Genomic DNA, 55,893 nt, shown 5'->3' with positions numbered 1-55,893 from the left:
GTGTTGTCCCACTCGACCAGCTGGGCGTGGCGACGCAGGGCGTTGTCCTCGCGGCGCAGCCCGGTGACCCACGCCTCGTAGCCGGCCAGCTCGCGGCCCAACGGCTCGACCTTGCGCAGCGCGCAGCAGGCACCCGGGTCACGGGAGAACAGGTCCGTGCCGTACTGCTCGTCCTGTTGGGCGACCGTCAGCCGCGGCAGCACGTCGATGACGGTGACCGGCAGGACGGTCCCGATCTCCGCCCGGGTGCCGAGGGTCTCGGCGAAGTGGTAGCCGGTCTCCAGGAACAACACGTCCACGCCCGGGTGCACGCCGGCCACGAGGTGCGGCAGCACCGTGTCACCGGCCATCGAGCAGGCGACGGCCAGGGCGTCGCCGAACTCCTCGGCGGCCCAGGTGAGCACCTCCTCGGCGGTCGCGTCGGCGAACCGTTCGCCGGCCTCCTCGGCGAGGGCCCGCAGGTCGGCCGCCGAGCGGCGCCGTCCCGGGCCGTGGCTGCCGGCGGGCACCGGACCGGACGTCCCCGGCCCGTCGCCGGCCGGAGCTGCGTTGCGGGGCCCCGGCCCGTCGCCTACCGGGGTCTGGGATGCGGTCGTCACAGGAACTCCTTGTCATCACTGCGGGCCACCCAGGCGGAGAAGCTCTCCCCGTCCAGGCGCTGGTCCAGGAAACGTCGGACCACGCGTTCAACGTAACCCGGAAGGTCCTCCGCGCTCACCTTGAGCCCCCGGACGGTGTGCCCGAGGCCGGCCTCGTCGCGGTCCCCCGAGGCGAGACCGCCGCCGAGGTGGACCTGGAAGCCGAACTCCGTACCGCCCAGCAGCTGCCCCTTCAGCCCGATGTCGGCGGTCTGGATCCGGGCACAGGAGTTCGGGCAGCCGTTGAGATGGAGGCTGATCGGTGTGTCCAGGTCCACCCCCTCGAACCGCTGCTCGAGGTCGTCGACGACCCGGGCGGCGAGTCCTTTCGTCTCGACGAAGGCGAGCTTGCAGAACTCGAGGCCGGTGCAGGCCATCGTCGAGCGGCGGAACGGACTCGGCTCGGCCTTCAGGCCCAGGTCGTCCATCGCGGCGACCAGGTCCTCGACCCGGTCGGGCTCGACGTCGAGGACGAGCAGCTTCTGGTGCGGGGTGAAACTGATCCGGTGTGACCCGGCGGCCTCGGCGAGCTCGGCGACCCGGGCCAGCCCGGTGCCGCCGATCCGGCCCACGGTCGGGGCGAAGCCGACGTACTTGCGGCCGTCCTTCTGGTCGTGGATGCCGACGTGGTCGCCCGAGGTGCCGTCCGGGACGGGGGCGATGCCGTCCGGCAGGACGCGGTGCAGGTACTCCTCCTGCAGCACCCGGCGGAACTTCTCCGGGCCCCAGTCGGCCATCAGGAACTTCAGCCGGGCCTTGTTGCGCAGCCGCCGGTAGCCGTAGTCGCGGAACAGAGAGATGACGCCGGCCCAGACCTCGGCCGCCTCCTCGGGGCGGACGAAGACCCCGACCCGCTCGGCGAACCGGGGGGCGGTGGAGAGCCCGCCGCCGACCCACAGGTCGTAGCCCGCGCCGTGCTCCGGGTGGCGGACCCCGACGAAGGAGATGTCGTTGATCTCGTGCACCACGTCGAGGCTGGGGTGCCCGGTGATCGCCGTCTTGAACTTCCGCGGCAGGTTCGTGAAAGCCGCGGTCCGGATGTAGGTCTCGCGGAGCTCCTCGATCAGCGGCGTGGGGTCGAGGATCTCGTCGGCGGCGATGCCCGCGACCGGGCTGCCGAGGAAGCCGCGGGGGGTGTCACCGCAGGCGGTGATGGTGTCCAGCCCGACCGACTCCAGCCGACGCCAGATCTCCGGGACGTCCTCGATCCGGATCCAGTGGTACTGGATGTTCTGCCGGTCGGTGATGTCGAGGGTGTCGCGGGCGAAGTCCTGCGAGATGCCGGCCAGCACGCGGATCTGGTCGGTGCTGAGGATCTGGCCGTCGACCCGGACCCGGTGCATGAAGTACCGGTCCGACAGCTCCGCATCGGTCAGCTTGCCGGTCCGGGTGGCGTCGAGGTCCTGGTCGCGCTGGGTGTAGAGCCCCCACCAGCGCAGCCGGCCGAAGAGGTCATCGGTCGGGATGGAGTCGAAGCCCTGATGGGCGTACGTCCCGAGGATCCGGGCGCGGACGTTCAGGCCGTCGTCCTCGTGCTTGACCACCTCGTTGGGATTGAGGGGCGCACGGCCGTCGATGGCCCACTGACCGTTGGACCGGTCCTTCTTGGGTCCTCGGACACGCTCCGGGACGGGCGCGTGAGCAGGTGCGGTCGGGGTGGGCGTGCGGTCGTAGGACACAGGGTCTCCTCCGCTTCGGGGCAGGTCGTCACCGGCGTGCCGTACGGGGCGGCCGCGCCCCGCGGGTGCAGCGAGGCACGCCTTCGGTATCACCTGAGGTTAACCATCCCATAGCAAAATGTAAAACCTGTGCTGCATTCCACAGCCGGTTGAGGGCCCTCCCGCCGGCTCACCGCGGCGCGCTGCCGGGGCCCTCCGTCCGGACGTTCGCCTGCCAGATCGGCACCGGGACCGGGTCCTTGCCGCAGGATTCCGGCCGGAGCGCTTCGGTCCGGACCCGGGACACCTCGACGAGCCGCTGGGCGGGCCCGTCCCCCACCGGTACGCTCCAGTGGCCCTCCCCCACCGGCCGGGCGTCCCGCACCACGGGACCCGGCAGGCCGAGGTCCCCGGTGAGCGCCCGGTAGGCCTGTTCGGCGGCCTGCTGCGGGCGGAGCAGGCCGCTGCGGCCGCGGTAGTGCCCGGGGTCGGCGAGCGCCACCGGGATCCGGCGCTGGTCGGCGGCCCGCAGCGCCTCGACCACGGTCCGCTCGTCCAGCCGCGCGTACGACACGCCGAACGGCAGCACGGTGGCGGTCGGCGCGAACCGGTGCCCACCCAGGTGTGTCGTCTCCGCCACACGACCCGGGAAGGCCCGTTGCGCGATCTCGGCGAGCGGGCGACCGGTCAGGGCACAACAGCGGTCCCGCTTGCCGTTGGTGCAGACCAGCAGCACCGGTGCGGCGGGCGCCAGCTCCGGCAGGACGGCCACCAGCCGCTCGGGCGTCGGGTCGGCCAGGGCCTCGAACGGCAGGTCGAGCAGCCGGTCCGGCCCGGTGACCACGCCGCGGACGAGCCACGGCTCGGCGACCGGGCCGCCGGCCACCAGCACCTGGCGCAGGCCGGTGGGCCGGTCAGGATGGGCGCCCGGCCGGCGCATCAGGGCGAACCGGCCGCCGACCGCCGCGACCGCGGCGTCCAGCCGAGCACCGAGGTCCGGGTCGAGCCGGGACTGGGTGGCCGCCCTGGCACCCCAGGGACCGTCCTGCTCGAGCACCAGCCAGCAGGTCGCCTCGGCGGCCGTACCGACGGCCGGCTCCCCGGCTCCCCGGGAGAGCACCGAGCAGAGATCAGCGGATCCGGGCCGGTGCTGCGGGATGGTCTGCGTCATGGCACTCCTCCGGGTCAGGTCGCTCAGGAGCTGCGGCTCAGGAACGGGCGGTGGCGGGCTCCATCAGGGAGCGGACCGCCGCGACGATCGCGTCATCGGCCGGCAGCCACGGCACGCTGTCGAGCTCGTCTGCGGCGAGCCAGCGCAACCGGTCGTGGGCGGGGCCGGGACGGACGTCCGTACGTGCGGGGACCGCCAACCAGACGCGGATCCGCCAGCCCTCCACGATCGGCCAGGCGCCGTCGGACAGTGGCCCACGGACCTCCGACCCGACGGTGATCGGCAGGGCCAGTTCCTCGGCCAGCTCGCGGTGCAGCGCGGCGAGCGGAGCCTCACCCGGCTCGACCTTGCCACCGGGGAACTCCCAGTCGCCGGCATGGGTCGTCGCATGGCGGCGGGCGGCCAGCAGTCGGGTCGGGCGGTCGAGATCGTCCACCAGAGCAGCGCCGACGACGAGATGCCGGTCGCGAGGGAAGCTCATGTGCCCACTCTCTCATGGCACCGGTCGGGCCGGGCCGCGGGCCGGTCAGGGACAGGCATCGATCTTCCCGCTCAGCTGCCGGTTGCTGATCACGGTCGACATGCCGGCCGGGCGGCGGGGACACACCGTCGCGAGGCCGCCCCGGTACTCGATGTTGAAGACTGCCTTCCCGCCGGCCAGGAAGTTCGTGTACAGGTTGCACTCGCGGTGGGCCACGCACTCCTCGTTCACGGCGAAGTCGACGTCGCCGGCCAGCTCGTCGAGCTGGTCACCGTCGTTCTTCAGCCCGATGGCCAGGCCCCGCGCGTGCGCCTCCCGGGCCAGGGCCCGCTGGTAGGCGATCTGGTCGGCGGCACTGATCGGGAAGCCGGTCCGCTGCGTCCAGCCGTCGGTGTTGTCGGGATCGATGGCGACGAAGCCCTTGGCCTTGCACACGTCCATCCGGGCGGTCATGATCGGCAGCAGGGTGTCGATCCGGCGGATGTCGAGCCAGCGTTCGCCCGGCCACCCGTCGAGATCCTCCCCCAGCACCTCGGCCGGGAAGCTGTCCCGGTCCGGACGGAAGTCCTCGAACGCGCCGGTGTTCAGGTAGCAGATCGAGGCGACTCCCCGCTCCCGCAGTCCCTGCACGTCGGTCGCCCCGGTGTGCTCCCAGTCGAGGTTGTAGACGTCGACCTGACGGGTGAAATCGACCTTGCCGGTGTACTGGATGTGGAACGTCGCCCCCACCTGCGGCGCCCACCACGGCCCGGCGGCGCTGCTGGTCCGGACCGTCGGCACGCCGGAGGGCGGTGCCGTCGGTGCCGCGTCCGGCCGTGGGCCGCAGCCGACCAGCACCGGCCAGGCGAGCAGCGTGACGAGAAGGGGTGCCCACTTCACCGGTCCCACTGGTCCTCCTGGAGGGTGCGCCACGGATTCGGAAGTCGTCCGGCGGTGGTCCAGCACAGGCCGGCCCCGGCAGCCTCGGCCAGCGCGTGCGCCGCAGGCTGTTGCTCGGGTGGACAGGCGTGGACGAGGTGCCACACCCGGGCGGGTGGGACCCCGGCGGGAGGGACGGGCCGGCTGCGGTACTGCGGCCAGGCCTCCTCGACGACGCAGGTGACGTCCGCGCGGTGCAGCAGGTCGGCCGGGGCCGGGCAGCCAGGATTCACCACCACCGCGACGGCACCGGCGGCCCGCAACCGGTCGATCACCCCGAGGCGCCACCGGCCGCTGGCCCGGGGCGGGACCCGGTCCAGCATCACCGCGCTGATCGCATACCGGTCCTGCCAGGCGGCCAGGTCGGCCAGGATCGCGTCGGCGCTGCGTCGTCCGTACGCCACGTCGACGTACCCGAGCAGGGGCGTCGCGACCCCGGTGAGCGCCTCCCGGTAGCAGCCGTCCGTCGCGGGGCCGGGGCCGTCGGACACGTTGACCACGGCGAACGCGAGGCCGGCGCGGCCCGCACGGAGGCGCTCCCAGGCGGCCGGCGCCTCGAGCGGGTGGACGTACCACGGCGCAGCGGCCCGCAGGCGCGTCCGGCCACGGGTCCTCGACGGCTCGGTCAGGTCGACGTACGTGCTCATCGATCGCTCCTCATCGGTCCACCGGCCTCATCGGTCCACCGGCCCCATCGGTTCACCAGGCATGTCGGGTTCACCAGGCCTGGGGCCGGGACAGCCGATGCGTCACGATGATCGCCGCCAGGGTGACCATCGCCGCGGTCGCCAGCTCGAAGGGGGCCGACTGCCAGGCATCCTCGGTGGGCAGGCGGTAGGTCAGCGCCACGATCCCCACGGTGCAGACCACGACCGTGTAGAACATCGCCCCGAACGCAGACCCGGTCCGCAGCAAGGCGTTGATCGTGGCGACGATCGCTGCCGTGCCGACGGCGGCGGTGAGGACCAACGGCTCGTCCAGGTAGATCCGGTACGGGTCGGCCAGGACGACCAGGGCGACCCCGAGCGCCACGGCGCAGAGCGTGGCCAGCAGCGGCGGACCGGCGGAGGCCGCCAGGCTGCGCCCGAAGATCCAGCTGGTGAATCGTCCACCGACCCAGCCACCCCCCATCCGGGCCAGCGCGAACAGTGGATCGGCCAGCACGCCCGCGGCGAGCCCGGCCAGCGCGACGGCGGCGAAGGCGCCCGGACCGACCCGCAGGAAGACCGCCAACAGCAGGGCGAGGTGGGCGGCCGTCTGGATCGCCGCCATCACCACCGCCGCCGTCGTGCCCCGGACGATCCCCGGGCGGGCGTCGCGCATCGCCGCCCCGGCCACCGAGCCGGCCGACACCGCGGCGAGCGTGGTGGCGGCCCCGGCCACCGCCAGCGTCTGCCAGGCCTCGCCGAAGAGCCACGCCAGTGCACACAGCCCACCGGCGAGGCCGGTCCAGGCGACCAGCGACCACCCGGGGCGCAGGGTCACCAGCAACGGCGCGCTGGACGCCCACAGGACCCAGATCAGCACCGTGGGCTGCCCCACGGCGATCCACATCCCGACCCCGACCAGCACCATCAGACCCGCGACCACCATCGCGCCGCGGACCGCCTCACCGCGTGACCCGCGACCCAGGCCGTGCCACAGCGCGGCACTGACCACCTGGGCGGTCATCCACCCGATGGCCGCCACGGCGAACACCACCACCTCGGTGGAGCGCCGCGGCATCGTCGACGCACAGATCACCACCCCGGCCAGCATCACGATCGCCCGGCCGAGCGCGGCGGTCAGCAGGTGCCCGCGAGGCTCGACCCGGGTCTGCCGGTCGAGCGGGCCGGAGCGCGCCCGGTCGGCGATCAGTTCCCGCGCCCACTCGCTCGCCGAGGAGTGGCCTGCGGCGCGGGCGGCGGCGTCGGAGAAGCCGGATGCCTCCAGCCTCGCCGTCACGTCCCACAGATCGACCCCGATCCGCGCCGCGTCCTCCGGCACCGGTCGGCGCCCGGCCCCGGAGCGTTCTGCGGCCCCCTCGGCCGGCGCTGCTCCCGTGTCCACCGTCATCAGCCTTTCCTCCCGACCGTCATCAGGCCCGCCGCTCGACCGCCAGGGCGTCCTGCCCGGTGGCGGCCGGGCGGCCGGGTGGCCCCGCGGCGGCACCGACCGGCACACCGGACCTGGCGACCGCAGCGGACCGGCGGCCCCGTGCTGCGGCCATCGTCGGGACCGGCCCTGCCGCGTCGCGGACGGTCAGATAGGCCTGCTGGTACCGCTGGGTGAACAGGTCCAGGTTGAACATCGCCAGCGCCCGCTGCCGGGCCCGCCGGCCCATCTCCCGGCGCGCGTCGTCGTCGGTGAGCAACTCGGCCAGTGCCGTGGCCAGCGCCTCCGGGTCCCGCGGTGGGACCAGGGCGCCGCAGACACCGTCATCGCCGACCACCTCGGCGACACCGCCGACATCGGTGTTGACCGTGGCGCGGCCGGCCATCATCGCCTCGATGACCGTGTAGGGCAGCCCCTCGGAGATGCTCGACAGGGCGACCACGTGCCCCGCCTCGAGGGCGGGGAGCGCAGAGCTGACGGCACCCTCGAAGCTGATCACCTCGGTCAGGCCGAGGCCGGCCACCTGCCCGGTGAGCTCGTCGCGGTAGGCCTCGTTGCCCTCCGGGGTCGGGCCGAACACCCGCAGGCGTACGTCCGGCACCTGTCGGCGGACGATGTCGACCGCGGAGACCAGGGTGGCCAGGTCCTTCAACGGGTCGATCCGGCCGACGAACGAGATGGTGGGCACCGCCGGCTCGGTGTCGATCGGCCGGAACAGATCGGTCTCGACGCCGTTGTGGATCGTCTCGATCTTGTCCGGGTCGGCCCCCAGGAGCCGCTCCCAGCGCTGGTTGAAGTCGCTCACCGGGGTGATCCGGATCGCCTCCTGGTAGGCCAGCTGGCTGAGTACACGCAGGAAGGCGCCGACCGCCCGGCGGGCCGGCCAGCCGAGGTCCGTACGGGTCATCGCCAGGTAGCGTTCGCGCAGGTAGATGCCGTGCTCGGTCAGCAGGATCGGGGTGCCGGCCGACCACCAGCGTCCGAGCGCCAGCAGTGCGCTGGGCCCGTTGGCACCCACGTGGCTCACGTCGACATCGGGGAACCGGACGTCCGCCAGGGCCAGCACCCGGTCGACGTGGGCACTGGCCCGGACCGCGTCGGCGAGCGTCAGCGGCGGCAGCGTCGGGCGGACCCGGCGCTGGGCCCGCCAGGCGGCCAGCAACGCGCGGACGGAGCCTTCGGTGGCGAGCAGCCGGGACAGCCGGGGACCGTGCCAGGCGGTGAGCTCACGGGCCGCCCGGCCGAATCGTTCGACGTCCGAATCGCGGTCCTCGGCGGCCGGTAGGGCGGCGGACCAGATCTCGCCCAGCAGGTCCTCGAGGGCCCGGCGCCGTCGCGCCACCAGGGCCGGACGGGTCCGCCCCCACATCGGCACCAGGGTGATGTCGGTGACGTTGTCAGGGGTACGGACGACGACCTGCTCGTCGGAGCCGATGATTGTCACCGGGACGAAGGTGTGCTCGGGCAGGCCGCCGATGAGCAGCTCACACCACCGGGTGACGCCGCCCGTCGTGACCGGATAGGTGCCTTCGGTGAAAAGGCCGATACGCATCGGGTCATCCCTCCTTCGGCCAGTGGGTGGCGCCGGGGAACCCCTGCGCCGCCGCGGTCTGGAAATCTGCGGATGCACCGGGGGCCAACTCGACCCAGCCGGAGCGTTGGTCGGCGTACGCCTCGCCGTACGGGCCGGTGACGGATTCGTGGGAGACCAGCTCGGCGCCGTCGGGGAGGGTGAGCGGGACCCGGACGGCGAGGTCGCCGTTGTTGGTCAGCCGGACCCGCCGGCCCGACACCGAGGCGCTCACCTCCGCCCGGTCGTCCTTCCAGTTCTGGCGGTCGAGGAGGGCCTGGCCGGCCTCGGTCATCGAGGGATTGACGAGCGGGACGGAGTCGGCGTACGTCTCGGCCCGGCGTCGCAGCGCCTCCTCGAGGATCGGGTAGAGCAACCGTTCGGAGGTCAGGTTGCTCTGGTGCACGAAGTGCGGTCGGGGATCGTCGCCGGTCATGTGCTGGTAGATCTTGTCCGCCTCCATCGGCAGGATCGTCCTGGTGAAGCCATGGTCGAGGTCCAGCGGTGCGACGCACTCCTGCCCACTGGTCCGGCACTGGCCGGAGCCCCCGTCCGCCGCGGAGTCGTTCTTCCAGTTGTAGAGCGAGACGACCTGGCGGGCCGTGGGCGTGTCGTAGTCGAGGTCGATCGGGCTGCGGGGCAGCGTGGTGGCCGAGCCGATCCGGCGCGGGGTGGTCTCGTCCGAGGCGTCGGCGGCGACCCAGGCGATCCCGGCACGGGTCAGCACCCCGGCCAGCGCCGGGTTGTCCTCGGGCTGCTGGGGCGGCTTGCGCAGCCCCGAATGCTCGCCGGTGACCAGCTCCGCCGGCGAGTAGTGCTGCAGACCCATCTTCGCCATGAAGCGTTGGTTGGTGACGATCTCGCGGGAGAGGGTGTCGGCCGGGACCCAGTCGATCCGGCCATCGGTCTCGACGCACTTCCAGTCGTCGGGGAGCAGGATCTGCTGGCAGCCGAGGAAGGCGTGGGTGAAGGTGTGGTTGATCCACCGCAGCTCCCCGGTGCGGGCGACCAATCGGTCCGTCAACGGGTCAGCGCCGCCATGGCTCTGGGCGTACTGGGCCGCCCCGGCGCCGTTCAGCACCAGGTCGATCTTGATCCCGTGCTCGCGCTGCCAGGCGACCAGGACGTCGACGTCGTCGGGCACCATGCGTACGGTGGCGCCCGGACCCGAGGTGGAAATCTGGGCCGGACAATTCCGACCGATCTCGCATTTTCCCTCCACGCTCCATTGCGTATCGGGCAGTAGGACGTCATCGGCGTGGACCGAGAACCAGCTGCGGAAATGTGACAACGAAACGTCGCGGGTGACCCAGCGCAGCACCCCGTGACTCAGCACCCGCTGGTCCTCGTCACCGGAATTGCCGTTGAAGGAGAAGAGCATCCGTTCACGTCCGTCGCGGACCTCGGTGCGGATCAGGGTGCCCGGCGACCGGGTGCCCGGGATCGGCGTGGTCAGCAGCGGGGTGGACCGGACACCCTTGGCGACGCTGGGATGACGGACGAGTGCCGCCTCGGTGTCGTCGTGTCCCGGGTCGATCCGTACGGTGCCGCGCAGGTAGGAGAAGGCTCCCGCGGTGGCCTCACCGGTGAGCGTGGCGGTGGCGCCGTCGATCGGGCCGCGGTAGAGGTCGGCCACCGGTACGTCGCGGGAGATGTCGTCGGTGGTGGCGGTCTCCACCAGTCGGACGCCGAACGCGGACTGGTAGTCGCGCAGCAGCTGCTGCTCGCTCGCCGTCAGCAGCGTGGAGCTTGCCTGTGGAGCGATGATCGCGGAGAACTGCCCGTGTGCCCCCGAGCTGTCCTGGCCGGCCAGCAGCGCCGGGGTGACCGGGGTGCGGTCACCGGCCGTCAGGTCGATCCGGGTGTACGGCATCCCCTCGGTGCGCAGCTCGGACCGCAGGGCCTGTGCCCAGGACGTGTTGTCGTCGAGCAGGAGCACCCGCAGAGCCACGTCGGAGCTGCCGGCCGGTTCCGCCGGTCCCTGCGGTGACAGTGCCAGTTGGGCGGGTCCGGCCGGCGGTGCCGGACCACTGGCGCTCCCGCTCGAGCAGCCGCCGGCCACCAGCGCGACTGCGAGGACGACCATGCTCCATCGCCTCCGGCGCTCCCTCGGATGCGAGGGTCGCACCGGCGACGGCCGCATCGGCAAACGTCGCATCTGCAAACGTTGCGGCGGTCGAGGGTGCCATCGATTTGTCGGTGCTGATTGACGATTTCCGGACAGACGTAATGCGAACACTTCCCCATCCCCCCTAACAGACAGGGAATCCGGAATGTTGCGGGGTGTCAAGACTTGATTTCCGGGCCGATGTCGTTCTCCACCGGTGCAGCGGGGCACAGCAAGAATCCCCGGACACCGTAGTAGTAGGTGTCCGGGGACCGGTCGAGCGGGTCGGGGACCTCTCGTCAGAGGTTGATCATGTGACCGCCGATGCCCTCGGCCGCCTCCTTGATCGCCTCGGACAGGGTCGGGTGGGCGTGGACCGTACGGCCGATCTCCTCGGCGGTCAGATCCCAGGTCTGGGCGAGGACGAGCTCGGGGAGCAGCTCGGTGACCTCCGGGCCGATCATGTGGGCACCGAGGATCTCGCCGTACGTGGCGTCGGCGACGATCTTGACGAAGCCGACCCCCTCGTTGAGGCCGTTCGCCTTGGCGTTGGCGGAGAACGGGAACTTCGCCACCTTGACGTTGTAGCCGAGCTCCTTGGCCTTCTCCTCGGTGTAGCCGAAGGCGGCGATCTGGGGCTGGCAGTACGTGGCGTGCGGGATCATGTCGTAGTTGATCGGCATGGTCTCGGCACCGGCGATGGTCTCGGCGGCGACCACGCCCATCGCCTCGGCGGTGTGGGCGAGCATCAGCTTGGCGGTGACGTCACCGATGGCGTAGACGCCGGGGACGTTGGTGCGCATGTAGTCGTCGATCTCGATGGCGCCACGCTGGGTGAGCGCCACCCCGGTGTTCTCCAGGCCGTAGCCCTGGGTGCGGGGGGCGAAGCCGAAGGCGGACAGCATCTTGTCCGCCTCGAGGACCTGCTGCTCGCCGCCGGCGGACGGCTCGACGGTGATCCGGACCCCGGCGCCGGTGTCCTCCACGTTCTTGACCGCGGTGCTCGTGAGGACCCTGATGCCGAGCTTCTTGTACGCCTTGAGCAGCTCCTTGCTGAGCTCGGCGTCCTCGACCGGGATCATCCGGTCCAGGTACTCCACGATGGTGACGTCGACACCGTAGGCGTTGAGGACATAGGCGAACTCGGTGCCGATGGCGCCGGCGCCGCCGATGATGATCTTCTGCGGCAGCGTGTCCGAGAGGATCAGCTCCTCGTACGTCAGGACGTTGGCCGAGCGCTGCATGCCGGGCAGCATGCGGGTGACCGAGCCGGCGGCGATGATCACGTTCTCGGCGGTGACGGTCTCGACGGTGCCGTCGTCCTTGGTCACCTCGATCGTCCGGGCGTCCTTGAAGGTGCCCCAGCCGTTGAGCTCCTGGATCTTGTTCTTCTTCATCAGGAAGTGGACACCGCCCACCGACCGGTCCGACACCTTGCGCGACCGGGTGAAGGCCTTGGCGTAGTCCAGCCGCACCTCGCCGTCGATGCTGAACCCGAAGGTGTCACGCTCGTGGGTGAAGATGTGGGCGAGCTCGGCATTGCGCAGCAGGGACTTGGTGGGGATGCAGCCCACGTTGAGGCAGACCCCGCCCCACCACTGCTTCTCGACAACGGCGGTCTTCAGGCCCAGCTGGGCGGCGCGGATCGCCGCCACGTACCCACCGGGCCCGGCGCCCAGGACAACGACGTCAAAGTGTGCGGTCATGGCCTCAACCTTAACCAGCGACGCCCCCTCCTGTCGTCGCGACGACGTGGACGGACCCCGGTCAGTGCACCTGGCGGAACACCCGGCTCCGGAGGGTGTCCGGGGACCGTGGGTTAGGCTGGCCCGGTGACTTCTAGCTCCACCGCCTTGCAGATCGGCAGGATGATCCGCGACGCCCGCGAGCAGCGGGGCCTGTCCGTGGCCGACCTCGCCGCCAAGCTGAACACCGAATGCTCCTCCCTCGAAGAGGTGGAGAGCGGAGCGGTGGACGTGTCGATCGACCTCGTCACCCGGATCGCGGCGGCCCTGGAGGCGGGCCCCGGTGCGGAAGCGACCGAGGCCGCCCCGCAGCCGATGCACCCGACCCGACCGACGCCGATGCACCTCACCATCGAGGGCGGCCGGCAGCTGAGCGGAGCGATCGACGTACGCTCCTCGAAGAACGCGGCGGTCGCGCTGCTGTGCGCCTCGCTGCTCAACCGCGGCCGCACCGTCCTGCGCAAGATCGCCAAGATCGAGGAGGTCAACCGGATCTGCGAGGTGCTGATCAGCATCGGCTACCGGATCTCCTGGATCAACGACACCGACCTCGAGCTGATCCGCCCCGCGGAGCTCGACCTCGACTCGATGGACGTCGCCGCCGCCCGCCGGACCCGCTCCATCATCATGTTCTTCGCGCCGCTGATGCACTTCTACACCGACTTCCGGGTGCCGTACGCCGGCGGCTGTGATCTGGGTGCGCGCACCATCGAGCCGCACCTGCAGGTGCTGCGCCACTTCGGTCTCGATGTGCTCGCCACCGAGGGCTTCTATCGCTGCACCGCCGGTGACGTGCACGCCCCGGAGCGGGCCGTGGTGCTGACCGAGCGCGGCGACACCGTCACCGAGAACGCCCTGATGGCCGCGGCCATGGTCCCCGGCCCGGTGACCATCCGCAACGCCTCACCGAACTACATGGTCCAGGATCTCTGCTTCTTCCTGCAGAAGCTGGGCGTACGGATCGACGGCGTCGGCACCACCACTCTGGTCGTCCGCGGCGTCACCGAGATCAACGCCGACGTGGAGTACTTCCCCTCGGAGGACCCGATTGAGGCGATGAGCCTGATCACCGCCGCGATCGTGACGAAGTCCGAGCTGACCATCCAGCGCGCCCCGATCGAGTTCCTCGAGATCGAGCTGGCGATCCTGGAGGAGATGGGCCTCGACTTCACCGTCACCGACGAGTACATGGCCGACAACGGCCGCACCCGACTGGTCGACATCACTGTCCGGCCCTCGACGCTCAAGGCGCCGATGGACAAGATCCACCCGATGCCCTTCCCGGGCCTCAACATCGACAACCTGCCGTTCTTCGCCGTGATCGCGGCCGAGGCCCAGGGGCAGACGCTGATCCACGACTGGGTGTACGAGAACCGGGCGATCCACCTGCTCGACCTGGCCAAGATCGGCGGCAACATCCAGCTGCTCGACCCGCACCGGCTGATCGTCAACGGGCCGACGAAGTGGCGCGGCCGCGAGGTGACCTGTCCCCCGGCGCTGCGGCCGGGCGTCTGCCTGTTGCTGGCGATGCTCGGTGCCAAGGGCGAGTCGGTGCTGCGCGACGTGTACGTGATCAACCGCGGTTACGAGGACCTGCCGAACCGGCTGAACGCACTCGGTGCCAACGTCCGGGTGACCACCGGCTAGACCCGGACGTACGTCCCCGCACCACTGCTCCCGGTCGCATGCTGTCGCGGGGAACGGACCCGCCGGCCGATGCGGCAGCATGGAGCCCATGACCTCGATCCTGTCCATCCAGTCCTCCGTCGCCTACGGCCACGCCGGCAACAGTGCTGCCGCCTTCCCGTTGATGCGGATGGGCATCGAGGTCCTTCCGGTGCTCACCGTCCACTTCTCCAACCACACCGGGTACGGCGCCTGGCGCGGCCCGTTGCTCGATCCGGCCGACGTCCTCGAGGTGGTCCGGGGCATCGACGACCGGGGCGCCCTGGCCGGCTGCGACGCGCTGCTGTCCGGCTACCTGGGCAACGGCGACACCGGTGGGACGGTGCTGGCGGCGGCGGAGCTGCTGCGGGAGCGCAACCCGGAGGCGATCTGGTGCTGCGACCCGGTGATGGGCGACGTCGGGCGAGGGTTCTTCGTCCGCGACGATGTGCCGCCGATGTTCCGTGACCGGGTGGTGCCGATGGCCCAGGTGCTGACGCCCAACCACTTCGAGCTGGATCACCTGGTCGGCCGCCGGACGCAGTCGCTCGAGGAGATCCTCGAGGCCACCGATGAGCTGCGCTCCCGGGGCCCGCGCACCGTGCTGGTCACCTCGGTGGTGAGCGCCGACACCGACCCGGCGACGGTGCAGCTGCTCGCGGTCGATGACGCCGGCGCGCATCTGGTCACCACCCCGAAGCTGGAGGCCTACTTCGTCGGGTCCGGTGACGTCACCTCGGCGCTCTTCCTGGCCCACCTGCTCGCCACCGGCTCGGCCCGCACCGCGGTGGAGAACACCGCTGCGTCGATGTTCGGCCTGCTGGCCCGTACCCTGGAGCTCGGCCGCCGGGAGCTGGCGCTGGTCGCGGGGCAGGAGGAGTTCGTCGCCCCGACCCGGACCTTCACCGCCGAGCGGGTCCGCTGACCGGGGCGCGGCGTCACCCGTTGGTCACCTGCCTCTGCTGGGATGGCGCCATGTCCGTCTCCGATCTCCCGTTCTTCTCTCCGCCGTTCCTCGCCCTGGCACACCGCGGGGGCTCCATGTACGCCCCGAACGTCGGCCGGGAGAACAGCCTGTACGCCTTCGGCCGGGCCGTCGCCCTCGGCTACACCCACATCGAGACCGACGTGCACGCCACCCGGGACGGGGTCCTGGTGGCCTTCCACGACGACCGCCTCGACCGGGTGACGGACCGCACCGGGGTGATCGCCGAGCTCGACCACACCGAGGTCGCCCGGGCCCGGATCGGCGGGACGGAGCCCGTCCCGACCCTCGACGAGGTGTTCGAGGCGTTCCCGGACACCTTCTTCAACATCGATCTCAAGGCGGACGGCACGGTGGCACCGCTGCTCGAGGTGCTCAACCGGCACCGGGCCCAGCGGCGGGTGAACGTCGCCTCGTTCTCCGCCGCCAGGCTGCATGAGTTCCGTCGGCTGGCCGGCGCCCAGGTCTCCACCTCGGTCAGCCCGGCCGGGATCGCCTGGACCCGGCTGGTCCCGGTGCTCCCCCGCCTGCTGTCGGCCGACGGCAACGTGCTGCAGGTGCCGCACTGGACGAAGCTGCCGTCCGCGGTGGCCTCCCTGCCCGCCGGACTGCGGGCGCTGGCCGGGCCGGACATCCGTGGCGACGAGGGCCGGGTGGTCACTGCGGGGTTCGTGGCGGCCGCCCATGCGGCGGGCAAGAAGGTGCACGTGTGGACGGTCGACGACCCGGTGCAGATGACCGAGCTCATCGATCTGGGTGTCGACGGACTGGTCAGCGATCGGATCGACGTCCTCAAGGACGTCCTGGTGGAGCGGGGACTCTGGTATGGCCGGGACTGAGATGGGGATCGTGGGTGCGGGGCGCCCTCGGCCCCACCGCTTCGGGCGGCGCGCCCGGATCTGGTCGTGGGTGTCGTACGACTGGGGCTCGTCGGCCTTCCACTCGGTGATCGTCACCTTCGTCTTCGCGACCTACCTCACCGGGACGGTGGCCGCCCGGGACGGTGCGGTCAGCGGGGCGACCGCGCTGAGCATCTCCACCGCCATCGCCGGGGCGGTGATCGCCGTCACCGCCCCGATCATGGGCCAGCAGGCCGACGGCGGCGGTCGGCGCCGTAGCCTCGCGCTGTGGACCGCGGTCGTCATCGCCGCGACGGCGGCCATGTACGCCATCCGCCCGGCACCCGCCTACCTGGTCGGTGGCCTGGTGCTGCTGGGCGTCGGCACGGTGGCGGCCGAGTTCAGCAACGTGTCGTACTACGCGATGCTGAAGCAGGTCTCCGAGGACGACGACATGGGCCGGGTGTCCGGCCTGGGCTGGGCGATGGGCTACACCGGCAGCATCTTCCTGCTGCTGGTGGCCTACTTCGGCATCATCGCCGAGGGCAACTGGTTCGGGGTGCCCTCGACCGATGGCCTGGGTGTCCGGATCGTCTGCCTGGTCGTCGCCGCGTGGTACCTCGTCTTCGCCGTCCCGGTGTTCATCGCGGTGCCCGATCCGGAGGTGCCTGACCCGGCCGGCGGGGCACGGCGGGGCCGTACGGGTCCGGTGGCCGCGTACCGCCGGCTCGTCGGTGACGTCCGCGAGCTGTGGCGCGACGACCCGGACGCGGTCCGGTTCCTGGTCGCCTCGGCGATCTACCGGGACGGGCTGGCCGCGGTGTTCACCTTCGGGGCCGTGCTCGCCGTCAGCGTCTACGGGATGGCGCCCAGCGCCGTGCTGATCTTCGGCGTGGCGGCCAACATCGTCGCCGCCGCCGGGGCCGGCGCCGGGGGTCTGCTGGAGGACCGGTACGGCGCCCGCCCGGTGATCCTCGGCTCCATCATCGGCCTGATCGGCGCGGCGACGACGCTGCTGTTCGTCCACAGCCTGGGGCTGTTCTGGGTGTTCGGACTCGCGCTGTGCCTGTTCGTCGGGCCGGCCCAGTCCTCGTCGCGCTCGATGATGGCGCGGATGGCGCCGCTGGAACGCCAGGGCCAGATGTTCGGCCTCTACACCACCTCGGGACGTGCGGTGTCCTTCCTCTCCCCCGCCCTGTTCGGACTGTTCGCCGGGCTCACCCACCAGGACCGCTGGGGTATCGTGGCGATCGTCCTGATCCTCGTCGCCGGGGCGCTCCTGCTGCTGCAGGTCCCGGCGGCCCAGGGAAGGTCGGGCGCGGTCTTGGCCCGGACGGCTACTCTGGACGTCGACCGGTAGGCCGGCCGGGAACAGTCCGGGTCGCGCCGGCGTTGACCGGTCGACCAGCAATCCTAGGAGGTAGCAGATGGCTGATCGTTCTCTGCGAGGTTCCGGTCTCGGATCCAAGAGTTTCGAGGACGAGGTGGGTGTGGATTTCGCACCGCGCCAGGAAGTGGGCTTCGACTGCCCCCAGGGACACCATTTCGAGATGACCTTCGCCGAGGAGGCCGATCTGCCGACGGTGTGGGAGTGTCCGCGCTGCGGCCAGGAGGCGAAGCGGTCGGACGGCGTCGAGCCCGAGGTGAAGGAGGGCAAGCCGCCGCGCACCCACTGGGACATGCTGCTGGAACGTCGTTCGCTGGCCGATCTGGAGGAGCTCCTCTCGGAGCGTCTCGAGGAGGTCCGGACGAGCGGTGCCATCAGCACCGACGAGTACATGCGCCGGACGACGCCACCGTCGAAGAAGCGCCGCTGATCCGATCGGCCCGCCCGGCCGGGCGGACCCATCGGTCGGTCGGGCTCCTCGATCGGCATCAGCACCAGGACGCATCAGGGCCCCCGGACCGTCGCGGTCCGGGGGCCCTGATGCGTCCGGCGATCCGGTCGGTGCCCGGCGATCCGGTCGGCGGTAGCCGAGAGGCTGTCGGCGAGGCCCGGCCGGTGGACTTCAGGCTGCAGGATTCAGCCGGTCCGGGTTCAGGCTGCAGGGCTCAGACGGTGGGGGTGACGCCCCGGTGGCCCTTGCCGGTCAGCCGGCGCAGCTGGGCGCCGCGACGCTTCAGACCCCAGGCCGTGGTGCGGGCGAGCGACTCGAAGAAGATGCTCTTGTCCAGCTTGGACTCGCCGAACCGGCGCTCCTCGAACGTGATCGGCACCTCGACGACGGAGTGGCCCGCCTCGATCGTGTTGATCGTCATGTCGGTCTGGAAGAAGTAGCCGGCCGCGGCGATGTTGTCCAGGCCGATGTCCCGCAGCGTCTGGGCCCGGAAGACGTTGTAGCCGCCGGTGATGTCCCTGACCCGGACACCCAGCAGGATCCGGGTGTAGAGGTTGCCCGCCCGCGACAGGTACTCACGCGACTTCGGCCAGTTGATGACCGACCCACCCGGCACCCAGCGCGATCCCTTGACCATGTCGGCGTGATCCAGCGCCTCCAGCAGCCGCGGCAGTTCCTCGGGCCGGTGCGAGCCGTCGGCGTCCATCTCCACCAGCACGTCGAAGCCCTGCTCGAGCCCCCACCGGAACGCCGCGACGTACGCCGCGGCGAGCCCCTCCTTGCCCTGGCGGTGCAGCACATGGATCCGGCTGTCCGCACCCGCCAGACGATCGGCGATGTCGCCGGTGCCGTCCGGGGAGTTGTCGTCCACCACGAGCACCTCGGCCGACGGGACGGCGGAGCGCAGCCGGCCGACGATCGATTCGATGTTCTGGGCCTCGTTGTAGGTGGGGATGCAGACCAGGACCCGACGGTCCGACCCCTCCGGGGTCTTCTGGACGGTCAGGGTCCGGGTGGTGGGTTCAGTCATTGTCGTGTGTCATTCCTCGCTGTGGTCGGGTGTCCCTCGCCGTGGGCCGGGCGTCATTCCTCGCTGTGGTCCGCCGGGGCCTGGGAACGGCTTCGCAGGTCCGCGGCGCGCTTCTCGATCTGCTCGCGAGCGTCCCGGGTCCACCGCAGCCAGGTCTCCTGGAGATCCTTCAGCCCCGCCTTCGGGTCCCGCTCCGGACGGTCGGGGACATCGGCGACCTGGGTGCCCCACGGCGTGGGGGGCTCCGGCAGTGGGTTCGCCACGACCACCGTCGCCGTCGCCCGGGCGACCACGAGGGGCTGCTCGAGGACGTACGAGGCGGTGGGGGCCAGCCTCGGGTTGCTGTCGAGGCGCTGGGCCTCGCGGCAGATCACCCGGGCCTCCATGCCCAGCTCCCGGCTCGTGCTGCCCACCCCCACGACGAACGCCTCGACCTCCAGCACGTCGCCCGCGTAGATCGGGGCGAGGAAGTCGATCTCGTCGTACGCCACGATGGCACCCTCATCGGAGTCGGTGCGGATGCACACCTCGGTGGCCGCATCGGACAGCAGCGACATCGTGTACGAATGATCGACCTGGCTGCCCGAGTAATGGGTGTGGTTGTGGCCGACGTACCGACGATGCGTGACGGTGAGGCCGATGCGGGGATCGCTCATGGCTACACGATAACCGGTCACCACCCGCGGCTTCGGCTCGGCTCTCCGGGAGGCCGCTCCGGGGTGCGGGCAGGGCTCTGCCTCGGGTGCCGAGGGTTGCCCGCAGCAGTGGCGGGCGCCCCGACGGGGCGGCAGGATGAGCCCATGGTCACGCCGCAGCTGCTCGTCGTCGACACCTCCTACCTGTTCTTCCGCGCCTTCCACGGAGTCCCCTCGAGGCTGCGTGGTCCGGCCGGGGAGCCGGTCAACGCCCTGCGCGGAACCCTGGACGCCCTCACCCGGCTGCTGGAGGAACGACGTCCCACGCATCTGGCCTGTGCCTGGGACCAGGACTGGCGACCGCAGTGGCGGGTCGATCTGCTGGCCTCGTACAAGGCCCATCGCGTCGCCGCGGACGGGCACTCCGAGGAGATCCCGGCGGACCTGGTGGTGCAGATCCCGGTGATCCACCGGCTGCTGACCGCGCTGGGTCTGCCGGTGCTCGGCGCCGCCGGCGCGGAGGCGGACGACGTGATCGGCACCCTGGCGGCGCTCTTCGCCGGTGTCGGCGCGGTGACGGTGGCGAGCGGGGACCGCGACTTCACCCAGCTCGTCGACGACGCCGCCGGGGTCGGGCTGCTCACCCCGGTGGGCCGGACCCCCGGGTGGCGGGAGATCCACGAGGCGCAGACCCGCGAGACGTACGGCGTCGGACCGGCCTCGTACGTGGAGCTGGCCAGCCTGCGAGGTGACAGCTCGGACGGCATCCCCGGCGTCCCCGGGATCGGTGACAGGACGGCCGCGCGGCTGCTGGACCGCTACGGCGACCTCGCGGGCGTCCGGCGGGCGGCAGCCGACGGGGCGGTCGAGAAGGGCGGCCTCACCGCACGCCAGGCCGAGGCGATCCGGGCCGGGGCGGACTATCTGGACATCGCCCCGCAGGTGATCAGGATCCGACGCGACCTGCCGCTCGGGGTCGGCCCCGACGACCTGCTGCTCCCCCGCGCGGTGGCGGACCGGGCCGGCTGGGACGGGTTGGTCGACACGTACGGCCTCGGCTCCCCCGCCACCCGCCTGCTGCAGGCCCTCGGCCTGTGAGACCGCCCGGTCGAGAAGTGTGGGACCGCCCCGTCGAGCAACCGTCGAAGAAGGACATGCCATGAGTCACCCCGCCGCCGGACCCGTCGCCATCACCCGGATCGCGACCCGCTACGCCAGGCCCGGACGCGAGCACGAGTACGAGGATCTGGTCCGGGAGATGTTCACCTTGATGCGGCAGAAGCCGGGCTTTCTCGGCGCCGACCTGATCCCGCCGGAGCGGTCCGGCGATCCCTACCATGTCGTCGTCCGCTACCACGACGACGCGGGCTTCGCGGCCTGGGACACCAGCCCGGAGCGGGCCGACGTCCTCGGCCGGATGCATGCCGTCGCCGAGGGCGAGCCCGTGCACCGCCGTCTCACCGGGCTCGAGGCCTGGTTCGAGCCGGCCGTGGTCCCGGCCTCGATGAACCCACCGAAGCACCGGATGGCCTTCGTGACCTGGGTGGGGATCTGGCCGACGGCGACCTTCTTCATCTGGCTGCTGAGCACGCTGCCGCTGCTGCCGGGCGGCCTCCCGCTGCTGGCGCCGGTGCCGTTCCTGGTCCGGACCGCCGTGATCACGATCTGCATCACCGCGGCCATGACCTACCTGGTGATGCCGCGCGTGCTGACACCGTTGTTCAAGGGTTGGCTGGTCGCGGGCGCCCGGAAGGCCGCCGCGAAGCAGCAGGGCGAGGCGCGGCCGGACGGTGGACAGGCCGACGGCGGGCCGACCGTCGGGCCCTAGGCCCTCGGACCGCATCAGGTCCTCGAGAGGGGCGGTCATCGAGCGGGCCGGGCGCCGTCGCTCGGTCCAGGAGTGGGACGGATGTCCGGGACCACCGGGTCGCAGCACCGGGAAGGGGACCCGTAGAAGCGGAGACGGTGGTGAGCTCCCGGGCGGAACCCGGAGCTCACCACCATCGACGGGGCTGGTCGAACCGGCTCAGGACACCTCTGCCGAGGCACCCCGTACCTGTCCGCCCGGACCCTCTTTCCGCCGATCTCCTTGCGGGGATCGCCCCCCGAGCACGCCAGACTCTACGGGCCCGGATCCCCGGTGAACAGCCTCAGGGGCGAAAACCCCCCGAACGGGGGGCATGGGGCGGTCCTCTGTCCGGTGCGATGACACCATCTGCCCGACGGGGATGCGGGCGACCACGGTCCACTGCCCGTCATCGGCACCGGCGTGGAAGAACCCGCCCAGCCGGATGGCCCGGGCCTCCATGTTCGACAGGCCGTGGTGCCCGCCCGGCCCCGGCGGGCCGTCGAGTGGTGATCCATCCGCGCCCATGGTGTTGGAGACCTCCATCGCCACCGCCTCCGCGGTGACCCGGACCTTCAGGCCCACCCGGGCCGACCGGGGTGAATGGCGCAGGATGTTCGTCGTGCACTCCTGGAGGATCCGGATGCACTCGATCTGGATCGAGGGTGACAGCTCCGGGGCCGCTGCCGCATCGTCGACGAGACTGACCCTGCGGCCACTGCTGCGCAGCACATCGACCAGATCCGACAGCTCCTTGTCGAGATCGATCGAGGTCGTGGTCCGGTCGAGCGGCAAACGGTTCTCCAGCACATCGACGATGTGGTGCATGGCCACGATGGCCTCATCCAGAGCCGTCCGCACGGCCGACAGGTCTGCCGCGAGGTCCGCGGTGGTCGTCGACGGTGCGGTCGCCTGACGCGCCGTGTCGGCCGCATCGGGCGCGGTCAGTCTCTGCACCTGGAGCGCCGCACGCGTGAGGGCGTGGCCGATCGAGTCGTGGATGTCCTGGGCCAGGAGCAGCAGCTCCTGTTCGTACGATTGCTGCTCCAGTTCCCGGACGCGCGCCAGCTGGTGGGCATGATGGTCGCGCTGGGAGAAGTATCGCCGGGCGAAGATCCCGACCGACGTCGCCAGGAAGACGACAACGAGCATGAGGGCGAGGAACTGGACCCTGTGCGCCGGGGCGAACACGAGGGCCGTGGCCGTCGTCCACGCCACCGCCCACCCCCAGGCGACCGCCAGCCACCTGCGGCTGCCCAGCGCGGTGAGCGTCAGCAGACCGGCCAGGACCAGCACCGGGATCCGCTCGTAGTCCGTCCAGTAGAAGCTCAGCGCGATGGACGGCACCGTGGACAGCAGGAACCATCCGGGTGCCCACACCGCGATGAGGAACGACGCGTACGCGAACACCCACAGGCTGATGACCTCGAGAGGTGACCTGCCGCTGAGGCCGCCGGCGGTGAAGAACACCAATCCGGTGTCGGCGATGAGGACCGCGGCGATCAGCGCGGTCATGATGATCTGGAGCTTCCGGTCGGCGCGGCGCAGCCCCCAGCCGGGCATCGGGCTCGTGTGCATGGTCTCCGATCAGGATCAGGTGCCGTCCAGGGACATCAGGTGCGGTCCAGGACATCAGGCGTCGACTGTGGACACAGCCACGGAAAGAGCTGGCACAGGTCCGGCGGGACCTCTCCCGGACCTGCGGTCGCCACCACCGATGGCGACCCGGATGCCCCTCCCGGTGGTGTCGGCGACACCACCGGCTGCCCGGCGGCCGGCCAGCCGATGTTCATCCACACGGCACAGCAGGCGACCACGACCAACTTCATGACTGCTTCCCCCCGGGTCAGATCATAAATGAGCCACAGAGCCGGCCCCGACGCTCCACGGCGGCTGGTGTCGGCGGATCCTGGGCCCGGTCGAGCTCCGGCCCGTCACCCGACGGCATTCTCGCACTGGTCAGCGCCGCCCGCTCGTCGGAACCGAGAGCGGTGCAGGACGGACCCTCACCGGGACGTGAGGGGGTGCGTGCGGCATCGGCACGCCGCGACCGGAACGCTAGGCTCGTCGGCATGGACAGCATTCTGGTCGTCGAGGACGAGGACGATCTGCGCGCCCTCATGGTCGACCTGGTCCACCGTGAGGTGCCGAGGGCCGAGGTCCGGGGTGCCGCGTCCGGTGAGGAGGCCGTCGCGGCCTGTGACGAGGAGACGTGGGACCTGGTGCTGATGGACATCAGGATGCCGGGCATCGGCGGGGTCGAGGCCACCAAGCGGATCGTGGCCCGTCACCCGGACGCCCGGGTGGTGATGATGACCAGCGTCAAGGACTCCCGCACCGTACGCCTCAGCGTCGCTGCCGGGGCGAAGGGCTACGTGGTCAAGGGACTGTCCGGACAGCTGGAGGCCGTGGTCCACCGGGCGCTCGGCGACGTCCCGGTGTCCTCGGAGGCACTCGACATGCTGATGGAGCATGCCCGTCGGACCACCTATCCGTTGACGCCCGGGTTCACCTCAGTGCCCGCGAGCGCGAGGTGTTCTGGCTGATGGCCGATGGCCTGAGCAACAAGCAGATCGCGCATCGGCTGGTCCTCAGCCCGAACACGGTCAAGGACCACATCGCCAGCATCCTGGTGAAGTGCCGGGTCTCCACCCGTGCCGCTGCCATCGTCGCCGCCCGGGAGAACGGGCTGATCGATCTCACCGAGCGGTCCCGCGGCCGCCGGGCCGGACAGCGATGACGGTCGCCGCCACTGCGCCGGTCGACACTGCCGCGGCAGGCTGGGTCGAGGGGCAGGCCGCCGGCGATACTGCCCCGGTGGCGGGGCCGAGGGTCAGGCCGCGCTCCGCGGGGTGAGCACGTAGATGGCGTTGGCCGCCATCAGGTTCGCCCAGCGGGCCGGGTAGTCGTGCTGCCGCCCGTCGGGGGTGGACAGCCGACGTTCCCAGACGTCCAGCCCGACCACGTCGAACAGATCCTCCAGGTCGGAGAGCGTGGACAGGTGGATGTTGGGTGTGTCGTACCAGGCGTGCGGCAGTTCCTTCGACATCGGCATCCGGCCGCGCATCAGCACCCAGCGGTGCCGCCAGTAGCCGAAGTTCGGCACCGACACGATGCACCGCGAGCCGATCCGGGCCATCTGTGAGAGCACCTCCCGCGGCTTGTAGGTGGCCTGCAGCACCCGGGACAGGATGACCACGTCGTACGACTTGTCGTCGAACTCGTCGAGCTGGTGGTCGATGTCGAGCTCGATCAGCGGGACCCCCTTGGCGATCGCGTCGACGACGGCGTCGGCGGCGATCTCGACCCCGGTGCCGGTGCAGCCGCGCCGGTCCATCAGGTAGCGCATCAGGCTGCCGTGGCCACAGCCGAGGTCGAGCACCCGGGAGCCGTCGGGCACGTAGCGGGTGACGACCGTCTGGTCGGGTCGCAGCGTCATCGTGTGTTCCCCTCGCCCGCCCGGTCCGGCACCGCCCGGTCCCGGACGGCCCGTTCGTACGCGACCCGCCGCAGGAACGCGGTGACGGTGCGGTGGTAGTCGTCGATGGTCAGCAGGAACGAGTCGTGGCCCCACGGGGAGCGGATCTCCCGGAAGCTCACCGGCACCCGTTGGCGCTCCAATTCGCGGACGATGGCGCGGGAATGGCTGGTGTCGAAGCGCCAGTCGGTGTCGAAGGAGAGCACCAGGCAGGGCGATCCGACGGCGGCCAGCGCCGCGGCCGCGTCCCCCTCGGCGAACGGGTCGAAGTAGTCCATCACCCGGGTCAGGTAGAGGTAGGACAGCGCGTCGAACCGGGACAGGAACACCCGGCCCTGGTGATCGAGGTAGCTCTCCACGGCGAAGTCCACCCCGAAGCCGCGTCGGGCGTCCTCGCCGAACTGGTAGCGCCGCCCGAACTTCTCCTCCATCCCGGCCTCGGACTGGTAGGTGATGTGGGCCATCATCCGGGCGATCGACAGTCCCGTGTCGGGGCTGGTGCCCGACTCGAGGTAGCGGCCGCCGGCGAAGCCGGGGTCACGCATGATCGACTCGCGCGCCACCGCGGAGAAGGCGATGTTCTGCGCGTTGAGCCGGCTCGAGGCGGCGATGATCACTGCGCTGTCGACCTGCTCGGGGAAGGACAGCGCCCACTGCAGGGCCTGCATGCCCCCCATCGAGCCGCCGACGACGGACAGCAGGTGGTCCACCCCGAGACGGTCCAGCAGGGCGCGGTGCACGGTGACGAAGTCGGCGATCTGCAGCAGGGGGAAGTCCAGACCGTACGGGCGCCCGGTCGTCGGATCGGTCGACGCGGGCCCGGTGGTGCCCTGGCATCCGCCCAGCAGATTGTCGGCGATGACGAAGTAGCGGTCGGTGTCGATCGGCTTGCCGGGGCCGATCATCGTGTCCCACCAGCCGGGCCGATGGTCGTCGTCCCGGTGCCGGCCGGCCGCGTGCGCGTCACCGGTGAGGGCATGGCAGATGAAGATGGCGTTGTCCCGTGAGGGACTGAGGGTGCCGTACGTCTCGTACGCGACGTCGACCTCGGGTACGACGGCACCGCTGGCCAGGACGAGGGGGTGGTCCCCCTCGAACAATCGGGCGGTGCGTTGCTCGACGATCCCCACCGAATCCTCGGCGGACGGGGGCAGGGAAGTCATGGTCGGTATTGTGTCACCTCCGTACGCAGCCGGGCCCGGCGTCCGCCTCCCGGAGCAGGGGGCGGGTCCGTCATCGGCGGCACCCTCGTCGGGCTCCTCGTCCCGCTGCTGCCGGTGGCGGGCACCCGGCGGCGCCTGCGCTCGTCGGCGCTCGCCGGCGGCGGAAATCACCGGCCGTGGCATGCACCCTCGACTACGATGAATGATCCCCGGTGGCACTGCGGCGACCGGGGTGATGCGAGGGAGATGGGCCATGTTCGACCACCCGCTACTGGCCTTCGGCGAGCGCTGCGCCCGGGCCGGCTTCGTCCCGATCGACCAGCGGCTCGAGCTGTGGGAGACGATCGGTGCCGAGGAACGCGCCTGCGCTCCCGAGCAGGAGCCGACCGAAGGCGTGCTGTCCGTCGACGGGGTGGGGCCGGGCCGCTGGGACGGTTGGCACGGGCGGATCGCGACGGTCACCGCCAGCCTGCCGGTCGCCCCGGAACGACTCGAGGACGAGCAGCAGGAACTCGTCCGCGAGATGTCCACCATCTTCGGGGATCCGCACGTGGTCATCGGGCAGCGTGACCGCGTCTACCGGTGGCCACTCGAGCACTGGACGGTCGAGGTGAGCGTCGACGGCGTCGAGCGCAACCGTCTCGAGCTCACCCTCACCGACATGGAGCTGCTGCCCCGCTGACCGGACAGCACCGTCGGCGGCCGCCCTGTCCCAGGTCCGGTCAGGGCGTCACGCCGCGCGCGGCGAGCCAGACCAGCGGGTCCCTGGCAGAGTACGGGGTCCTCAGGTCGGCGCCTCGGGGGTAGTACTCGAAGTGCAGATGCGGGCCGGACGCACGACCCGTCATGCCGACGTACCCGAGGACGTCACCGGCCTTCACCGACTGTCCGGGCTGCACCGTGGTCGCGAGCATGTGGGCGTAGAGCGTGTACCCGTCGCTGTGGGCGACGATCGCGTGCGTCCCGGCCCAGTCCCCCGCCACCGGCGCCACCACGACGCCGTCCGCCGCCGCCCGGATCGGGGTAGCGATCGACGCACCGAAGTCGACGCCGGTGTGGTACGTCGCCCAGATGCCGACCGCCCCGAACCTCGCACTGAGCAGATAGCTGCCTCGGGCGATCGGAGTCACCGTCCTGCCGGTGGCGCCGGACGTGCCCGCCGACCTGTTCAGCGCGGCCAGCACCGACGGCGGCCAGGAGCCGTCCGCCCGGGGCCGGACCAGGGTGCCGTCGGGCAGCCGGAACGCAGCGCTGTCGGTGGGCAGCTGCCCGGCCGCGAGCGCCGCTTGCTGGACCTTCAACAGCGCCGCGGCAGCCTCGGCCTGCTGCTGCTCATCGGCCAGTCGGGACTGCTCGGTACGGATCCGGGCGGCGGCCTTCGCCTGGTCACGGACCCGTCGGGCCTGCTCCTGGTCGGTGTTCGCATGGGTGGCCAGGTCGGCGCGGGCCTGCTGATCGGTGACCCGCTGCGCCGCGGACAGCTCGACCAGGGCCTGGTCGAAGGCAGGTGCCGCCGGCACGTTCGACACCTTGGCCGCCACCGCGGCGCCGGAGTCGAGGAACACCCCGTCCCCCGGACCGGAGCCCCGGGCACCCGGTCCGCCCGCGACCGAGTTCGCGACCGAGGACGTCGCGGTGCCGGAGTTGTCCGCTGACGTTCCACCGGACGGGGCGCTCGAGCCGCCGGCCGATGCGACGGTGGCCGCCGCCGGCGCTGACGGCCCGGGGGCCGATCCGACAGCATCGGACCGGGCCGATACGGGGGTGGTGGCCGGCACCGAGGAGATCGACGAGGTCGTGCTCGCTGCGGCGGGGGTGATGGTGGAACCGGTGTCGCCGCGCCCGGCGGGATCGAGATCGCCCGATGCGGCTGCCACGGCGACCAGTCGTCGCCCCTGCGTGGGGATGGGGACAAGAATGTCGGGGCCGGCACCGGCAGCGTTGTTCGCCTGTCGGGTGAGCCCCAGGCCTGCCGTCACGATCAGCCCGATCACTGCGATCGCCACCGCCAGCAGGACGTGGCGGCGCAACTCGGCCGCCGACAACCGCGTCGTCGGATCTGCCTCAGCCATACGGTTCCCCCTGAGCCGGCCCAGCCCCGGGCCGCATACGACCTCCGGCCGGGTACGGCCCTCAGCCTAGAGTGCGCCGGGGCTCATCGGCAGGGATTGAGGAGGAACTGTGGACACATCCGGCGGGTCAGTCCCCCGGACGCCGGATCGGCCCGGCGGCCGCCGGGATCCGTGCGGCAGCCGGGCCGGCCGGTGAGGGTCAGGCGGCATCCCGTGACGGGCGGCCGGCCGGATGCGTCTCGGCGGCGATGGCGCGGGCCACCTCGGCCGGCTCCTCGCGCGCCAGGGTGGTGCGGAGCCGGTCGTACGACACCTCCCAGTCGCGGACCGTACGACCGTAGCTGCGCAGGAAGACGGGGTCGGTGTGGGCGAGTCGCCACATGGTGCGGGCGTCGTCGCGGTCGGGATCCGACGGGTCGGGCCCGATGCGATCCAGCACCGCGGCGATCCGGGTCACCTCGCGGCAGGCCTCGCCGGTGACGGTCACCGTGTGACGCTGCACCAGCTGACGGCCACGGTTGGGCAACGAGGCGATCAGCACCGCCGCCGAGACCAGCACCGCCAGGGCGATCGGCACCACCACGGCACCGGACCGCACCAGTGCAGCGAGCAGACCGCCCAGCACGACGGCCGCGAGGACGCCGCGGACCACCCAGCGGGAGACCACGTCGATCATCCCGGAGCGGTCCTCGCGGAACAGCGTCACCTGGATGACGTCCCGCTTCCAGGCCGGCAGACCCGGCTCACAGATCGTGTAGGAGCGTTCGAGGCCGTCGTCGGCCTCGGCCCACCGGGCCCAGCCGAAGCGGGTCCGCTCGACGGCGGCATGCGGCCGCTCGGGCCGCTCCGGCCGCGTGTCGGCCTGGGACCTGAGGGCGGTGTCCATCCGCATCTCCTTGCCTGTGTCATACCGGGGAAGTTGCACGACATCCCCACTCTCACACCCGCTCGAGGACGAGTGCCCGCGACACGCCGTGGAGGTCTCAGGCAACGGTGAGGACCACCTTTCCCAGCCGATGTCCGGTGGTGACCAGCGCGAAGGCGTCGGCGATCCGCTCGAGCGGCAGCCGGTGACCGACGTACGGTGCCAGGGTGCCGTTCTCCAGGCCGGCGCCGATCGCCGAGAGGGCCTGGTGGGTCTGCTCCGGAGTGATGTTCCACAGGGCGACGCCGAGGACGGCCGCCTCGGTCCGCATCACCAGCCGCGGCGTGATCTCCACCGGCGTCCGCGCCCCCACGACCACCACCCGGCCGTCGCGGCCCAGCAGGCCCAGGTCGGCCTCGAGGTTGCTGCTGGCGGCCATCTCGACCACCACGTCGATCCCGTCGGGGGCGAGCTCGTGCAGCTCGGCGACGTGCTCCGGCGTGCTGTGGTCCACCGCCACGTGCGCCCCCTGGCGCGAGGCGAGTGCGAGCCCCTCGGTCGTCCCGGCGGTCGCGATCACCCGGGCGCCGTGGGCCCGGGCGAACTGGACGCAGGCCTGACCGACGCCCCCGCTGGCCCCGTGGATCAGCACCGTCTCCCCCGGCCGCAGGTCGGCCCGCTGGAACAGTGCCCGGTAGGCGGTCAGGTAGGGCACGCCGAGTGCCGCTCCCTCCGGGTAGTCCACGGCGTCCGGCAGCGGCCGGACCACCCGGGCATCCGCGACGTGGTACTGCGCGAAGGCGCCGTGGCCGCCGGCCGGGATGCCGGCCACGAAGACCCGGTCACCGACCGCGAGCCCGGACACCCCCTCGCCGAGCGCGTCCACATCGCCGGCCGAGTCGAACCCGGGCACCCAGGGCAACGGGTTGTGGAAGAACTCATAGCCACCCCGCACCATGTAGGTGTCGGCGGGGTTGAGTCCGGCCGCGCGCACCCGGACCCGCACCTGACCCGGCCCCGGCCGGGGCACCTCGGTGTCGACGTAGTGCAAGACCTCGGCGTCGCCGTGCTCGGTGATCTGGACAGCCTTCATGGACATCCCCTTCGTGGGCGGGGTCACGCCTCGGAACCCCGGTGGATCCGAGCCTAGTCCGTGGGTGGCCGCCGGTGACCGGCTCGCTCCGAGCTGTGGTCCACTGGGGCCATGACCCGCTCCGCCCGCATCGCCGTCCTGCGGAGGTCGGGGTCCTGGCTGGTCCTGCTCGTCCTCACCGCTGTGCTGCTGCTCGGCGCCCGGGCGGTGCGGATCCCCTCCCCCGAGATCCTGGCGGCGATGGTGGCCGGCACCGCCGTCGCCCTGACCGGACGGGGGCCGCGTCGGGTGCCGGGACCGCTCGCGGTCGGCTCCCAGGCGGTCATCGGCACCGCGCTGGGGGCGATGGTCACCGGTCAGGAGTTGCGGACCCTCGCCGAGGACTGGGCCGGGGTCCTGGCGGTCACGCTGCTGACCCTGGTGATCAGCTTCGGCTCCGGCTTCCTGCTGGCCCTGCATCCGGCCGTCGACCGGGTCACCGGCGTGTTGTCGATGGCCGCCGGTGGCGCCAGCGGACTGGTGGCGGTGGCCGGCGACCTGGGCGGCGACATCCGGATGGTCGGCACCCTGCAGTACACCCGGGTGCTGCTGATCACCGCCTCCACTCCTCCGGTCGCGGCGTACGTCTTCGGTGCGCCCGTGGCGGCAGTGCCTGCCGGCACCGTGACGGGAGCCGAGAGCACCCTGGTGGGGATCGGCTGTGTCGTGGTGGGGCTGGTGCTGGGGCGACTGGCCCGGGTGCCCGCCGGTGACCTGCTCGGGCCGATGATCGTCGCGGCGGCGGTCGGCATCTGGGGCGGGATCGCGGTCCCGGCGCTGCCCGGGCTCGTGGTCGCGGTGGCGTACGTGGTGATCGGCTGGACGGCCACCCTGGGCTTCACCCGCGAGGCGATGGGGACGGTCGTCCGAGTGCTGCCGCTCGCCCTGGGACTGGTGCTGGCGCTGATGGTGGTCAGTGCCCTGGCGGGGGTCTGGCTCGCCCGGCTGGCCGGGCTGACCGATCTGGACGGTTATCTCGCCACCACGCCGGGCGGGATGATGGCCGTGCTGGCCGTCGCCGCCGCGGCCGGCGGCAACGTCACCTTCATCACCGGGGTGCAGGCGATCCGGTTGTTCCTGATGCTGGCGCTCACCCCGCTGGTCACCGTCCGGTTGCGCCGGCGCTCCGTGACCCCGCCGCCCGGCGACTGAGGCCGGGGGCGTCGACCGAGGCGCCCACATCGGACCGAGGCCCCGACAGGGAAACCGGGCACCGAGGGGTCGCGTCCGGCCCGTTCCCCGCCCGGTTGTCGGCACGCCCGCCGGGCCCCGTCCACCGGCGCTGTCGGGATCGCACAACGGGCGTACGACACCCTTGTGGGGCCTTCACGGCGAACACACAGTCACGTCCGCGTATCGTTACCTACGCTGACGTAACCGACGCGAGCGTAACCGACACTGCCACCCGAGATCAGAGGTGCCCCTTGAGCCGAGCAACCGAGCAGATCCGTGCCGCCCGAGACCTGTTGCTGTCCTACCGCGGTCGTGTCGACGAAGCCAGTGCCGCCTTCGCCTGGCCCGACATCTCGGGCCCGTTCAACTGGGCGATCGACTGGTTCGACGCGATCGGCCGTGGCAACGACCGGATCGCCCTGTGGATCTGCCAGCTGGACGGCAGCGAGGCCACCTGGACCTATGACGACATCGTCCGCCGGTCGGACTCGGTGGCGGGCTGGCTGCGCGAGCGCGGCATCGGCAAGGGCGACGCCGTGATGCTGATGCTGGGCAACCAGATCGAGCTGTGGGAGGCGATGCTCGCGGTGATGAAGATCGGCGCGGTCGTCCTGCCGACCGCCGAGGCCGTCACCAGCGAGGATCTGGCCGACCGGATCGCCCGGGCCGACGTCCGTGCCGTCATCGCCAACGCGCCGGACACCGCCAAGTTCGACACTGTGCCGGGCGACTACGTCCGGATCACCACCGCCGCCGCCCATGACGGCTGGATCTCCTTCGCCGACTCGTACGCCCATCCCTCCCGGCCGCAGCCCGTCGTCACCGACGCCGACGATCCGGTACTGGAGTACTTCACCTCGGGCACCACCAAGGCGCCGAAGCTGGTCGGGCACACCCAGCTGTCCTACCCGGTGGGCCACCTGTCGACCACCTATTTCATCGGTGTGCGTCCCGGCGATGTCCACCTCAACATCAGCTCGCCCGGCTGGGGCAAGCATGCCTGGAGCAGCTTCTTCGCGCCGTGGATCGCCGAGGCGACGATCTTCGTCTTCAACTACCACCGCTTCGACGCCCACCAGCTGCTGGAGAACATGCGCCGGGTCGACGTCGCCACGTTCTGCGCCCCGCCGACCGTGTGGCGGATGATGATCCAGGCTGACCTGGGTGAGAAGCCCGCGTCGCTGCGCGAGGTGGTCGGGGCCGGCGAACCGCTCAATCCCGAGGTGATCAAGACCGTGCAGGACCGGTGGGGCCTGACGATCCGTGACGGGTACGGGCAGACCGAGACCACCGCGCAGATCGGCAACGTCCCCGGCGAACCGGTGAAGCCCGGCTCGATGGGCAAGCCGCTGCCCGGCGTGCCGATCGAGATCGTCGATCCGGAGACCGGCGAGCCCTCCGACATCGGGGAGATCTGCCTGCGGCTGGACCCGCGCCCGCTCAACCTGATGTACGGCTATGTCGGGATGCCCGAGCTCACCCAGCAGGTCGAGCACGGCGGCTACTACCACACCGGTGACCTCGTGACCCGGGACAAGGAGGGCTACATCACCTACGTCGGCCGTACCGACGACGTGTTCAAGGCCTCCGACTACAAGGTGTCCCCCTTCGAGCTGGAGAGTGTGCTGATGGAGCACCCGGCCGTCGCGGAGGCGGCTGTCGTACCGGCGCCCGATCCCACCCGGCTGGCGGTGCCGAAGGCGTACATCAGCCTGGCACCGGGCTTCGAGCACACCCGGGAGACGGCGCTGTCGATCCTGTCGTACGCCAAGGACCACCTCGCCCCCTACCTGCGGGTGCGGCGCCTGGAGTTCGACGAGCTGCCGAAGACGATCTCCGGCAAGATCCGCCGGGTCGCACTGCGTGGTCGTGAGCTGGCCGCCCATCGCGGCTCCGGCCACCCGGAGGCGGCGGGTCGCACCGAGTACCGCTACGAGGACTTCCCGGAGCTGCGCACCCGGCACTGACCGTCCGCGCGCCCGGCGGCGGGCCCCCGGCCGCGCCCGACGTGCGACATCAGTTCCGTCCCGGCGCCCGGCAACGGGACGGAGCGTACGGCAACAGGACAGCACGATCGCACAGCCGGACCGCACATGAAGCTCGACGCCTGAGCCGGACAGCACGCGCACACAGTCTCGACGGCATGGCAGGAGGGGCGGACCGCCAGGTCCGCCCCTCCTGCCATGCCGTCCGGGGCCCTGTCGGCCACCGGGCGGGGTTCAGTCCTCCCGACCGGGGGCGCGGACCCGTGAGGTGGTGATCAGGGTCGCTCCGGCGGCCAGGATGCCAAGGCCCAGCAGCCCGATGATCGCGGCCGGTCCACCGGTCCGCGGCAGTCGCGCGGCCAGTGCGGTCGCGGCGTTGTCCACAGCGTTGCCCGGGTGACCGGTGTGCTCCCCGGCGGTCCGTGCAGCGGCGGGGGCCGACGGGGCGGCCGATCGGGGGGCCCCGACGACGGGAGCTGCGGACGCCGACGGCGATCCGCTGGTGGCCAGGCCGGCCGGCCACACCGGGGTGGTCGTCGGTGTCGCCGAGGAAGCGGACGGGGTCGGCGTCGCGGAGGAAGCGGTCGCAGTCGCGCTCGCGGATGCACCGGCTCCGGGCAGCTTGTCGTCACGATCGAGGCCGGTGTCCTTGGCCGAGGCGACGTTCGGGTCGCCACCGGTCAGGGTGCCGCTCGCCGGCGTGGTCGCACCGGCGGGGATGGTGGTCGACCCCTCGGTGTAGCGGGTGTCCCCGCTGCCCGGGAAGCGGATGAGCACCTCGTAGTTGGGCACCTTGCTCCAGCCGGAGGGCAGGTCGAGGCCTGCGTTCAGGTGGCCCTGGGCGTCGGTCGTCACCGTCCCGAGGCTCGCCCCGGTGGTGTCCACCACCTGGAAGGCGGTGTTGGCGAGCGGCTTGCCGTTGGCATCGGTGACCGTGCCGCTGAAATACACCCGGCCGGTCTGTGGGTTGATCACCCAGATGACGCCGGTCACACCCGCGGGCTTGTCCGTCGAGGTGCTGCTCGCCGGCGCTGACGGGCCGGCCGACGCGGAGGGTGCCGGGGCGGACGGCTTGGCCGAGGTCACCGGGACGGACGGCTGGGCGGAGGTCGCCGGGGCCGGGGTCGTCGTCACAGCGCCGGGTGCGGAAGCAGTGGCCGTCGCGGAGGGCGAGGCGGTGGCCGTCACGCTCGGCTTGATGGTCACCGTGTCGCTCGGCTTCGCACTGGGCGCCGTGCTCGGTGCGTCGCTCGGCTTCACCGTCGGCGCCTCGCTCGGCTCGGCGGCGGGCGTCGGGTCGGTCGTCCGGTCAGCGACGGCGTCCGCGGTCGGGGCTGCTGCCGGGAGCTTGTCGTACTGGTAGAGGTCGTACTGCTTCATGATCCGGATCACGGAGTCCGCGTACTGCGGGTCGGTGGCATAGCCGCCGGCGGCGATGTCGCGGATGAATCGGTCCGGGTCATCGGTGTGGTCGAAGGCGGCCCGGTATCGGCTCAGCGAACTCAGCAACCGGCCGTAATCGGCGAAGGAATCGGCTGTCGTCGCATAGGTCCGGAATCCGTCGACGATCGTCGACGATGTTCCCGAGGCGCTGTATTCCTTCGTCTGCAGCGATACGCAGCCCTGCTGGAAGGGACTCTTCTGCGAGGTGCATTTGATGCCGAAATAGTTGTGGTAGGTCTTGGCCAGGGAGGAATCTCCCCAGCCCGACTCGAGGATCGACTGGGCGATGGCGACCGAGGCGGGAACCTTGAATTCGCGCTGGACGCCCTGGGCCGCGTCGACTGTCTGCTTGATGTACGTGGATGGAGCGACGGCCCTTGCGTACGGGGAGAAGATCGCTCCACCGAACACGAGAAGAACCGACGCCGCGGCGGTCAGGATTACTCGTAGTGTTCGTGCCACCCAGCCACCATCGGAGTGTTCATCCGTCGGCGGCAAGTATGAGCCTGAAGCTCAGGTTGAGAGAGGAATGCCTTCGGGAGGTATTCCGAGAACGGCCCTTCCGGACAGCGAACTGCTGCCCGGAAGGGCCGTCGGAGGGCGCTGGAGGCGTCAGTTGTCGGCACCGGGTGTGGTGGCCGCGATCCGGGCCTGCCAGGCCGCGGTGGCCCCGGTGTGCCCGGCGTACACGACCGAGCCCAGCATGCCGAGCGAGGCGACGATGACGAGCACGGCCGCCACCACTGATCGGGCACCACCGGACTGCTCACCGGTGCGGGGCCGCATGGCCCACAGCACCGCCACCAGGACCACGACCATGAAGAGGACCCCGATCACACCGGTCACGCCACCGATCTCGGCGTGCTGCACGATCATCTGGACCTGCGGGTCGGTGCTGGTGGTGGCCTGGTCCGGGAGGAGCCTGCCCGCGAGCTTCTCCCCGCTCTCCTTGGTGACGAGGGCACTGACTCCGGTCACCACGGCGAGCCCGACGAGCGGCCATGTCAGCACCCGACGCCAGCCGGGGCGTACGGCGTGGGCGATTGCGACGAGAGCTGCGAGTGGCCCGAGCACCACATAGGCATGGAGCACGAGGATGTGGACGGGGAGCCCGAAGATCACGTCAAACATGTCAGCAGCCTAGATCCGGCCCAGGGCCGCACAGGGAAGGGTGACCTCAGTCACCTGCCGGCTCCGGGGCGCGCCGACGCTGACCAACAGGGACGGATCCCCCGCCGTCACGGGGCGACGTCGGGGCCGCAGCACGCGGCGGCGCTGTCCTCGGCAGGACGTCCGAGGTGCCAGTCGGCGCGTTCCACATAGCGAGGCCGGCCGCGCTCGCCCGCTCCCGGTCGGGATTCCACCAGGACCATCCGGTCGGCCACCCAGGCCGGCCCGGAGGGCGCACCGGGCAGGGCCAGATGCTCGGAGAGATCGCGGGGCCGGTTGCTGCGGCCGAGGGTGAGGTGGGCCCGGAAGCCGGTCCGGTCCGGTCCGGCGCCGACCCGCTCGGCGGCCCGGCGGCAGGCCCTGGCGAGCGCACCGACCGTGGTGAGCGCGCCCGAGGGGCCGGTGTCGGGGTCGCCACGATCCTCGAGCCCGATCCAGGCGACCCGGGCGGCGGCCGGGCGTGGGAAGGCACCGGGATGTCCCCAGGTCAACGGCAGCGGCAGCGCGCGCTGCGCCACCTCGCCGAATCCGCTGAGCAGGCGGGGCCGGACGGCATCGGGCACGGCGGCCATGAAGACCAGGGTGACGTGCCAGGTGTCCGGCTCGGTCGTCCGCCACCCGGTCGGCAGCGGACCGTTCGCCGGGATCGACAGCCAACGGGCGAGCACCTCGGTCGCGGCGGGGGCCGGCACCAGGGCGAGGAACAGCCGGCGACCGGCCGGCCGGTCCCGGGTGGAGCTCACGGCGCCGGCCGATGTCAGGCGGGGAAGGCGGTGACGAGGGCGGCGATCGCATCCCCGACCCGGGTCGGGGACGCCCCCCGGACGACGATCGTGGTGCCGGAGCGCCCCTCGAGCATCGACGGGTAGGAACCGATGGCCACGTCGGAGAACTCCTCGGCCAGGATCCGCAGTTCTCCGGCGATGGAGCTCTCGGGACGCTGCACCCGGTAGTCCCGGACGGTGAGCGGCCGGCCCTGCGCCAGGCCGGGCAGCACCGCTGCGACCATGGCCCGGAAGATGATCGGCACGCCGGCCATCACGTGGACGTTGTCCACGGTGAAGCCGGGCGCGCCGGACAGGCCGTTGTCGATCAGGGTGGCGCCGGCCGGGATCCGGGCCATCCGCTGCTCCTCGGCCGTGTAGTTGATCCCCCTGGCCTGGCAGAATCCCCGGATCCGCCGCTCCGCCTCGGGGTCGATGACGATCGAGCGACCGAACGCGGCGGCGATGGCGTCCGCGGTGATGTCGTCGTGGGTCGGGCCGATCCCCCCTGAGGTGAAGACGTGGTCGTACGCCGCCCGCAGCGCCGTCACGGCCCCGACGATCGCCGCGTGGTCGTCGGGCACGACCCGCACCTCTCGAAGGTCGATCCCCCGGGCGCTCAGGACGCCGGCGAGGTGGTACATGTTCTCGTCGCGCGTACGTCCGGAGAGGATCTCATCGCCGATCACCAGGACGGCTGCGGTGGGGTTGGACACGACACGATCCTAGTCATACCGCCGTACGCGGCACCGGGGGGAGGGGGCGAGGACAACAGGCAGGCACGGCCCAGCGGAACCCGGACGTGGAGCCGGTCCGGGCTCACCTCGGCGGACGGTCCGTGCCGGACGGCAGGGGCTCCCCGGGGCAGGTCGCCAGCACCCGGGCCATGGCGTCGTGTTCGGCGGGGGTGATCCAGGCCCCGTACGTCGCCTTGACCGCGATCTGGCGGGCCACGTACGCACAGCGGCCGGGCCGGTACGGCGGAAGCCAGGTCGCGGCATCCCCGTCGCCCTTCTGCTGGTTGGCCGCCGAGCCGGTGGCCACCAGGTTGAGCGGGTCGTTCGCGAAGGCCGTCCGCTGCTCGGTCGACCAGCCCTGAGCACCCTTCTGCCAGGCGTCGGACAGGGCGACCACGTGGTCGATCTGCACTCCGCCGTCACCGCGGACGAACGGCAGCGCGGTGCCCGAGTAGCGGTCCTGCAGGGTGCCCGAGGCGACGACGCACCCGCGGGTGCCCGGCTTGTCGGTCACCTCGGTCGCATCGCGCCGCAGGATGTCGTTGCGGGTGTCGCAGCCGTTGTGGTCGGTGTCGACCCAGCCGTCGCCGAACAGCGAGCGCTGGTAGCCGGTCCGCGGCGCCCTGCCCCTCACGGCCAGACCGGCCAGCGCCGTGGCCGCCGATCCGCTCGGCGTGGTGCGGGAAGTACCAGCGGACCCGGTGCCGGAGGATCTGGTGTCGGGGGACGCGGCGTCCGCAGACCCGAGGACGGACGGGATCGTCGACGATGCCGGGACGGCCGTCGTGGCGGCCCCGGCGGATCGTCCGGCCGCAGGCGTTCCGGCTGCCCCGATCGGATCGGTCCCGACGGGGCCGCCTCCGCTCGCACCCGCGCAGCCGCCGAGCGCGACCAGCAGGGCGGTCATCATCGCGACCGCCCCGACCGTCGTCCGTCCCCTCCGCCCGGCCATCTGCTCCCCCGCCACCTCCTGGTGTCCTCCACGTCCCGCTGTCCTCACGTCTCTGGGACCCTACGCCGGGCCACCCCCTCGCCCGGCCCCATCCCGTCGTGGCGGTGTCAACGCCGTGGTTGCAGCCTCAACCACCTGTCGGGGGCGGCCGTGCCGCCCTACGATGAAGGCACGGCCGGGGATTCGGCCCCGGCTCCGGTAGGCGGGAGCAGAGATGTCTGAGCAACGGATCGTCGTGGTCGGTGCAGGGCTGGCCGGGGCGCACGTGGTGCAGGGGCTGCGGGCCGAGGGGTTCACCGGCCCGATCACCATGCTGGGCCAGGAGCCCGAGCTCCCCTACGACCGCACCAAACTGTCCAAGGAGTACCTGCAGGGCCGGCTGGACCGTGCCGGCATCCTGCTGCACGACGAGAGCTGGTACGCCGAGAACGGTGTCGGGCTGCGGCTGGGCGTGGTCGCCGCGTCGATCGACCGCGTCGCCCGTACGCTCCGGCTCGCCGACGGCGAGGAGCTGGCCTATGACCGGCTGGTCCTGGCCACCGGGGCGGACTCGCGGCGGATCCCGTTCCCCGGCGCCGACCTGCCCGGGGTGATGACGTTGCGCGACCTGCGCGAGTCCGACGCCCTCAAGGAACTGTTCGCCGGCGGGGGCCATCTGGGCGTCATCGGTGCCGGGTGGATCGGGCTGGAGGTCGCCGCCGCGGCGCGGCAGGCGGGGATGACCGTCACCGTCGTCGCCCCCAACGAACAGCCCCTCGACAACATTCTCGGGCCCCGGATCGGGGCCTACTTCGCCGACCTGCACGTCCGCAACGGGATCGACCTACGGATGGGAGTGGGGGCGAAGGGCATCCTCGAGCGCGACGGTTGCGCCGGTGGCATCGTCACCGACCACGGTGACATCGCGACCGACGCCGTCCTGGTGGCGGTCGGGGCGGTCCCCCGGGTCGCCCTCGCCCAGCAGGCCGGCCTCGAGGTGCACAACGGCGTGCTCACCGACGAGCGGATGGTCACCGCCGATCCGGCGATCCTGGCGGTCGGTGACATCGCGAACGCCTACAACACGCTGCTCGGCGAGCGGCTCCGGCGCGAGCACTGGGACAACGCACTGCGCCAGGGCGCCCTGGCGGCGCGGACCATCCTCGGCCTGGACGGCGCGTACGACTGGCAGCCGTACTTCTACACCGACCAGTTCGACCTCGGGATGGAGTACGTCGGCAACAACCTCGCCACCGACGAGCCGGTGGTGCGGGGGGCGCTCGAGTCCGGTGAGTTCATCGTGTTCTGGCAGCGCGACGGGGTGGTCACCGCCGCGATGAACGTGAACATCTGGGACGTCAACGACACGTTGCGTACGATCGTCGGACAGGCGGTCCCGGCCGAGCGGCTCACCGATCCGGCGGTGGACCTCAGCGCGCTGGCCGCGGGCTGAAGTGGCACATCGGACGGGTGGAGCGACCGCGCGATCAGCCGCGACGGTCGTGCCACCCGTGCCGCGGGTGGCGAGCATCGACGCCTTCCGGGGTGTCGCCGTACTGGTGATGGCGGTCGGCAACCTGGGCCTGGGGGTGCGCTGGGTGCCGACGGCCCTCAAGCACGCCACCGACATCGGCTTCACCATCGCCGACGTGGTGGCGCCCATGTTCATGCTGTCGATCGCCCTGGTGATCGGCACCCGGGTCGGGACCTGGCGGGCCCTCCCGGACCGGGCGCCGATCCGGGTACGGATGGCCCGGCGCGGCCTGATGCTGATGGGCATCGGTGCGGTGATCAGCGGCGGCCAGGCACTGACCGTCGGCGCGCCTGTCACCGGCGGCGGACTGTCCTGGGGCGTCCTGCAGGCGATCGGCGCGGCGACCCTGCTGCTGATCCCGGTGGTGCTGGCGCCGGCCTGGCTCCGGCTCTGCTGCGGAGTGGCGAGCCTGGTGGTCTACCAGGTGCTGCTCGATCGGTTCTTCCTGCAGGCGGTCCTGCAGATCTCCTTCGACAGCATCCTCGGCACCCTGTCCTGGGGCGGGTTCCTGATGATCGCCAGCGCCGTGGCGGAGGTCTGGCACCGTACGCAGGGACGGCTGCGCCGGACGACCCTGCTGGCAGTGACCGGGCTCGCCTGCGTCGGGCTGGCCCTCGGGCTGGCCGGCTGGATCCCGGTCTCCAAGAACCGCGCCTCGTTGACGTACATGGTGCTGGCGCTGGGCCTGTGCCTGCTGCTGTTCGGCCTGGTCTCGGCCGTCCTGGACGAGCATCCGGGACGCTGGGCGTGGCTGCAGAGCCCCGGACGCCACCCGTTGCCGCTGTACTTCGCCCATCTGCTCACGATGGCCTTCCTGACCCTGCCCGGCGCGGACGTCTGGTACGCGGGCGCCCCTGTTTGGCTGACCCTGCTCCAGGCAGCGGTGATGGTGGCGGTGCTGCTGACCGTCGCCGCCACCCTCGATCGCCACGGGTGGTCCCTGCGGCTGTGAATCCCGGCAGGTCCCTGCGCTCGGGCCCGGTCTGGTGCCGGCCCGGCACCTCCTCCGGAGCATCCCTCGATTGTCCCCCATCGTGCGCCGGCACCGTTCCGGACCGGCCCGGGGCAGGGCTAGGGTCGAGGCCGGAACGGCGGAGTGCGTCCTCAGCCGGCGCACAGCGACGCGCAAGACTGCGTACAAGGATCCGACGCAGGATCTCTGGGCCAGGGAAGACCTGACGGAAGGTCATGGACACATGGGTGAGACCCCTGCCGACGGTTCGGCGACCACGAAGGCCACCGCCCCTCGCCGACGCCGCCCTCGGCATCGGCGCACGATCATCATCGTCGTCTCCGCGGTGGTGGTGGCCGTCGTCGCCGTGACCGCAGTCGCCCTCGCCCTGCGTCCCCGCCGGGCCGCTCCGTCTGCCACCTCGGCGACCTACACCGTCGAGCGGTCCTCGTTGACCCGGACGGTGTCCGCCTCCGGGACCTTCGAGCCGGTGCAGCAGCTGTCGGTCAGCTTCCCGGCGTCAGGCACCGTCACCGACGTCAAGGTGTCGGTCGGTGACAGGGTGACCAGGGGCCAGGTGCTGGCGACCCAGGACTCGGCCGCCCTGGCGGCCGCCCTGCAGAGCGCCAGCGCCGCGGTGGACTCGGCACAGGCCCAGGTCAACGCCCTCACCTCCGCGGCGACGACGGCCCAGCGCACGGCCGCCCAGGCCGCCCTCGCCGCCGACCGGGCGAAGCTCAGCCAGGCGCAGGCGAACTACGACGGCACGACCCTCACCTCGCCGATCGCCGGCATCATCGCCACGGTCTCGGTCAGCAAGGGCGGGGTGGCGACCGGCACCGGCTCGTCCGCCGGCGCGGGTGGCTCCGCCGGGGCGGGATCGGGCGGCGCGCTCGCGGCTGCCGCCTCCGGCGGCTCGTCGTCGGGCACCTCCGGTGACTTCGTCGTGGTGGACACGTCCTCGTGGCGGGTCAACGCCTCTGTCGGCGCGGCCGACCTGCCCTCGCTGAAGGCCGGCCAGTCGGTCACGATGACCGCCCCCGACGGCCGTACGACCCTCAGCGGCTCGGTGCACAGTGTCAGCCAGGTCGCCGAGGCCACGTCGGCCTCGTCGGGTGGGGCCTCGGCGGCCACCTTCCCGGTGGTCGTCGACATCACCGACACAAAGGGGGCACAGCTCTTCATCGGCAGCACCACCACCGTGTCGATCGCCGCCGAGCAGCTCGACAACGTCCTCGCCGTCCCGTCGGTCGCCATCATCCAGTCCGGCGGCCACCCGGCCGTACGGGTCGAGGCCAACGGCACGACGACCGACCGGGCCGTGACGCTCGGGCCGGTGATCGGACAGCGGACGGTGGTCACCGAGGGCCTCAACCCCGGGGACACGATCCAGGTGCCGTCGTTCGGTGCCGCGCGCGGTGCCGGGAGCCCGTCGGCCGCAGCCTCCGGTCAGCGGGGCACGACCGGCGGCCCGTTCGGCCGGGGCGGTCGCTGATGTCGCCGATCCTGTCGCTGCGTGGCATCCGCAAGACCTACTCCAACGGCTCCATCTCCCTGGAGGCGTTGCGCGGCATCGACCTCGACGTCGAGGAGGGCGACTACGTCGCGATCATGGGTCCCTCCGGCAGCGGCAAGTCGACGCTGATGCACATCCTGGGTTGCCTCGACATCGCCACCTCGGGGCACTACGAGCTGGCCGGCCGCGACGTCAGCACCCTGTCCGAGGGCCAGCTGGCGGAGGTGCGCAACCGCTCCATCGGTTTCGTCTTCCAGCAGTTCAACCTGCTGCCCAGCATGACCGCCCAGCAGAACGTCGAGCTGCCGCTGGTCTACGCCGGCGTCGGGCGGGCCGAGCGGAGCGCCCGCGCCCGGGAGGTCCTCACCGCCGTCGGGCTGGCGGACCGGATGGCCCATCGGCCCGGAGAGCTGTCGGGCGGCCAGCAGCAGCGCGTCTCGATCGCCCGGGCGCTGGTCAACAATCCGGACATCCTGCTCGCCGACGAGCCCACCGGCAACCTCGACTCGGCCTCCACCGAGGACGTCCTCGACCTGCTCTCGGGCCTGCACGCCCGCGGTCGGACGATCATCCTGATCACCCATGAACACGACGTGGCGGTGCGGTCGGTGCACCAGTACTCGATCCGCGACGGCCTGCTCGGCCCGCTCGAGACGGGGACCCTCGGATGATGGAGTTCCGCGAGACGCTGCGGACCGCGGTGACCGCGATCCTCGGTCGCAAGCTGCGCTCGGCCCTGACCATGCTCGGCATCCTGATCGGCATTGCGGCGGTGATGCTCACCGTCGGCCTCGGGCAGGGCGCCCAGGCCCAGATCACCGGGCAGATCAACGCCCTCGGCTCCAACCTGCTGATCGTCACCCCCGGCAGCGCCACCAGCCTGACCGGCGTACGCGGCGGTGCCGGCAGCGCGACGACGCTGACCCTCGACGACGCCGCGATGCTGGCGGATCGTACGGTCGCCCCCGACATCGAGGCGGTGGCCCCGGTGGTCCAGACCTCGGCGTCGGTGGTGGCCGGCGACAACAACTGGACCACCCAGGTGATCGGGTCCACCCCGGACTGGACCACGGTGCGGGCCCGGACGGTCACCGAGGGCCGCTTCTTCACCGCCGACGAGAACGCCGCCCAGGCTCCGGTCGCGGTGATCGGGACGACCACGGCCACCAACCTGTTCGGGACCCGCTCGCCGGTCGGCCAGACGATCCAGGTGCACGGGGCGACGCTGACCGTCGTGGGCGTGCTCAACACGGCGGGCAGCTCGATCACCGGTGACCAGGATGACCAGGTGATCGTGCCGATCGCGACCTTCACCCAGCGGATCGAGGGCAGCACCGGACTCACGGTGTCGACCATCTTCATCTCGGCGGCCGGCCAGGACGCACTGTCGGCGGCCTACCAGGAGACGGACGCCGCTCTCAACACGGCGCACCGCACCACGCCCGACACCGCCGACTTCGCCGTGGCATCACAGCAGACACTGGTCAACACCGTGGCCACCACCACCCAGACCCTCACCGCCCTGCTCGGCAGCGTCGCGGCGATCTCGCTGCTGGTCGGCGGCATCGGCGTGATGAACATCATGCTCGTGTCGGTCACCGAGCGGACCCGGGAGATCGGCCTGCGCAAGGCCCTGGGGGCCACCCCGGCGGCCATCCGGCGCCAGTTCCTCACCGAGGCCAGCCTGCTCGGCCTGCTGGGTGGCCTCGCCGGGGTGCTCCTGGGCCTCGGCGGGGCCGCGGCCCTGTCCCGGGTGGTGAAGTTCCAGGTGACCCCGTCCTGGCCGGCCACCCTGGTGGCGTTGGTCGTCTCCCTGCTGATCGGGGTGATCGCCGGGGTCTACCCGGCCGCGCGGGCCGCCCGGCTCGCACCGATCGACGCGCTGCGGACCGAGTGAGGGGCGTACGGACATGAGCCCACGCAATCGTCGAGGAGGAAGCCCGATGAACCGACGCCGGACGGTGATCGCCGGGGCCGTGGCCGTGGTGGTGATCGGGGGCGCCGTGACGGCGTACGCGCTCAGCACCGCCGGGTCATCGGCCACCGACCGCTACCGCACCACCACCGCCACCCGGAGCGACCTGACCGCCACGGTGAGCCTCAGCGGCTCGCTGACCCACGTCGACTCGGTCACCGCGACGTTCCCGGCGGCCGGGACCGTCACCTCGGTGCAGGTGCACGCCGGTCAGCAGGTGAAGGCCGGCGACCTCCTCGCCACGATGGACACCACCCCGCTGCGGGCTGCGCTCCTGGAGGCCCAGTCGCAGGTGGCAGCCGCCCAGTTGGCGATCGAGCAGGACCGGGCCGCGATCAACGGCACCTCGACGTCCTCCGCGCCGACCGGTGGTCAGGCCGCTGCCTCGAGCCAGGCCCTCGCCTCGGGTCAGGCCGCCCAGGCGTCCGCCGCGGCAGCGGCGGGCCAGGCACGGACCAGCGGCTCGGGCACCGGCACCGGCTCGGGCGGCACGCCCGGTGTCGGCACCGGTGCGGCGGGGAAGACCTCTGCCTCCCAGGCCGAGATCGACAAGGCCCTTGCCGCGGTGACCGAGGCCCAGAAGGGCGTGGACGGCTCCTGCCAGGGCTTGCTGTCAGGTCTTGGCCAGGCGAGTGTCACCCCGTCCGGTCAGCGGACCGCCACGACGGTGGCCGACCTCCCCTCGCGGCCCGCGACCCCCAGTATCTCGGCGTCTGCGTCCCCCAGCGCCACCCCCAGCCCGACGACGACGGCGCTGGACCCGAAGGCGCTCAGCGCCTGCATGGGTGCTCTGCAGAACCTCAGCGCCGCCCAGCACCGGGCCGCGACGGTCCTCGACGCGGCCGCCACCTCCCTGGCCCAGCAGACGAGCCAACGGCCGACGACGCCCCAGCCCCCGACCGGCCCGGCGACCTCCACCGCTCCGTACACCGGCACCGCCCCGAAGCCCGGCACCACCGGGAGGACCAGCACCACGATCCCCCCGGCTGGCCAGTCGGGCCAGGGCGGCACCTCGTCGCCCCAGGCGAAACTGCTCGCTGACCAGGGCACTCTGGCGGTCGCCCAGCAACAGCAGACCCAGGCCCAGAACAACCTTGACGGTGCCACCCTCACCGCCCCCATCAGCGGGGTGGTCGGCGCCGTCGACGTCTCGGCAGGTAATCGCACCACGCCGACCAAGGGCATCGTCATCATCGGGCCGGGGGCGGCGCAGGTGGACGCCACCGCCTCTCTCGTCGACCTGCAGCAGGTGGCGGTCGGCGACCGGGTCCAGGTGCGGACGGTCGGCTCCGCCGCCGCCCTGGACGGCACCCTGACCGCCGTCGGCGCGCTGCCCTCGAGCGGGGCCGGGACCGACGCGCCGGCCTATCCGGTCGTGGTCACCGTGCCCAGCGGCGCCGGGGGGCTGCCCGAGGGGGCGCCGTCCACCGCTTCCATCGAGACCACGTCGCTGAAGAACGCCTTGGTCATCCCGGCCTCGGCGCTCACCACGACCGCGACCGGGGCGACCCAGGTGACGACGCTCGGCGACAGCGGCACCCGTACCGTCGACGTGTCCGTCGGGGCCCGTGGCCAGGGCCGGGTCCAGATCCTCAGCGGGATCAGCGGCACCGACGTCGTCGTCCTCGCGGACCGTACGGCCCCGCTGCCGAACACCAGCCTTACCAATGCCCGGATCGCGTTCCGGCCGAGCAGCGGGAACGGCGGCGCGGACAGCGCCCCGGCGCCGTCCGGTGCGGCCAGCCCGCGGTGACCGACCACCGGCCCGGCGGTGCCGGGTTCCGGGGATCTGCCGGATGCCGGGAACTCAGGGGATCCGGTCCAGCGGCCAGCGCTCCCCTGCCCCACTGTCGATCAGGGCCGCCCGGACGACGGTGACGGTGAGCGGTAGGGCGTCCGACACGGCCCGGGCGACGAGGGGCAGCTGGGCCTCCTTGGCGCGGGTCGCCAGCGATACATGGGGCACCCAGGACCCGCGGATGTAGTGCCGGTGCAGGTCCGCCCCGGCGCCCGCGACCGCTGCGGTGACGAGTTCCTGGCGCCGCGCGACCTCGGCGGTGACCGAGGCGGCGAGCGCCGCCCGGCCGCGGGAGAACGCGAGCATGCCGTGGAACTCGAGCGGGAACGGCCCGCCGTCCGGGAGCGCCGCGACCCGCTCCAGCACCGTCTCCAGTTCCCATCGCACCGCCACGGCGTACGACAGGTGCGGCAGGTGGCGGCGATGGGTGTGGGTGAGTAGGGTCGGCACGCCCTCCCTCTCCAGCCGGGCCCAGATCTCCCGGACCGCACGGTCCCCCTCCGGATCGAAGAGCAGGCACACCGCGAGGGACATGGCCCCATCATCCACCGCCCGACCGATCGCAGGGGAAACTACCGGTATGACGACACCCGCTGAGGACTCTCCGGGTCGGCACCGGCTGTCCCCGCTCGCCCCACGCGACACCGAGGAACGTCACCGGGTCGCCTCACCCCTGGAGTTGCTGTTCGACCTGACCTTCGCCGTCGCGTTCGGGCTGAGCGGCGAACAGTTCGCGCACTACCTGGCCGAGGGTCACCTCACCACCGCGCTGATCGGCTTCGGCTTCGCCGGCTTCGGGATCGTCTGGGCCTGGATCAACTACTCCTGGTTCGCCTCCGCGTACGACAACGACGACTGGGGACTCCGGTTGATGTCGATGGCGATCATGGTCGGCGTGGTGGTGCTCGCGCTCGGGATCCCACCGATGTACCACTCGCTCGAGTCCCCTCACTTCGACAACCGGACCATCATCCTGGGGTACGTCGTCATGCGTCTCGCCCTGCTGGTCGGCTGGGCCCGGGCCTGGCGGGCGGATGTCCCCCGCCGGGGCGCGATCGGCCTCTACCTCGGGTCGATCATCGCCGCCCAGGCGGCGTGGGTGGCGGTCGCGCTGCTGCCGCTGACCGTCACGCAGACGCTGGGGATCGCCGTCGTGCTGGTGCTCGTCGAGGTGCTCGGCCCGTTCCTCGCGGAGCGCCGCGCCGGCACGCCATGGCACGCTCACCACATCGCCGAGCGGTACAGCCTGCTGGTGATCATCACCCTCGGCGAGGGCGTCATCGGCACCGTCGCCGCCCTGACGGCGACGATCGGGGAGGGCCACTGGACGTTGGCGGGGGTGCTGGTCGTGGTGGCCGGGATCGGGCTCACCTTCGGGCTCTGGTGGGTGTATTTCACCACCACGGTCGCCGAGGTGCTGCACCACTATCGGGGCCGCTCGTTCCTGTTCGGGTACCTGCACATGCCCCTGTTCTGGGCGGTCGCGGCCACCGGGTCAGGGCTGCACGTCGCCGGGCTGTGGATCGCCGGTGAGTCAGATCTGGCGCTGCCCGGCGTCGTCGCCACCGTGGCGGTGCCCGTGTTGGCGTACATCTGCCTGGTGTACGCGATCTACTCCGTCATGCACCGCGGCGGTGCGGGCGGTCATGTGGCCTTTCATGTGTCCGTGTTCGCGCTCACCGTGGCGATCATCGCGGCGTCGGTGGGCCTGGCGTACGGCGGGGTCCCGCTGGGCTGGTGCCTCGTCGTCGTCATGCTCGGGCCGCTGGTGACGGTGGTGGCGTACGAGGCGCGGGGCTACCGGCACATCCGGGCCGATCGGACGGTGCTGCTGGAGCGGGCGGCCCGGCGCGAGGGGTAGGCGCGGCTCGTTCCTCCTGCGCGGCCGCAGCCCCGGGTGGGATCGCGGCCGCGGTGGGCCCGTGGGCCTGGTGAGATTCGTTCGTCAGGCGATCACCAATTCCTTCGGGACCGCCGCGAGGGCCTGGGAGACCGGGCAGTTGTCCCGGGCCCACTCGGCCTGCGCGGCGAAGTCGTCGGCACTGAGGCCGGGGACGTCACCGTGCACGGTGATGGTGATGCCGGTGACGCCGGTGCCGGGCACGAAGGTGACCGCGGCCCGGGTGTCGATGGTGGAGGGGTCGTGACCGTCCTGGGCCAGCGCGTTGCTGAGCGCCATGCTGTAACAGGTCGCCAGCGCGGCAGCCAGCAGTTCCTCGGGGTTGGTGGTGCCCTTGCCGGCCTCTGCTCGCCGGGCCCAGGTCACGTCGAACGCGGCGACGCCGGAGGTCACCAGCTCCGTACGTCCCTTGCCGTCGAAGAGATTGCCCTCCCAATGGGTGCCGGCCGTGCTGACAGTGGAGTTCGCCATGGGATGCTCCTTGGTGTCGGAGGTGCCTGTTAGGTAACCCTAACCCAGCACAGGGTTCTGAGCAGGGGTTCATGGAATCGCACCTCGGCGAATCCACAGCTCGGGGATCCGGACCTCGGGGCGCCGTGCCGTGGGGATCCACACCTTGGGCCTCAGCGGGAAGGGCACCCCTCGAGGGCCCCGAGCCGGCGCATTTCGCTGTCCCCTCGAGGCACGCCGGTCGATACTGAGGATGTCGCGAGGAGGTGCGTCATGAAGGTCCCCCAGGCCAGTCTGAGCCGTACAGTGCGGGTCACCAGCCCTGAGTTCACCGACGGCGGCCCGATCCCGTTGCGGTTCACCTGTCAGGGGCAGGGTCTCTCCCCTGCGTTCGCCTGGTCCGGGGTGCCCCCGCAGGCCACCTCGCTGGCGGTGGTCGTCAGTGATCCCGACGCCCCGCACGGCACGTTCGTGCACTGGCTGGTCACCGGGTTGCCCGCCCGCGACGGCGGCTTCCGGGAGGGCAGTGCCCCGCCGGGGGCGCGCGAGATGCCCAACAGTGCCCGGACGCCCGGGTGGTTCGCGCCCTGCCCGCCGAGCGGCACCCACCGGTACGTCTTCGCGGTGTACGTGCTCGATGTCCCGGTCCGCGGGGCCTCCAGCCAGCATGTGCTCGACGAGATCGGCGAGCACACCGTGGCGTGGGGCAGTGTCACCGGCCTCGTCCGGGCCCGCTGATGGCGGTGGATCTGCCCGGGCGGCGGCTCCGGACCGGGCGCTGACCGTGCTGCGCCATCATGGGGTCATGGAGGACATCCTGTTGCTGATCGACGGCACGTGCGGGTTCTGCCGCACCTGGGCGGACCGGATCGCCCGCGTGCTCGCCGCCGGGGAGGCCGGCCGGGTGCGGATCGTCCCGAGCCAGGACGTGGATGTGGCCCGCTGGGGGCTGTCGCGTGAGCAGGTCGCCCGTGAGGTCGTCCTGGTGCTGCCCGACGGACGCTCGTACGGCGGCGCCACGGCCTTCCTGGCGTGGGCACGCCTGGGCCCGGCGCCGCTGAAGCTGCTCGGCGCGCTGCCGCCGGCGCGTGCGGTCCTGACCGTTCTCTACCGGCTGATCGCGGCCAACCGCTACCGGTTGCCGGGCAGCACCCGCGCCTGCGTCCGGCCCACCACCGGCCGCCGCGGCCGCTGAGTCCGCGACCGGGGTCCCTCGGACCGCCTCGACCAACATCGGTCCCTCAGACCGCCTCGACCAACATCGCCGTGCCCTGGCCGCCGCCGATGGCGATCCCCGCCAGGCCGTACCGGGCCCCGGTCGTGTTGTGCCGGACGAGCTGGGTGAACAGCCGGGTGAGCTGGACCGCGCCGGTCGCCGCCCACGGGTGCCCGAGGGCGATCGCCCCGCCCTGGGGGCAGTTACGTTCCTCGTCGATGCCCAGCGCATCCAGGCAGGCGAGCACCTGGCCGGCGAACGCCTCGTTGAAGTCGACGACGTCCACCCGGTCGAGGTCGAGACCGGTCCGGTCCACCAGCCGACGGACCGCGGGGACGATGCCCCAGCCCGGGCGGTCCGGGGCACAGCCGACCGTCACCACGTCGACGACCCGCAACCCGTGCAGCCCGCGTCGTGCCGCGGTCGTGCCGTCGCACAGCAGCACCGCGGCCGCCCCGTCGTTGATCCCGCAGCTGTTCGCCGCCGTCGCCGTCCCGTCAGGGGTGAACGCCGGCCGGAAGCGGGCCAGCCGCCGGGCGGTGAACCCGGCCCGGGGCCGCTCGTCGTGGTCCAGCCCTGCCACCGCCAGCATCTCCTCGGCGAAGATCCCTGCAGCGGCGGCCGTCACCGCCCGCTGATGGGAGCGGGCGGCGTACGTGTCCTGGCGTTCCCGGTCGATGGCGTGCTCGGCCGCGAGGAGGTCGGCCGCCACACCCATCTCGGGATCACCGTGGGCCCGGTCGGTGAACGGGGCCCGGAGGTACTGCTCCGGCGTCTCGCCCGGGCCTGTCGGCGGCCAGAACGTGAGCGGTTGGGTGCTCGCGGACTGGGTGCCGCCGGCCAGCTGGAACCCTTCGCGCACCCCGGCGAGCAGGGCGACGCTGTACTCGATCGCGGCCATCCCGGACCCGCACTGGCGGTCCACGGTGATCGCGGGGGTGGCCTCGTCGAGGCCCGCCTGCAGGGCGGCCACCCGGGCCGGATTGCCGCCCGGTCCGCGGATGTTGCCGAGCACCACCTCGTCGATCGGGGCGTCGCTCCGGCCGGCCAGCGTGGCCAGCAGCGGTGCGATCAGCGCGGTCGCGTCCACGCCGCGCAGGGCACCGCCCTGGGTGCCGATCGGCGTCCGCAGCGCGTCCACGATCACCGGGCGCTCGTCGCGACGCGTCATGCCGCCTCCCCCGCCCGGTCGGTCCCGTCCGGTGCTCCCCCGCGGTGTCGTCGCCGGTCCGCCGCCACGATGTCGGCGACCAGCCGGGCACGGTCGATCTTGCCGGCCGGAGTGAGCGGGAGGTCGTCGAGGGCCAGCCACCGCCGCGGGCGTCGGGCCCCGGCCAGGTGCGTACGCCCCCAGTGCCGCGCCGCCTCGAGATCGGCCGCGCCGCTGACGCAGCAGACCAGCTCACCGAGGCGTTCGTCGGGCACCGCGAGGACGACCAGCCGACCGTGACACTGCGCCTGCAGCTCCGCCTCGAGCGGGGCCAACAGCACCGTCGCCCCGGCGGTGGTGGCGGCCCCTGGCCGGCCCAGCACGTCGATCCGGTCACCGTCGAGGCGGGCCAGGTCGTGCACGGTGGCGAAGCCGCGCTCGTCGGTGTCGGTGCGGGACAACCAGGGCGAACGGACCCACAGGGTGCCGTCGCGGACCTCGGCCGTCACCCGGTCGAACAGCCGCAGGTCGGCCCCGTCGTGTCCCCAGGCGATCAGGGACAGCTCGGCCGCCCCGTAGTAGTGGTCGACCAGCAGGCCGGCGGCCTCGGCGCGTCGCCGCAGCGCCGGCGGCAGGACGTCCCCCGCGACCAGCACGTGCAGCCCCGGCCCGGGATCCGCGTCGAGGACCGTACGGAGCTGGGCGGGGGTCAGCTGCGCGTGACTGCAGCCGGCCGGATCGGTGCTCCACGACGCCCGCACGTACGTCGCCAGGCAGGCGGCGAACAGGTTCATCGTGGCGGTGAGCGGTCCGGGGATCCAGATCCGGCCGGCGGCCGTGAGCCCGAGCCGCCGGGCGCAGGCCTCGAAGCTGTCCACCCACGAGGCGGTGCTGCGGACGATCACCCGCGGGGTGCCCGAGCTGGTGCCGGAGGTGGAGAGCGCGACGTCGAGGCCGCCGCGGTGGGCCGCCCAGAAGGCGGTCACCGGGTCGGGCCGCTCGAGCACCGCGACGGCCCCGTGGTCGCCGCAGGCGTACGCAGGGCTGGGCACAGCGGTCATGGCGGCTCCCGGGAGAACTGGTGCGGACCCTCAGTATATGAACACCGTTCAGGCCGGCTTGGCACCGACGAGTTGGATGAGGTTGCCGCAGGTGTCGGCGAAGACTGCGATGATCGTGCCCGATCGCCTGTCGTGTCGATCCGGCAGCACTCGGCCGACGTCAGACCAGCCGGGCGAGCTGCTCGGCCAGCAGGCCGACCGCGATCACGGTCATCGCGATCCCCGAGATCCGGCTGACCGCACGGGCCGCCGCGGGACGGGTCCGCAGCACAGCGCGCGACCCCGAGCCCACTCCCAGGTAGACGATAGCGCTCGACAGGATGTGCAGGCCCCCCAGGACGGCCACCTGGAGCGCCACCGGCCAGGCGCCGTGCGGGTCGGTGAACTGTGGCAGCAGGGCCAGGAACAGCAACAGCGCCTTCGGATTGAGGCCGCTGGTCGCCGCACCGCGACCGAGCTGGTCCAGCCAGGACCCGGTGGACCCGGTCGGTCCGGCGGCCTGTTGCGGGGTCGGTGGGTGGCGGATCGTGGAGACGCCCAGCCAGGCGAGGTAGCCGGCGCCGGCGAGGGTGAGCACGCCGAGGGCCCCCGGGGTGCTGGCCAGCAGGGCGGCCGCCCCGCCGGCCACGACGAGTGTGATCAGCAGGTACCCGGAGAGCAGCCCGCCGACGGCGGGGATGACCGACCGGTAGCGCAGCCCGGCACTGATCGCGTACGCCCAGTCGGCGCCCGGGGTGAGCACCAACAGGAAGGACACCACCCAGAACGCTGCCAGAGACCCCATCGCCATGCCGCGTCACCCTTCCTGTCGTCGCCGGGACGACGCCGGCGTCCCGATGCCGGGAACGATAGAAGAAATCCGTTGACAAGTGCTTCCCTCTTCTCCCTCCATCAGACCCTTCGATGGGAAAGAATCTGGCCATGGACGCCCTTGACCGCGAGATCCTTGCTCAGCTTCAGTCCGACGGTCGACTCACCCTCACCGAACTGGCCGAACGGGTCGGCCTGAGCGTGTCCCCGTGCCATCGTCGACTGCGGGCACTGGAGCAGGAGGGGATCATCATCGGCTACCGGGCCCAGCTCGACCCGGCGAAGGTCGGACTGGCCTTCGAGGCCCTGGTGTTCGTGACGATGGACAAGACGAGCGCCGAGATGGTGGCCGCGTTCGAGGCCGCCGTCGCCGCGGTGCCCCACGTCATCCGGGCGGAGCGGCTGTTCGGTTCACCGGACTATCTGCTGCGCGTCATCGCGGCCGACCTGGCGGCCTATCAGCAGCTCTGGGACACCCACCTGGCGACGTTGCCGGGGGTCCAGCGGGTGGCGTCCACCATCGTGATGAAGAGCATCGTGCACGACCGGGGACTGCCTCTGCAGGGATGACCGCTCGCTCTGCGGGGATGACCGGAGGTGCAGTCGCTCGGGCCACCTCCCCGCAGGATGACCCTCGCCCTGCGGGGATGACCCTCGCCCTGCGGGGATGACTGCTCGGGGGCCACTAGGGTGGTCCGGCGCGCAGGGGCGTCGACAGCGAGGAGGATCGGGATGGACGTACGGGACGCGGTCGAGGCGGACGTCGAGGCGATCACGGCCATCTACAACCATGCCGTGGCCGACACGACGGCGATCTGGAACGACACCCTCGTCGACGCCGCGAACCGCACCGCCTGGCTGGCCGACCACCACCGGCACGGCCAGCCGGTCCTGGTCGCGGTGTCCGGGACCGGCGACGTGCTCGGCTACGCCACGTACGGCTCCTTCCGCGCCTTCGAGGGCTATCGGCACACCGTCGAGCACTCCGTCTACGTCCGTGCCGACCAGCAGGGCCGTGGCATCGGGTCCGTGCTGATGGGTGAGCTGGTGGAGCGGGCCCGGCAGGCCGGTGTGCACGTGATGGTGGCGGCGATCGAGGCCGGCAACGTCGGCTCGATCCGGCTGCACGAGAAGCTCGGCTTCACATCGGCCGGCGTGCTGCACCAGGTCGGCCGGAAGTACGGCCGCTGGCTCGACCTCGCCCTCCTCGAGCTCGTCCTCGACACCGACGCCGACGCGCCAATGGGTCCCGGTCGCTGATCCGGGCCCGGACATGGCCGGTACCGTCGGTGCCGACGACCCGGAATGTCCGCATGGTGAGCGTCCGGGAACGTGAGATCGGCGACACCGGTCCTGGCGTGGCGCGGGTCACTGACCCTCCGCACCGGACCCGCTCGGGTCGCTAGCACAACGTCACCTGTCCGACAGCGGGGGTCGGTGACATCGGCGTGGCGCCATCGTGAACAATCAGTGGTGTGAATCTTGAGTTGGCGATCCTCGTGCTGGTCGTCGTAACGGCCATCGGCTTCGATTTCACGAACGGTTTCCACGACACCGGCAACGCGATGGCGACCTCGATCGCCACCGGCGCCCTCCAGCCCAGGACAGCGGTACTGCTGTCGGCCGTGCTCAACCTCGTCGGTGCCTTCCTCTCGGTCCAGGTGGCCCTCACCGTGACGAACGCCGTGGTGAAGATCCAGGACAAGAGCGGCATGCCGAAGGCGCAGTTCCTCGCCGACAACGGACATCTGCTGCTGCTGATCGTGTTCTGCGGGCTGATCGGCGGCATCTTCTGGAACCTGCTCACCTGGCTGCTGGGACTGCCGTCCAGCTCGTCGCACGCGCTGTTCGGCGGGCTGGTCGGCTCGACGATCGCCGCGCTGGGCTTCGGTGGCGTCAACTGGGCCGGTGACGGCACCAAGCTCGACGGCATCCTCGGGAAGGTGGTGCTGCCCGCGCTGGCCTCCCCCGTCGTGGCCGCCATCGTGTCGATGATCGGGACCTGGATCGTCTACCGCGTCACCGAGGGAGTCGCCGATCGCTATCGGGAGACCGGGTTCCGCTGGGGCCAGATCGGCACCGCCTCCCTCGTCTCGCTGGCCCACGGCACCAACGACGCACAGAAGACGATGGGCGTGATCACCCTGGCCCTGATCGGCTACGGCTCCTGGCACCACACGACGAGCATCCCGCTGTGGGTCAAGGTGGTGTGCGCCGGGGCCATCGCGCTCGGCACCTACACCGGCGGGTGGCGGATCATCCGCACCCTCGGCAAGGGCCTGGTCGAGATCGACTCCCCGCAGGGGATGGCCGCCGAGGCCTCCTCGGCCGCCGTCATCCTGGCCTCGTCCCACCTGGGCTTCGCCCTGTCGACCACCCACGTCGCCACCGGGTCGATCCTCGGCACCGGACTGGGCCGGCGCGGCGCCGAGGTCCGCTGGGGCGTGGCGCTGCGGATGGTGGTGGCCTGGCTGGTCACCCTGCCGGCGGCGGCCCTGGTCGGGGCCGCGATGTACGGCATCGCCAACGGCCTGTCCGGTGTGGCGGGCGGCTGGCTGGGCCCCTTCGTGGTCTTCGCGATGCTGCTGGCCATGGCGGGCTACCTGGTGGCACGCTCGCGTCGTACGCCGATCGGCGCCCACAACGTCAATGATGATTGGGACACCGGCCTCGGGCCGACCCCCGCCCCCTCGACGTCCGCCTAGGAGGACCGATGTTGCAGCTGTTCCTCGCGGCCACCGCCCAAGTGCTGGTCGTGTCCATCATCGTCGGCGCCGGACTGCCGGGCGTCTTCGCCCTGGGGGTCCGGTGGATGGCGGCGGGTGCCGGTGGCGACGCGGAAACGAGCCACGCCGCGGCCAGGCCGGCCTGCACCGCACTGGCCGTGCTCTGCTTCGCGCTCGTGCTGGCGGTGATCGCGGCCGGACTGGCGATCCTGATCTCGTCCGGCCTCGGCTACACGGTCTCCTTCGACCACGTGCTGCCGACCTTCATGAAGAAGGGATGACACCGATGCCCGACAACGTCTTCCTGCGGGTCATCCAGTGGCTGCGGGCCGGTTACCCGCAGGGCATCCCGGAGAACGACTACATCGCCCTGTTCAGCATCCTGCACCGCACGCTGACCCGGGAGGAGATCGAGACCGTCGCCCGGCGGGTCGCCGAGCGACGGCACCACGGCCAGCCGGTGTCGGAGGAGGAGGTCGCCGAGATGATCCGGCGTACGGTCCAGGAGGAGCCCACCCCCCAGGACATCCGCCGGGTCTCCGCGCACCTCGCCGCCGGCGGCTGGCCGCTGGCCGGGCCACCGGCCCCCTGACGGCACAGCCCTGACCCACACCTCCGGTACCTGCTCCTCGGTACTACAGCACCCACAGCTCCGGTACCCAAAGCCGCGGA

The 55,893-nt window shown here is 71.8% G+C and carries 54 protein-coding genes (1 of these 54 only partly in view); 26 read left to right on the top strand and 28 right to left on the bottom strand.

What is annotated here, in order from left to right; all coding sequences use genetic code 11:
* From VB059_RS05785 to lpdA, 10 genes are all read right to left on the bottom strand, one after another.
* Positions 1-599, bottom strand: the 5' portion of a protein-coding gene (locus VB059_RS05785) for a phosphoadenylyl-sulfate reductase (RefSeq protein ID WP_416339506.1). The gene continues 217 nt to the left of window position 1, outside the view; the window shows 599 of its 816 coding nt (coding positions 1-599); the start codon lies at positions 597-599; the stop codon falls past the left edge of the window.
* Entirely contained in the window at positions 596-2,317 is a 1,722-nt protein-coding gene (locus tag VB059_RS05780) for a nitrite/sulfite reductase (protein ID WP_416339505.1), read from the bottom strand. Before VB059_RS05780 ends, VB059_RS05785 begins: the two co-directional genes overlap by 4 nt.
* Positions 2,318-2,486: 169 nt before the next feature.
* Complete coding sequence (locus VB059_RS05775) at positions 2,487-3,467, bottom strand: sucrase ferredoxin (protein WP_323421073.1); 981 nt, start codon at positions 3,465-3,467, stop codon at positions 2,487-2,489.
* Between the two features lie 37 nt (positions 3,468-3,504).
* Complete coding sequence (locus tag VB059_RS05770) at positions 3,505-3,948, bottom strand: (deoxy)nucleoside triphosphate pyrophosphohydrolase (RefSeq protein ID WP_323421072.1); 444 nt, start codon at positions 3,946-3,948, stop codon at positions 3,505-3,507.
* 45 nt (positions 3,949-3,993) lie between these two features.
* Positions 3,994-4,827 (bottom strand): endo alpha-1,4 polygalactosaminidase, encoded by an 834-nt coding sequence (locus tag VB059_RS05765; RefSeq protein WP_323421071.1) that lies wholly within the window; start codon positions 4,825-4,827, stop codon positions 3,994-3,996.
* Entirely contained in the window at positions 4,824-5,513 is a 690-nt protein-coding gene (locus VB059_RS05760) for a spherulation-specific family 4 protein (protein WP_323421070.1), read from the bottom strand. Before VB059_RS05760 ends, VB059_RS05765 begins: the two co-directional genes overlap by 4 nt.
* Positions 5,514-5,583: 70 nt before the next feature.
* Entirely contained in the window at positions 5,584-6,921 is a 1,338-nt protein-coding gene (locus VB059_RS05755; RefSeq protein WP_323421069.1) for a hypothetical protein, read from the bottom strand.
* 22 nt (positions 6,922-6,943) lie between these two features.
* A complete protein-coding gene (pelF, locus tag VB059_RS05750) occupies positions 6,944-8,512 on the bottom strand; it encodes a GT4 family glycosyltransferase PelF (protein WP_323421068.1) in 1,569 nt (522 codons plus the stop codon).
* Positions 8,513-8,516: 4 nt separating this feature from the next.
* Positions 8,517-10,616, bottom strand: coding sequence for a hypothetical protein (locus tag VB059_RS05745; protein WP_323421067.1), 2,100 nt, complete (start codon positions 10,614-10,616; stop codon positions 8,517-8,519).
* 320 nt (positions 10,617-10,936) lie between these two features.
* Positions 10,937-12,343, bottom strand: coding sequence for a dihydrolipoyl dehydrogenase (lpdA, locus tag VB059_RS05740; protein ID WP_323421066.1), 1,407 nt, complete (start codon positions 12,341-12,343; stop codon positions 10,937-10,939).
* A 162-nt stretch (positions 12,344-12,505) separates the two neighbouring features.
* On the opposite strand from lpdA, the gene VB059_RS05735 reads away from it, so the two are divergent.
* The 5 genes from VB059_RS05735 (at position 12,506) to VB059_RS05715 (ending at position 17,688) form a co-directional block, all read left to right on the top strand.
* Positions 12,506-14,029 carry a UDP-N-acetylglucosamine 1-carboxyvinyltransferase gene (locus VB059_RS05735; RefSeq protein ID WP_323421081.1) on the top strand — a complete coding sequence of 508 codons (1,524 nt, stop codon included), beginning with the start codon at positions 12,506-12,508 and terminating at the stop codon, positions 14,027-14,029.
* Positions 14,030-14,117: 88 nt separating this feature from the next.
* Positions 14,118-14,972 (top strand): pyridoxal kinase PdxY, encoded by an 855-nt coding sequence (pdxY, locus tag VB059_RS05730; RefSeq protein WP_323421065.1) that lies wholly within the window; start codon positions 14,118-14,120, stop codon positions 14,970-14,972.
* Positions 14,973-15,022: 50 nt separating this feature from the next.
* On the top strand, positions 15,023-15,871 hold the full coding sequence (locus VB059_RS05725) for a glycerophosphodiester phosphodiesterase family protein (protein ID WP_323421064.1): 849 nt from the start codon (positions 15,023-15,025) through the stop codon (positions 15,869-15,871).
* Complete coding sequence (locus VB059_RS05720; RefSeq protein WP_323421063.1) at positions 15,858-17,231, top strand: MFS transporter; 1,374 nt, start codon at positions 15,858-15,860, stop codon at positions 17,229-17,231. Before VB059_RS05725 ends, VB059_RS05720 begins: the two co-directional genes overlap by 14 nt.
* 67 nt (positions 17,232-17,298) lie before the next feature.
* On the top strand, positions 17,299-17,688 hold the full coding sequence (locus tag VB059_RS05715; RefSeq protein ID WP_323421062.1) for an RNA polymerase-binding protein RbpA: 390 nt from the start codon (positions 17,299-17,301) through the stop codon (positions 17,686-17,688).
* Between the two features lie 235 nt (positions 17,689-17,923).
* Here the strand turns inward: VB059_RS05715 and VB059_RS05710 are convergent, their stop codons facing one another.
* Together VB059_RS05710 and VB059_RS05705 are read right to left on the bottom strand one after the other, a co-directional pair.
* A complete protein-coding gene (locus tag VB059_RS05710; protein ID WP_323421061.1) occupies positions 17,924-18,739 on the bottom strand; it encodes a polyprenol monophosphomannose synthase in 816 nt (271 codons plus the stop codon).
* Between the two features lie 53 nt (positions 18,740-18,792).
* Positions 18,793-19,395, bottom strand: a complete 603-nt coding sequence (locus VB059_RS05705; RefSeq protein WP_323421060.1) for a hotdog domain-containing protein — start codon at positions 19,393-19,395, stop codon at positions 18,793-18,795.
* Positions 19,396-19,539: 144 nt separating this feature from the next.
* Here VB059_RS05705 and VB059_RS05700 point away from each other — a divergent pair, with 144 nt between their 5' ends.
* Together VB059_RS05700 and VB059_RS05695 are read left to right on the top strand one after the other, a co-directional pair.
* Entirely contained in the window at positions 19,540-20,472 is a 933-nt protein-coding gene (locus VB059_RS05700; RefSeq protein WP_323421059.1) for a 5'-3' exonuclease, read from the top strand.
* Between the two features lie 61 nt (positions 20,473-20,533).
* The gene (locus VB059_RS05695; RefSeq protein ID WP_323421058.1) at positions 20,534-21,202 is read left to right on the top strand and encodes an antibiotic biosynthesis monooxygenase; all 669 of its coding nucleotides are present in this window, start codon (positions 20,534-20,536) and stop codon (positions 21,200-21,202) included.
* A gap of 198 nt (positions 21,203-21,400) precedes the next feature.
* On the opposite strand, the gene VB059_RS05690 is transcribed toward VB059_RS05695, so the two are convergent.
* Positions 21,401-22,798 carry a hypothetical protein gene (locus VB059_RS05690; RefSeq protein WP_323421057.1) on the bottom strand — a complete coding sequence of 466 codons (1,398 nt, stop codon included), beginning with the start codon at positions 22,796-22,798 and terminating at the stop codon, positions 21,401-21,403.
* 494 nt (positions 22,799-23,292) lie between these two features.
* On the opposite strand from VB059_RS05690, the gene VB059_RS05685 reads away from it, so the two are divergent.
* Both VB059_RS05685 and VB059_RS05680 read left to right on the top strand, forming a co-directional pair.
* On the top strand, positions 23,293-23,766 hold the full coding sequence (locus VB059_RS05685) for a response regulator transcription factor (RefSeq protein ID WP_323421056.1): 474 nt from the start codon (positions 23,293-23,295) through the stop codon (positions 23,764-23,766).
* Positions 23,766-23,960 (top strand): LuxR C-terminal-related transcriptional regulator, encoded by a 195-nt coding sequence (locus VB059_RS05680; RefSeq protein ID WP_323421055.1) that lies wholly within the window; start codon positions 23,766-23,768, stop codon positions 23,958-23,960. The genes VB059_RS05685 and VB059_RS05680 overlap by 1 nt, the downstream gene beginning before the upstream one ends.
* A 93-nt stretch (positions 23,961-24,053) precedes the next feature.
* Here VB059_RS05680 and metW read toward each other — a convergent pair whose 3' ends face one another.
* On the bottom strand, positions 24,054-24,659 hold the full coding sequence (metW, locus tag VB059_RS05675; protein WP_323421054.1) for a methionine biosynthesis protein MetW: 606 nt from the start codon (positions 24,657-24,659) through the stop codon (positions 24,054-24,056).
* Entirely contained in the window at positions 24,656-25,861 is a 1,206-nt protein-coding gene (metX, locus tag VB059_RS05670; RefSeq protein WP_323421053.1) for a homoserine O-acetyltransferase MetX, read from the bottom strand. Before metX ends, metW begins: the two co-directional genes overlap by 4 nt.
* A 253-nt stretch (positions 25,862-26,114) precedes the next feature.
* Here metX and VB059_RS05665 point away from each other — a divergent pair, with 253 nt between their 5' ends.
* Entirely contained in the window at positions 26,115-26,543 is a 429-nt protein-coding gene (locus VB059_RS05665) for a hypothetical protein (protein WP_323421052.1), read from the top strand.
* Positions 26,544-26,583: 40 nt separating this feature from the next.
* On the opposite strand, the gene VB059_RS05660 is transcribed toward VB059_RS05665, so the two are convergent.
* The 3 genes from VB059_RS05660 to VB059_RS05650 all read right to left on the bottom strand — a co-directional run bounded on the left by VB059_RS05660 (position 26,584) and on the right by VB059_RS05650 (position 29,891).
* Entirely contained in the window at positions 26,584-27,933 is a 1,350-nt protein-coding gene (locus VB059_RS05660; protein WP_323421051.1) for a M23 family metallopeptidase, read from the bottom strand.
* A gap of 199 nt (positions 27,934-28,132) precedes the next feature.
* Positions 28,133-28,819 carry a hypothetical protein gene (locus VB059_RS05655; protein ID WP_323421050.1) on the bottom strand — a complete coding sequence of 229 codons (687 nt, stop codon included), beginning with the start codon at positions 28,817-28,819 and terminating at the stop codon, positions 28,133-28,135.
* A gap of 97 nt (positions 28,820-28,916) precedes the next feature.
* Positions 28,917-29,891 carry an NADPH:quinone reductase gene (locus tag VB059_RS05650; protein WP_323421049.1) on the bottom strand — a complete coding sequence of 325 codons (975 nt, stop codon included), beginning with the start codon at positions 29,889-29,891 and terminating at the stop codon, positions 28,917-28,919.
* A 111-nt stretch (positions 29,892-30,002) separates the two neighbouring features.
* Here VB059_RS05650 and VB059_RS05645 point away from each other — a divergent pair, with 111 nt between their 5' ends.
* Positions 30,003-31,082: an AbrB family transcriptional regulator gene (locus VB059_RS05645; RefSeq protein WP_323421048.1), complete on the top strand. Its 1,080-nt coding sequence runs from the start codon at positions 30,003-30,005 to the stop codon at positions 31,080-31,082.
* Between the two features lie 272 nt (positions 31,083-31,354).
* The gene (locus VB059_RS05640; protein ID WP_323421047.1) at positions 31,355-33,070 is read left to right on the top strand and encodes an AMP-binding protein; all 1,716 of its coding nucleotides are present in this window, start codon (positions 31,355-31,357) and stop codon (positions 33,068-33,070) included.
* 252 nt (positions 33,071-33,322) lie between these two features.
* Here VB059_RS05640 and VB059_RS05635 read toward each other — a convergent pair whose 3' ends face one another.
* The 5 genes from VB059_RS05635 to VB059_RS05615 all read right to left on the bottom strand — a co-directional run bounded on the left by VB059_RS05635 (position 33,323) and on the right by VB059_RS05615 (position 38,169).
* Positions 33,323-34,942, bottom strand: a complete 1,620-nt coding sequence (locus VB059_RS05635) for a glucosaminidase domain-containing protein (protein WP_323421046.1) — start codon at positions 34,940-34,942, stop codon at positions 33,323-33,325.
* 201 nt (positions 34,943-35,143) lie between these two features.
* Complete coding sequence (locus VB059_RS05630; RefSeq protein ID WP_323421045.1) at positions 35,144-35,662, bottom strand: DUF2231 domain-containing protein; 519 nt, start codon at positions 35,660-35,662, stop codon at positions 35,144-35,146.
* Positions 35,663-35,769: 107 nt separating this feature from the next.
* Positions 35,770-36,444, bottom strand: a complete 675-nt coding sequence (gene thpR / locus VB059_RS05625; protein ID WP_323421044.1) for an RNA 2',3'-cyclic phosphodiesterase — start codon at positions 36,442-36,444, stop codon at positions 35,770-35,772.
* Positions 36,445-36,458: 14 nt separating this feature from the next.
* On the bottom strand, positions 36,459-37,181 hold the full coding sequence (locus VB059_RS05620; protein WP_323421043.1) for a competence/damage-inducible protein A: 723 nt from the start codon (positions 37,179-37,181) through the stop codon (positions 36,459-36,461).
* Positions 37,182-37,284: 103 nt separating this feature from the next.
* Positions 37,285-38,169, bottom strand: coding sequence for an HNH endonuclease family protein (locus VB059_RS05615; protein ID WP_323421042.1), 885 nt, complete (start codon positions 38,167-38,169; stop codon positions 37,285-37,287).
* Positions 38,170-38,368: 199 nt separating this feature from the next.
* Here VB059_RS05615 and VB059_RS05610 point away from each other — a divergent pair, with 199 nt between their 5' ends.
* From VB059_RS05610 to VB059_RS05585, 6 genes are all read left to right on the top strand, one after another.
* Positions 38,369-39,586: an NAD(P)/FAD-dependent oxidoreductase gene (locus tag VB059_RS05610; protein ID WP_323421041.1), complete on the top strand. Its 1,218-nt coding sequence runs from the start codon at positions 38,369-38,371 to the stop codon at positions 39,584-39,586.
* Positions 39,587-39,653: 67 nt separating this feature from the next.
* Positions 39,654-40,619: a heparan-alpha-glucosaminide N-acetyltransferase domain-containing protein gene (locus VB059_RS05605; RefSeq protein ID WP_323421040.1), complete on the top strand. Its 966-nt coding sequence runs from the start codon at positions 39,654-39,656 to the stop codon at positions 40,617-40,619.
* A gap of 244 nt (positions 40,620-40,863) precedes the next feature.
* Positions 40,864-42,114 carry an efflux RND transporter periplasmic adaptor subunit gene (locus VB059_RS05600; protein ID WP_323421039.1) on the top strand — a complete coding sequence of 417 codons (1,251 nt, stop codon included), beginning with the start codon at positions 40,864-40,866 and terminating at the stop codon, positions 42,112-42,114.
* Entirely contained in the window at positions 42,114-42,806 is a 693-nt protein-coding gene (locus tag VB059_RS05595; RefSeq protein ID WP_323421038.1) for an ABC transporter ATP-binding protein, read from the top strand. Before VB059_RS05600 ends, VB059_RS05595 begins: the two co-directional genes overlap by 1 nt.
* Entirely contained in the window at positions 42,806-44,032 is a 1,227-nt protein-coding gene (locus VB059_RS05590) for an ABC transporter permease (RefSeq protein ID WP_323421037.1), read from the top strand. Before VB059_RS05595 ends, VB059_RS05590 begins: the two co-directional genes overlap by 1 nt.
* A 46-nt stretch (positions 44,033-44,078) precedes the next feature.
* A complete protein-coding gene (locus VB059_RS05585; RefSeq protein ID WP_323421036.1) occupies positions 44,079-45,863 on the top strand; it encodes an efflux RND transporter periplasmic adaptor subunit in 1,785 nt (594 codons plus the stop codon).
* A gap of 54 nt (positions 45,864-45,917) precedes the next feature.
* Here the strand turns inward: VB059_RS05585 and VB059_RS05580 are convergent, their stop codons facing one another.
* Positions 45,918-46,442 carry a 2'-5' RNA ligase family protein gene (locus VB059_RS05580; protein WP_323421035.1) on the bottom strand — a complete coding sequence of 175 codons (525 nt, stop codon included), beginning with the start codon at positions 46,440-46,442 and terminating at the stop codon, positions 45,918-45,920.
* A gap of 46 nt (positions 46,443-46,488) precedes the next feature.
* Here VB059_RS05580 and VB059_RS05575 point away from each other — a divergent pair, with 46 nt between their 5' ends.
* Positions 46,489-47,769 carry a low temperature requirement protein A gene (locus VB059_RS05575; protein ID WP_323421034.1) on the top strand — a complete coding sequence of 427 codons (1,281 nt, stop codon included), beginning with the start codon at positions 46,489-46,491 and terminating at the stop codon, positions 47,767-47,769.
* 84 nt (positions 47,770-47,853) lie between these two features.
* Here VB059_RS05575 and VB059_RS05570 read toward each other — a convergent pair whose 3' ends face one another.
* The gene (locus VB059_RS05570) at positions 47,854-48,279 is read right to left on the bottom strand and encodes an OsmC family peroxiredoxin (protein WP_323421033.1); all 426 of its coding nucleotides are present in this window, start codon (positions 48,277-48,279) and stop codon (positions 47,854-47,856) included.
* A 252-nt stretch (positions 48,280-48,531) separates the two neighbouring features.
* Here VB059_RS05570 and VB059_RS05565 point away from each other — a divergent pair, with 252 nt between their 5' ends.
* Positions 48,532-48,996, top strand: a complete 465-nt coding sequence (locus VB059_RS05565; protein ID WP_323421032.1) for a YbhB/YbcL family Raf kinase inhibitor-like protein — start codon at positions 48,532-48,534, stop codon at positions 48,994-48,996.
* A gap of 67 nt (positions 48,997-49,063) precedes the next feature.
* Complete coding sequence (locus tag VB059_RS05560; protein WP_323421031.1) at positions 49,064-49,453, top strand: DUF393 domain-containing protein; 390 nt, start codon at positions 49,064-49,066, stop codon at positions 49,451-49,453.
* Between the two features lie 46 nt (positions 49,454-49,499).
* Here VB059_RS05560 and VB059_RS05555 read toward each other — a convergent pair whose 3' ends face one another.
* The 3 genes from VB059_RS05555 to VB059_RS05545 form a co-directional block, all read right to left on the bottom strand.
* Positions 49,500-50,645, bottom strand: coding sequence for a thiolase family protein (locus VB059_RS05555; protein ID WP_323421030.1), 1,146 nt, complete (start codon positions 50,643-50,645; stop codon positions 49,500-49,502).
* On the bottom strand, positions 50,642-51,685 hold the full coding sequence (locus VB059_RS05550) for an o-succinylbenzoate--CoA ligase (protein WP_323421029.1): 1,044 nt from the start codon (positions 51,683-51,685) through the stop codon (positions 50,642-50,644). Before VB059_RS05550 ends, VB059_RS05555 begins: the two co-directional genes overlap by 4 nt.
* A 160-nt stretch (positions 51,686-51,845) precedes the next feature.
* On the bottom strand, positions 51,846-52,475 hold the full coding sequence (locus VB059_RS05545; RefSeq protein ID WP_323421028.1) for a LysE family translocator: 630 nt from the start codon (positions 52,473-52,475) through the stop codon (positions 51,846-51,848).
* 131 nt (positions 52,476-52,606) lie between these two features.
* On the opposite strand from VB059_RS05545, the gene VB059_RS05540 reads away from it, so the two are divergent.
* From VB059_RS05540 to VB059_RS05520, 5 genes are all read left to right on the top strand, one after another.
* On the top strand, positions 52,607-53,065 hold the full coding sequence (locus tag VB059_RS05540) for an Lrp/AsnC family transcriptional regulator (RefSeq protein WP_323421027.1): 459 nt from the start codon (positions 52,607-52,609) through the stop codon (positions 53,063-53,065).
* Positions 53,066-53,227: 162 nt separating this feature from the next.
* Complete coding sequence (locus tag VB059_RS05535) at positions 53,228-53,755, top strand: GNAT family N-acetyltransferase (RefSeq protein WP_323421026.1); 528 nt, start codon at positions 53,228-53,230, stop codon at positions 53,753-53,755.
* A 215-nt stretch (positions 53,756-53,970) separates the two neighbouring features.
* A complete protein-coding gene (locus tag VB059_RS05530) occupies positions 53,971-55,200 on the top strand; it encodes an anion permease (RefSeq protein ID WP_323421025.1) in 1,230 nt (409 codons plus the stop codon).
* Between the two features lie 8 nt (positions 55,201-55,208).
* A complete protein-coding gene (locus VB059_RS05525; RefSeq protein ID WP_323421024.1) occupies positions 55,209-55,502 on the top strand; it encodes a hypothetical protein in 294 nt (97 codons plus the stop codon).
* A 5-nt stretch (positions 55,503-55,507) separates the two neighbouring features.
* Positions 55,508-55,813, top strand: coding sequence for a DUF3349 domain-containing protein (locus tag VB059_RS05520; RefSeq protein WP_323421023.1), 306 nt, complete (start codon positions 55,508-55,510; stop codon positions 55,811-55,813).
* The last annotated feature ends 80 nt before the right edge of the window (positions 55,814-55,893 follow it).

It is taken from the genome of Raineyella sp. (genome assembly GCF_034933565.1).
GTDB lineage: Bacteria > Actinomycetota > Actinomycetes > Propionibacteriales > Propionibacteriaceae > Raineyella.
Note: the sequence above shows the minus strand (reverse complement) of the source record. Positions and strands in the feature narration are given on the sequence as shown.

What these genes read in the sequence shown, in the direction of transcription:
- VB059_RS05575 (WP_323421034.1), top strand. Translation starts at nt 46,489, where the DNA reads ATGACGACACCCGCTGAGGACTCTCCGGGTCGGCACCGGCTGTCCCCG.
- VB059_RS05630 (WP_323421045.1), bottom strand. Translation starts at nt 35,662, where the DNA reads ATGTTTGACGTGATCTTCGGGCTCCCCGTCCACATCCTCGTGCTCCAT.
- VB059_RS05580 (WP_323421035.1), bottom strand. Translation starts at nt 46,442, where the DNA reads ATGTCCCTCGCGGTGTGCCTGCTCTTCGATCCGGAGGGGGACCGTGCG.
- VB059_RS05725 (WP_323421064.1), top strand. Translation starts at nt 15,023, where the DNA reads ATGTCCGTCTCCGATCTCCCGTTCTTCTCTCCGCCGTTCCTCGCCCTG.
- VB059_RS05735 (WP_323421081.1), top strand. Translation starts at nt 12,506, where the DNA reads ATGATCCGCGACGCCCGCGAGCAGCGGGGCCTGTCCGTGGCCGACCTC.
- VB059_RS05695 (WP_323421058.1), top strand. Translation starts at nt 20,534, where the DNA reads ATGAGTCACCCCGCCGCCGGACCCGTCGCCATCACCCGGATCGCGACC.
- VB059_RS05555 (WP_323421030.1), bottom strand. Translation starts at nt 50,645, where the DNA reads ATGACGCGTCGCGACGAGCGCCCGGTGATCGTGGACGCGCTGCGGACG.
- VB059_RS05650 (WP_323421049.1), bottom strand. Translation starts at nt 29,891, where the DNA reads ATGAAGGCTGTCCAGATCACCGAGCACGGCGACGCCGAGGTCTTGCAC.
- VB059_RS05690 (WP_323421057.1), bottom strand. Translation starts at nt 22,798, where the DNA reads ATGCACACGAGCCCGATGCCCGGCTGGGGGCTGCGCCGCGCCGACCGG.
- VB059_RS05685 (WP_323421056.1), top strand. Translation starts at nt 23,293, where the DNA reads ATGGACAGCATTCTGGTCGTCGAGGACGAGGACGATCTGCGCGCCCTC.
- VB059_RS05560 (WP_323421031.1), top strand. Translation starts at nt 49,064, where the DNA reads ATGGAGGACATCCTGTTGCTGATCGACGGCACGTGCGGGTTCTGCCGC.
- VB059_RS05645 (WP_323421048.1), top strand. Translation starts at nt 30,003, where the DNA reads ATGACCCGCTCCGCCCGCATCGCCGTCCTGCGGAGGTCGGGGTCCTGG.
- VB059_RS05720 (WP_323421063.1), top strand. Translation starts at nt 15,858, where the DNA reads ATGGCCGGGACTGAGATGGGGATCGTGGGTGCGGGGCGCCCTCGGCCC.
- VB059_RS05590 (WP_323421037.1), top strand. Translation starts at nt 42,806, where the DNA reads ATGGAGTTCCGCGAGACGCTGCGGACCGCGGTGACCGCGATCCTCGGT.
- VB059_RS05585 (WP_323421036.1), top strand. Translation starts at nt 44,079, where the DNA reads ATGAACCGACGCCGGACGGTGATCGCCGGGGCCGTGGCCGTGGTGGTG.
- VB059_RS05565 (WP_323421032.1), top strand. Translation starts at nt 48,532, where the DNA reads ATGAAGGTCCCCCAGGCCAGTCTGAGCCGTACAGTGCGGGTCACCAGC.
- pelF (WP_323421068.1), bottom strand. Translation starts at nt 8,512, where the DNA reads ATGCGTATCGGCCTTTTCACCGAAGGCACCTATCCGGTCACGACGGGC.
- VB059_RS05550 (WP_323421029.1), bottom strand. Translation starts at nt 51,685, where the DNA reads ATGACCGCTGTGCCCAGCCCTGCGTACGCCTGCGGCGACCACGGGGCC.
- metX (WP_323421053.1), bottom strand. Translation starts at nt 25,861, where the DNA reads ATGACTTCCCTGCCCCCGTCCGCCGAGGATTCGGTGGGGATCGTCGAG.
- VB059_RS05545 (WP_323421028.1), bottom strand. Translation starts at nt 52,475, where the DNA reads ATGGCGATGGGGTCTCTGGCAGCGTTCTGGGTGGTGTCCTTCCTGTTG.
- VB059_RS05520 (WP_323421023.1), top strand. Translation starts at nt 55,508, where the DNA reads ATGCCCGACAACGTCTTCCTGCGGGTCATCCAGTGGCTGCGGGCCGGT.
- VB059_RS05535 (WP_323421026.1), top strand. Translation starts at nt 53,228, where the DNA reads ATGGACGTACGGGACGCGGTCGAGGCGGACGTCGAGGCGATCACGGCC.
- VB059_RS05745 (WP_323421067.1), bottom strand. Translation starts at nt 10,616, where the DNA reads ATGGTCGTCCTCGCAGTCGCGCTGGTGGCCGGCGGCTGCTCGAGCGGG.
- VB059_RS05595 (WP_323421038.1), top strand. Translation starts at nt 42,114, where the DNA reads ATGTCGCCGATCCTGTCGCTGCGTGGCATCCGCAAGACCTACTCCAAC.
- pdxY (WP_323421065.1), top strand. Translation starts at nt 14,118, where the DNA reads ATGACCTCGATCCTGTCCATCCAGTCCTCCGTCGCCTACGGCCACGCC.
- VB059_RS05770 (WP_323421072.1), bottom strand. Translation starts at nt 3,948, where the DNA reads ATGAGCTTCCCTCGCGACCGGCATCTCGTCGTCGGCGCTGCTCTGGTG.
- VB059_RS05700 (WP_323421059.1), top strand. Translation starts at nt 19,540, where the DNA reads ATGGTCACGCCGCAGCTGCTCGTCGTCGACACCTCCTACCTGTTCTTC.
- VB059_RS05660 (WP_323421051.1), bottom strand. Translation starts at nt 27,933, where the DNA reads ATGGCTGAGGCAGATCCGACGACGCGGTTGTCGGCGGCCGAGTTGCGC.
- VB059_RS05540 (WP_323421027.1), top strand. Translation starts at nt 52,607, where the DNA reads ATGGACGCCCTTGACCGCGAGATCCTTGCTCAGCTTCAGTCCGACGGT.
- VB059_RS05755 (WP_323421069.1), bottom strand. Translation starts at nt 6,921, where the DNA reads ATGACGGTGGACACGGGAGCAGCGCCGGCCGAGGGGGCCGCAGAACGC.
- lpdA (WP_323421066.1), bottom strand. Translation starts at nt 12,343, where the DNA reads ATGACCGCACACTTTGACGTCGTTGTCCTGGGCGCCGGGCCCGGTGGG.
- VB059_RS05525 (WP_323421024.1), top strand. Translation starts at nt 55,209, where the DNA reads ATGTTGCAGCTGTTCCTCGCGGCCACCGCCCAAGTGCTGGTCGTGTCC.
- VB059_RS05610 (WP_323421041.1), top strand. Translation starts at nt 38,369, where the DNA reads ATGTCTGAGCAACGGATCGTCGTGGTCGGTGCAGGGCTGGCCGGGGCG.
- VB059_RS05705 (WP_323421060.1), bottom strand. Translation starts at nt 19,395, where the DNA reads ATGAGCGATCCCCGCATCGGCCTCACCGTCACGCATCGTCGGTACGTC.
- VB059_RS05760 (WP_323421070.1), bottom strand. Translation starts at nt 5,513, where the DNA reads ATGAGCACGTACGTCGACCTGACCGAGCCGTCGAGGACCCGTGGCCGG.
- VB059_RS05655 (WP_323421050.1), bottom strand. Translation starts at nt 28,819, where the DNA reads ATGGACACCGCCCTCAGGTCCCAGGCCGACACGCGGCCGGAGCGGCCC.
- metW (WP_323421054.1), bottom strand. Translation starts at nt 24,659, where the DNA reads ATGACGCTGCGACCCGACCAGACGGTCGTCACCCGCTACGTGCCCGAC.
- VB059_RS05600 (WP_323421039.1), top strand. Translation starts at nt 40,864, where the DNA reads ATGGGTGAGACCCCTGCCGACGGTTCGGCGACCACGAAGGCCACCGCC.
- VB059_RS05715 (WP_323421062.1), top strand. Translation starts at nt 17,299, where the DNA reads ATGGCTGATCGTTCTCTGCGAGGTTCCGGTCTCGGATCCAAGAGTTTC.
- VB059_RS05680 (WP_323421055.1), top strand. Translation starts at nt 23,766, where the DNA reads ATGGCCGATGGCCTGAGCAACAAGCAGATCGCGCATCGGCTGGTCCTC.
- VB059_RS05665 (WP_323421052.1), top strand. Translation starts at nt 26,115, where the DNA reads ATGTTCGACCACCCGCTACTGGCCTTCGGCGAGCGCTGCGCCCGGGCC.
- VB059_RS05775 (WP_323421073.1), bottom strand. Translation starts at nt 3,467, where the DNA reads ATGACGCAGACCATCCCGCAGCACCGGCCCGGATCCGCTGATCTCTGC.
- VB059_RS05570 (WP_323421033.1), bottom strand. Translation starts at nt 48,279, where the DNA reads ATGGCGAACTCCACTGTCAGCACGGCCGGCACCCATTGGGAGGGCAAT.
- VB059_RS05710 (WP_323421061.1), bottom strand. Translation starts at nt 18,739, where the DNA reads ATGACTGAACCCACCACCCGGACCCTGACCGTCCAGAAGACCCCGGAG.